The sequence below is a fragment of the Mucilaginibacter oryzae genome, from assembly GCF_003148845.1.
Lineage (GTDB): Bacteria > Bacteroidota > Bacteroidia > Sphingobacteriales > Sphingobacteriaceae > Mucilaginibacter > Mucilaginibacter oryzae.
Window position 1 is genome coordinate 1 of the sequence record NZ_QGHA01000018.1, and the last position, 57,671, is coordinate 57,671.

Annotated in this window: 50 protein-coding genes, 2 tRNA genes and 1 riboswitch (1 of these 53 running past the window's edge); of the genes, 33 read left to right on the plus strand and 19 right to left on the minus strand. The window is 45.4% G+C overall.

Annotated features, from left to right (window positions below):
- From LX99_RS23990 to LX99_RS24000, 3 genes are all read right to left on the minus strand, one after another.
- On the minus strand, window positions 1-219 hold a 219-nt coding region (locus tag LX99_RS23990; protein WP_456238155.1), incomplete at its 3' end, for an ISAon1 family transposase N-terminal region protein.
- 144 nt (window positions 220-363) lie between these two features.
- A tRNA-Glu gene (locus tag LX99_RS23995) sits at window positions 364-435 on the minus strand.
- An 88-nt stretch (window positions 436-523) separates the two neighbouring features.
- Window positions 524-595, minus strand: a tRNA-Glu gene (locus LX99_RS24000).
- Window positions 596-795: 200 nt separating this feature from the next.
- On the opposite strand from LX99_RS24000, the gene LX99_RS24005 reads away from it, so the two are divergent.
- The 6 genes from LX99_RS24005 to LX99_RS24030 are packed head-to-tail and all read left to right on the plus strand — an operon-like array spanning window position 796 to window position 7,180.
- Complete coding sequence (locus tag LX99_RS24005; protein WP_022832938.1) at window positions 796-1,077, plus strand: DUF427 domain-containing protein; 282 nt, start codon at window positions 796-798, stop codon at window positions 1,075-1,077.
- Between the two features lie 3 nt (window positions 1,078-1,080).
- A complete protein-coding gene (locus LX99_RS24010; RefSeq protein WP_109610635.1) occupies window positions 1,081-2,466 on the plus strand; it encodes a mercuric reductase in 1,386 nt (461 codons plus the stop codon).
- Window positions 2,467-2,478: 12 nt separating this feature from the next.
- Window positions 2,479-3,441, plus strand: coding sequence for an ABC transporter ATP-binding protein (locus LX99_RS24015; RefSeq protein ID WP_109610638.1), 963 nt, complete (start codon window positions 2,479-2,481; stop codon window positions 3,439-3,441).
- Window positions 3,434-5,005, plus strand: coding sequence for an ABC transporter permease/substrate-binding protein (locus LX99_RS24020; RefSeq protein ID WP_109610640.1), 1,572 nt, complete (start codon window positions 3,434-3,436; stop codon window positions 5,003-5,005). Before LX99_RS24015 ends, LX99_RS24020 begins: the two co-directional genes overlap by 8 nt.
- A 5-nt stretch (window positions 5,006-5,010) precedes the next feature.
- A complete protein-coding gene (gene egtB / locus LX99_RS24025; protein WP_109610643.1) occupies window positions 5,011-6,162 on the plus strand; it encodes an ergothioneine biosynthesis protein EgtB in 1,152 nt (383 codons plus the stop codon).
- Between the two features lie 28 nt (window positions 6,163-6,190).
- Window positions 6,191-7,180, plus strand: coding sequence for an L-histidine N(alpha)-methyltransferase (locus LX99_RS24030; protein ID WP_109610727.1), 990 nt, complete (start codon window positions 6,191-6,193; stop codon window positions 7,178-7,180).
- A gap of 95 nt (window positions 7,181-7,275) precedes the next feature.
- Here the strand turns inward: LX99_RS24030 and LX99_RS24035 are convergent, their stop codons facing one another.
- Complete coding sequence (locus tag LX99_RS24035) at window positions 7,276-8,097, minus strand: phytanoyl-CoA dioxygenase family protein (protein WP_109610730.1); 822 nt, start codon at window positions 8,095-8,097, stop codon at window positions 7,276-7,278.
- Between the two features lie 123 nt (window positions 8,098-8,220).
- Here LX99_RS24035 and LX99_RS24040 point away from each other — a divergent pair, with 123 nt between their 5' ends.
- On the plus strand, window positions 8,221-9,114 hold the full coding sequence (locus LX99_RS24040; RefSeq protein ID WP_022832944.1) for an AraC family transcriptional regulator: 894 nt from the start codon (window positions 8,221-8,223) through the stop codon (window positions 9,112-9,114).
- A gap of 85 nt (window positions 9,115-9,199) precedes the next feature.
- Here LX99_RS24040 and LX99_RS24045 read toward each other — a convergent pair whose 3' ends face one another.
- From LX99_RS24045 to LX99_RS24060, 3 genes are all read right to left on the minus strand, one after another.
- Window positions 9,200-9,856, minus strand: a complete 657-nt coding sequence (locus LX99_RS24045) for a response regulator transcription factor (protein WP_022832945.1) — start codon at window positions 9,854-9,856, stop codon at window positions 9,200-9,202.
- A 51-nt stretch (window positions 9,857-9,907) separates the two neighbouring features.
- On the minus strand, window positions 9,908-10,708 hold the full coding sequence (locus LX99_RS24050; protein ID WP_109610645.1) for a sensor histidine kinase: 801 nt from the start codon (window positions 10,706-10,708) through the stop codon (window positions 9,908-9,910).
- Between the two features lie 688 nt (window positions 10,709-11,396).
- Complete coding sequence (locus LX99_RS24060) at window positions 11,397-11,882, minus strand: hypothetical protein (protein ID WP_109610650.1); 486 nt, start codon at window positions 11,880-11,882, stop codon at window positions 11,397-11,399.
- Window positions 11,883-12,236: 354 nt separating this feature from the next.
- On the opposite strand from LX99_RS24060, the gene LX99_RS24065 reads away from it, so the two are divergent.
- Both LX99_RS24065 and LX99_RS24070 read left to right on the plus strand, forming a co-directional pair.
- Window positions 12,237-13,178 (plus strand): hypothetical protein, encoded by a 942-nt coding sequence (locus LX99_RS24065; protein WP_109610652.1) that lies wholly within the window; start codon window positions 12,237-12,239, stop codon window positions 13,176-13,178.
- A 282-nt stretch (window positions 13,179-13,460) separates the two neighbouring features.
- A complete protein-coding gene (locus LX99_RS24070; RefSeq protein WP_109610655.1) occupies window positions 13,461-15,287 on the plus strand; it encodes a hypothetical protein in 1,827 nt (608 codons plus the stop codon).
- A gap of 312 nt (window positions 15,288-15,599) precedes the next feature.
- Here LX99_RS24070 and LX99_RS24080 read toward each other — a convergent pair whose 3' ends face one another.
- Window positions 15,600-17,354, minus strand: a complete 1,755-nt coding sequence (locus tag LX99_RS24080) for a M61 family metallopeptidase (RefSeq protein ID WP_109610734.1) — start codon at window positions 17,352-17,354, stop codon at window positions 15,600-15,602.
- Window positions 17,355-17,632: 278 nt separating this feature from the next.
- Between LX99_RS24080 and LX99_RS24085 the strand changes: the two genes are divergently transcribed.
- The 6 genes from LX99_RS24085 (at window position 17,633) to LX99_RS24110 (ending at window position 25,114) form a co-directional block, all read left to right on the plus strand.
- Window positions 17,633-18,103, plus strand: a complete 471-nt coding sequence (locus LX99_RS24085) for a MarR family winged helix-turn-helix transcriptional regulator (protein WP_022834223.1) — start codon at window positions 17,633-17,635, stop codon at window positions 18,101-18,103.
- Between the two features lie 8 nt (window positions 18,104-18,111).
- Window positions 18,112-19,194, plus strand: a complete 1,083-nt coding sequence (locus LX99_RS24090) for an efflux RND transporter periplasmic adaptor subunit (RefSeq protein ID WP_109610658.1) — start codon at window positions 18,112-18,114, stop codon at window positions 19,192-19,194.
- A gap of 6 nt (window positions 19,195-19,200) precedes the next feature.
- Complete coding sequence (locus tag LX99_RS24095; protein ID WP_109610661.1) at window positions 19,201-22,368, plus strand: efflux RND transporter permease subunit; 3,168 nt, start codon at window positions 19,201-19,203, stop codon at window positions 22,366-22,368.
- 6 nt (window positions 22,369-22,374) lie between these two features.
- Window positions 22,375-23,700, plus strand: coding sequence for a TolC family protein (locus tag LX99_RS24100; protein WP_109610662.1), 1,326 nt, complete (start codon window positions 22,375-22,377; stop codon window positions 23,698-23,700).
- A gap of 173 nt (window positions 23,701-23,873) precedes the next feature.
- Window positions 23,874-24,254 carry a response regulator gene (locus tag LX99_RS24105; RefSeq protein ID WP_109610664.1) on the plus strand — a complete coding sequence of 127 codons (381 nt, stop codon included), beginning with the start codon at window positions 23,874-23,876 and terminating at the stop codon, window positions 24,252-24,254.
- Window positions 24,251-25,114 (plus strand): N-acetylglucosamine kinase, encoded by an 864-nt coding sequence (locus LX99_RS24110; RefSeq protein WP_109610666.1) that lies wholly within the window; start codon window positions 24,251-24,253, stop codon window positions 25,112-25,114. The genes LX99_RS24105 and LX99_RS24110 overlap by 4 nt, the downstream gene beginning before the upstream one ends.
- A 48-nt stretch (window positions 25,115-25,162) precedes the next feature.
- On the opposite strand, the gene LX99_RS24115 is transcribed toward LX99_RS24110, so the two are convergent.
- Entirely contained in the window at window positions 25,163-25,471 is a 309-nt protein-coding gene (locus LX99_RS24115; protein ID WP_245928005.1) for a DUF2752 domain-containing protein, read from the minus strand.
- Window positions 25,464-25,874 (minus strand): DUF4199 domain-containing protein, encoded by a 411-nt coding sequence (locus LX99_RS24120; RefSeq protein ID WP_109610668.1) that lies wholly within the window; start codon window positions 25,872-25,874, stop codon window positions 25,464-25,466. Before LX99_RS24120 ends, LX99_RS24115 begins: the two co-directional genes overlap by 8 nt.
- 155 nt (window positions 25,875-26,029) lie before the next feature.
- On the opposite strand from LX99_RS24120, the gene mfd reads away from it, so the two are divergent.
- Window positions 26,030-29,377 (plus strand): transcription-repair coupling factor, encoded by a 3,348-nt coding sequence (gene mfd / locus LX99_RS24125; protein ID WP_109610739.1) that lies wholly within the window; start codon window positions 26,030-26,032, stop codon window positions 29,375-29,377.
- Window positions 29,378-29,745: 368 nt separating this feature from the next.
- Here mfd and LX99_RS24130 read toward each other — a convergent pair whose 3' ends face one another.
- The 3 genes from LX99_RS24130 to hpt form a co-directional block, all read right to left on the minus strand.
- Window positions 29,746-30,267: a transposase gene (locus tag LX99_RS24130; RefSeq protein ID WP_109610671.1), complete on the minus strand. Its 522-nt coding sequence runs from the start codon at window positions 30,265-30,267 to the stop codon at window positions 29,746-29,748.
- 169 nt (window positions 30,268-30,436) lie between these two features.
- On the minus strand, window positions 30,437-30,937 hold the full coding sequence (locus LX99_RS24135) for a hypothetical protein (RefSeq protein ID WP_146203212.1): 501 nt from the start codon (window positions 30,935-30,937) through the stop codon (window positions 30,437-30,439).
- Between the two features lie 115 nt (window positions 30,938-31,052).
- On the minus strand, window positions 31,053-31,592 hold the full coding sequence (hpt, locus tag LX99_RS24140; protein WP_109610675.1) for a hypoxanthine phosphoribosyltransferase: 540 nt from the start codon (window positions 31,590-31,592) through the stop codon (window positions 31,053-31,055).
- A 146-nt stretch (window positions 31,593-31,738) separates the two neighbouring features.
- On the opposite strand from hpt, the gene LX99_RS24145 reads away from it, so the two are divergent.
- The 4 genes from LX99_RS24145 (at window position 31,739) to LX99_RS25840 (ending at window position 34,882) form a co-directional block, all read left to right on the plus strand.
- Window positions 31,739-32,971, plus strand: a complete 1,233-nt coding sequence (locus tag LX99_RS24145; protein WP_109610678.1) for a M16 family metallopeptidase — start codon at window positions 31,739-31,741, stop codon at window positions 32,969-32,971.
- Between the two features lie 17 nt (window positions 32,972-32,988).
- Entirely contained in the window at window positions 32,989-33,561 is a 573-nt protein-coding gene (gene def / locus LX99_RS24150) for a peptide deformylase (protein ID WP_109610680.1), read from the plus strand.
- Between the two features lie 195 nt (window positions 33,562-33,756).
- Entirely contained in the window at window positions 33,757-34,641 is an 885-nt protein-coding gene (locus LX99_RS24155) for a sugar phosphate isomerase/epimerase family protein (RefSeq protein WP_109610682.1), read from the plus strand.
- 76 nt (window positions 34,642-34,717) lie between these two features.
- A complete protein-coding gene (locus LX99_RS25840) occupies window positions 34,718-34,882 on the plus strand; it encodes a hypothetical protein (RefSeq protein WP_170122790.1) in 165 nt (54 codons plus the stop codon).
- A gap of 9 nt (window positions 34,883-34,891) precedes the next feature.
- On the opposite strand, the gene LX99_RS24160 is transcribed toward LX99_RS25840, so the two are convergent.
- The 3 genes from LX99_RS24160 to LX99_RS24170 are packed head-to-tail and all read right to left on the minus strand — an operon-like array spanning window position 34,892 to window position 37,171.
- Window positions 34,892-35,701, minus strand: a complete 810-nt coding sequence (locus LX99_RS24160) for a molybdopterin-dependent oxidoreductase (protein ID WP_245928006.1) — start codon at window positions 35,699-35,701, stop codon at window positions 34,892-34,894.
- Window positions 35,673-36,380, minus strand: coding sequence for a cytochrome b/b6 domain-containing protein (locus LX99_RS24165; RefSeq protein ID WP_109610684.1), 708 nt, complete (start codon window positions 36,378-36,380; stop codon window positions 35,673-35,675). Before LX99_RS24165 ends, LX99_RS24160 begins: the two co-directional genes overlap by 29 nt.
- Window positions 36,377-37,171 (minus strand): DUF1223 domain-containing protein, encoded by a 795-nt coding sequence (locus tag LX99_RS24170; protein WP_109610686.1) that lies wholly within the window; start codon window positions 37,169-37,171, stop codon window positions 36,377-36,379. Before LX99_RS24170 ends, LX99_RS24165 begins: the two co-directional genes overlap by 4 nt.
- 247 nt (window positions 37,172-37,418) lie before the next feature.
- Between LX99_RS24170 and LX99_RS24175 the strand changes: the two genes are divergently transcribed.
- Complete coding sequence (locus LX99_RS24175) at window positions 37,419-37,994, plus strand: sigma-70 family RNA polymerase sigma factor (RefSeq protein ID WP_109610688.1); 576 nt, start codon at window positions 37,419-37,421, stop codon at window positions 37,992-37,994.
- Between the two features lie 3 nt (window positions 37,995-37,997).
- Window positions 37,998-38,270, plus strand: coding sequence for a hypothetical protein (locus LX99_RS24180; RefSeq protein ID WP_109610690.1), 273 nt, complete (start codon window positions 37,998-38,000; stop codon window positions 38,268-38,270).
- A gap of 180 nt (window positions 38,271-38,450) precedes the next feature.
- On the opposite strand, the gene LX99_RS24185 is transcribed toward LX99_RS24180, so the two are convergent.
- Window positions 38,451-38,822, minus strand: coding sequence for a GxxExxY protein (locus LX99_RS24185; RefSeq protein ID WP_109610692.1), 372 nt, complete (start codon window positions 38,820-38,822; stop codon window positions 38,451-38,453).
- 278 nt (window positions 38,823-39,100) lie between these two features.
- On the minus strand, window positions 39,101-39,559 hold the full coding sequence (gene dtd / locus LX99_RS24190; RefSeq protein ID WP_109610695.1) for a D-aminoacyl-tRNA deacylase: 459 nt from the start codon (window positions 39,557-39,559) through the stop codon (window positions 39,101-39,103).
- A 321-nt stretch (window positions 39,560-39,880) separates the two neighbouring features.
- Between dtd and LX99_RS24195 the strand changes: the two genes are divergently transcribed.
- From LX99_RS24195 to LX99_RS24205, 3 genes are all read left to right on the plus strand, one after another.
- Complete coding sequence (locus tag LX99_RS24195) at window positions 39,881-41,119, plus strand: cystathionine gamma-synthase family protein (RefSeq protein WP_109610697.1); 1,239 nt, start codon at window positions 39,881-39,883, stop codon at window positions 41,117-41,119.
- A 66-nt stretch (window positions 41,120-41,185) separates the two neighbouring features.
- The gene (locus LX99_RS24200; RefSeq protein WP_109610700.1) at window positions 41,186-42,280 is read left to right on the plus strand and encodes a DUF5700 domain-containing putative Zn-dependent protease; all 1,095 of its coding nucleotides are present in this window, start codon (window positions 41,186-41,188) and stop codon (window positions 42,278-42,280) included.
- A 28-nt stretch (window positions 42,281-42,308) separates the two neighbouring features.
- Complete coding sequence (locus tag LX99_RS24205; protein WP_022832680.1) at window positions 42,309-43,493, plus strand: serine hydrolase domain-containing protein; 1,185 nt, start codon at window positions 42,309-42,311, stop codon at window positions 43,491-43,493.
- Window positions 43,494-43,814: 321 nt separating this feature from the next.
- Here the strand turns inward: LX99_RS24205 and rsgA are convergent, their stop codons facing one another.
- Window positions 43,815-44,735 carry a ribosome small subunit-dependent GTPase A gene (rsgA, locus tag LX99_RS24210; RefSeq protein ID WP_109610703.1) on the minus strand — a complete coding sequence of 307 codons (921 nt, stop codon included), beginning with the start codon at window positions 44,733-44,735 and terminating at the stop codon, window positions 43,815-43,817.
- A 416-nt stretch (window positions 44,736-45,151) separates the two neighbouring features.
- On the opposite strand from rsgA, the gene thrA reads away from it, so the two are divergent.
- The 8 genes from thrA to LX99_RS24250 all read left to right on the plus strand — a co-directional run.
- Window positions 45,152-47,611 carry a bifunctional aspartate kinase/homoserine dehydrogenase I gene (gene thrA, locus LX99_RS24215; RefSeq protein WP_109610706.1) on the plus strand — a complete coding sequence of 820 codons (2,460 nt, stop codon included), beginning with the start codon at window positions 45,152-45,154 and terminating at the stop codon, window positions 47,609-47,611.
- A gap of 86 nt (window positions 47,612-47,697) precedes the next feature.
- Complete coding sequence (locus LX99_RS24220) at window positions 47,698-48,693, plus strand: homoserine kinase (protein WP_109610708.1); 996 nt, start codon at window positions 47,698-47,700, stop codon at window positions 48,691-48,693.
- Between the two features lie 106 nt (window positions 48,694-48,799).
- Window positions 48,800-50,110 (plus strand): threonine synthase, encoded by a 1,311-nt coding sequence (thrC, locus tag LX99_RS24225; protein ID WP_109610711.1) that lies wholly within the window; start codon window positions 48,800-48,802, stop codon window positions 50,108-50,110.
- Between the two features lie 147 nt (window positions 50,111-50,257).
- Window positions 50,258-50,614, plus strand: a complete 357-nt coding sequence (locus LX99_RS24230; protein ID WP_109610713.1) for a hypothetical protein — start codon at window positions 50,258-50,260, stop codon at window positions 50,612-50,614.
- Between the two features lie 148 nt (window positions 50,615-50,762).
- On the plus strand, window positions 50,763-51,494 hold the full coding sequence (locus LX99_RS24235; protein ID WP_109610715.1) for a Bax inhibitor-1/YccA family protein: 732 nt from the start codon (window positions 50,763-50,765) through the stop codon (window positions 51,492-51,494).
- Window positions 51,495-51,628: 134 nt separating this feature from the next.
- A riboswitch (SAM riboswitch) is annotated at window positions 51,629-51,738 on the plus strand.
- Window positions 51,739-51,942: 204 nt separating this feature from the next.
- Window positions 51,943-55,644 carry a methionine synthase gene (gene metH, locus LX99_RS24240; RefSeq protein WP_109610717.1) on the plus strand — a complete coding sequence of 1,234 codons (3,702 nt, stop codon included), beginning with the start codon at window positions 51,943-51,945 and terminating at the stop codon, window positions 55,642-55,644.
- A 233-nt stretch (window positions 55,645-55,877) separates the two neighbouring features.
- Window positions 55,878-56,834 carry a methylenetetrahydrofolate reductase gene (locus LX99_RS24245; protein WP_022829928.1) on the plus strand — a complete coding sequence of 319 codons (957 nt, stop codon included), beginning with the start codon at window positions 55,878-55,880 and terminating at the stop codon, window positions 56,832-56,834.
- Window positions 56,835-57,185: 351 nt separating this feature from the next.
- Window positions 57,186-57,671 carry the beginning of an IS1182 family transposase gene (locus LX99_RS24250; protein ID WP_109610725.1) on the plus strand. The gene runs 1,050 nt beyond the window's last position, so the window shows 486 of its 1,536 coding nt (coding positions 1-486); its start codon is at window positions 57,186-57,188; the stop codon falls past the right edge of the window.

Sequence of the window (57,671 nt, forward strand, 5' to 3'; positions counted from 1 at the left end):
ATGCAGGAAACATGCTTTGCCCCGAAGCGGAAAATCGCGTAATGTAACCTGATCAACAAATCCTTTGGATTCCAGTTTGTGACCCTCATACTCACCCGGGGGACGGTTTCGCTGGTCAAGATATAAATGATAGCCATCAGTTTGTTGCTCGATACGGATAAGTTCGAATTGTTCTACAAGATTTGAGGGTAGCAGCAGTTTTAATAGTTCGGTTTCCAAGATTATCTTTTAAGCTAACTAAACTATCAAAATATCTACAGCCCCCCAACTTTTTTGCTTGATCCGTTTTGTCACCTTCGTGGTGAATTCAATAATAAAGGCCTGTAAGTTTTTAACTTACAGGCCTTTGTAGTTAAGGTATCGTAGTCCATAGGGGAATCGAACCCCTGTTTGAAGAATGAAAATCTCCTGTCCTAACCCCTAGACGAATGGACCATTTTGGGGAATCCCGGCAAATCTACATTACTGCCTTATTGCCGGTAATTTTTTAATAAAAAACCCTCCGAGTTTTTCAGAGGGTTTGTAGCCCGTAGGGGAATCGAACCCCTGTTTGAAGAATGAAAATCTCCTGTCCTAACCCCTAGACGAACGGGCCATTTTTTTTAAGATGTTTCCCTTGAATTGGGATTGCAAAGATAGATATTAGGTGATAAAATCAAAATTTTTTTTCAAAAAAAAATAAACATCCTTCAAAAGTGCTTGTTTTTCAATGTTATAAATTAAAATCGACCGCGCACACTTGCAATTTGTGCAGGGTTAAAGCTATCTTTATTCCATAAAACAATCCAACTATTTATGAAAGCTATCTGGAATAACCAGGTCATTGCCGAAAGTAATGACACTATTGTTGTTGAAAATAACCATTACTTCCCCAAAGAAAGCGTTAAAACTGAATATCTTCAAGAAACCGATATCCATACCACCTGCCCCTGGAAAGGCAAGGCGTCGTACTATACCCTTGTGGTTGATGGCAAAGAAAACCAGGATGCCGCCTGGTATTATCCCGAGCCTAAAGAGGCTGCGGCAAACATTACCAACTATGTGGCGTTTTGGAAGGGAGTAAAAATTACCGAATAAGCTATGAAAACTTACGATGCTATTGTGATTGGCGCCGGCCAGGCTGGTGCGCCGCTGGCTAAACGGCTGGCCGGCGCCGGTTTGAAAACCGTGATAATTGAAAAGCGGTTTTATGGCGGCACCTGCGTTAATGACGGCTGTACGCCTACCAAAACCATGATAGCATCGGCAAAGGCGGCCTATATGGCTGCCAGAAGCCATGAACTGGGTGTGCCGGTAAAAAAGTTTTCGGTTGATCTGGCCGCGATAGTAAAACGCAAGAACGATATTGTGCTTAAATCGCGCAATGGCGGGCTCAAAGCCGCCGGGAAAACACGCAACCTTGATGTGGTTTTCGGCGAGGCCGCTTTTACGGGCGAGAGAACAGTTAAAGTAAAACTGAACAGCGGCAAAGTGCAAACATTTAAGGCTGATAAGGTTTTTTTAAATCCGGGAGCACTGCCGGTTATTCCTGATATTGAAGGGCTGAACGAGATTAAGTATTTAAACTCAACTACTATACTTGATCTGGAAGAAGTGCCCGAACACCTGCTGGTGCTTGGCGGCAATTATATCGGCCTGGAGTTTGGGCAGATGTTCAGGAGGTTTGGCAGCAAGGTTACTATCTTAGAAAAATCAGCCAGGATAGTGGCCCATGAGGATGAGGATATCTCGGCCGAGCTGCAAAAGATCCTCGACATGGAATCGATCAATATCCTTACCAATACGCATGCCGTTAAGTTTAAACAAAAAACCGGAGGGAAGATCACAATTACCATCGATGAAAAGGGAAATGAGCGAAAGATCAAATGTTCCCATGTACTGGTAGCCGTTGGCCGCAAACCGCAAACCGAAGCCCTGAACCTACCCCTGGCCGGTATTGAAGCCGATGAGGAAGGCCATATCAAGGTAAATGATAAACTGGAAACTTCGGCAGCAGGTGTTTATGCCTTAGGGGATGCCAAAGGCGGTCCTGCATTTACGCATATTTCCTATAACGACTATACCATTGTTTACCGTAACCTGATTGAAAAGGCCGATCTGAATATCAATGATCGCCCTGTACCTTATTGCATGTTTACCGATCCGCAATTGGGGCGGATAGGGATTGACGAAACGGAAGCTAAAAAACAGGGCATCAAATACAAAGTTGCCAAATTGCCTATGGCCCACGTGGCCCGTGCTATTGAAACCGGCGACACGCGCGGCTTTATGAAGGCCATTGTTGATCCGGATACGAAAAAGATATTAGGGGCAACCGTGCTCGGGCCCGAAGGCGGAGAAATCATGACCGTATTGCAGGTAGCCATGGAGGGCGGCATTACTTATGACAGGATCCGGTATTGTGTTTTCGCGCACCCGCTATATTCCGAATCATTAAATAACCTGTTCATGACTCTGGGCGATTAACCCGCAAAGCCTATGATAAAGGTTGACAATGTAAGCAGGCATTTTGGGGAGGTTAAGGCTGTGGATGGCGTTTCGTTCGAGGTGCCGGAACAGGAAACCCTCATTTTGCTGGGCACCAGCGGCTGCGGCAAAACTACTACGCTTAAAATGATCAACCGGTTGATAGAGCCAACAGGCGGTAACATTTTTATCAATGGTAAAAACATCATGGAGCAACAGCCGGAAGCCCTGCGCAGGGGCATAGGCTATGTGCTGCAAAATAACGGCCTCTTTCCGCATTATACCGTTGCCGAAAATATTGCTATTGTGTCCCACCTGTTAAAATGGGATAAACAAAAAACAGAAAAACGTACTGCCGAGCTGTTGGAGAAACTCCACCTGGATAAAGCCTATCTCAAAGCATACCCCCATGAATTAAGCGGAGGCCAGCAACAACGGATAGGCCTGGCAAGGGCTTTAGCATCAGATCCGCCGGTGTTATTGATGGACGAACCCTTCGGTGCGCTGGATAACGTGACCCGCTCAAAGATCCATGCTGAGTTTAAGGCACTTGATGAGCTGAAGCGTAAAACCATCATTATGGTAACCCACGATGTGCAGGAAGCTTTTGAACTGGGCGATAGGATTTGCCTGATGGATAAAGGCATAATTGTACAAAATGGCACGCCGGAAGAGTTATTATTTAAGCCGAAAAATGATTTTGTAAAAGATTTCCTGGAGCACCAGCGCCTGCAACTGGAGTTTAAAACCATCAAACTAAATGACCTGTGGGAGCTACTGCCTGAGCTGAATAAGGAGGCTGATAATCTTTCGTTTAATGTAGATACCAGTTTGTGGGAGGTTTTAGAAAGTTTCCGGTTTAATGGCGAAGAGACTATCAATATCAGTAAAGATCAAAACGAAATCAAAACCGCCGGTTTTGAGCAACTGATGTCGGCCTTTTATCAATACAAAAACAAACAGAGCCATGAATGAGCAACAGCAAACTTTATGGCAGTTTATGCAGCAGCAATCGGCCAAGCTGCAGGAACAAACTTTGCAGCACATCGGTTTAACGTTTATTTCGTTATGCATTGCCGTGCTGGTGGGGTTGCCGCTGGGCATCCTTATCTCCCGTAAAAAACAGTTATCGGGCATTGTTTTGGGCATTGCTGGCATGCTGCAAACTATTCCGAGTATCGCGTTATTGGGCTTTATGATCCCCTTGCTGGGCATCGGCCCTAAGCCTGCTATTGTGGCTTTGTTGTTATACGCCCTGTTGCCCATCATCCGTAACACTTACACAGGTATTTTAGGGGTTGATTCCGCGGTTAAGGAAGCGGCTACAGCTATGGGCATGAGCAAATGGCAAATTTTGTTTAAAGTTGAACTGCCTTTAGCCATGCCGGTAATTTTCGCTGGCATCCGCACGGCTACGGTGATCAATGTGGGGGTGGCTACTTTGGCTTCGTTGATAGCGGCCGGTGGACTGGGCGAGTTTATTTTCGGCGGTATTTCGTTAAACAACGGTAATATGATCCTGGCAGGCGCTATCCCGTCGGCATTGCTCGCTATAATTTTCGATGTGCTTTTATCTTTTGTACAAAAAATCAGCTTTAAAAAAATAAAACAGGCGCTTTACGCGCTGCCGGTTTTGCTGGCGCTGCTTTGCTTGTTTTACTTTATCCCCGCTAAATCAACGGGTAAGCTTACCGCCGGTTTTACGCCCGAATTTATGGGGCGGCAGGATGGCGACCTTGGTTTGCGAAGCAGGTACGGCTTAAAGATCCATACCATCGTAATCAGCGATGCGGTAATGTACAAGGCTGCGTTTGAAAAACAGCTGGATGTGATCAGCGGCTACTCTACCGATGGCAGGCTTAAAGCTTATAACCTGGTGGTTTTGGATGATGATAAGCACATCTTTCCGCCATATTACGCCGCCCCGATAGTGCGGGATGATGCCCTGCGAAAATTTCCGGATCTTGAAAAGACATTAAACCTGCTGGCAGGCAAAATAAATGATTCGGTCATGACGGATTTAAATTACCGCACCGACTATCTTCACCAAAGCCCCGAACGGGTAGCCAAAGATTTTTTAATGGCACATCAATTGTGGCATGCCGAACGTGGAGGGAAAGATGGTATAGTACGGATAGGCTCAAAAATTTTTGGCGAGCAATACATACTGGCCAATATATACAGCATGCTGATAATGGGCTATACCGATCATGACGTATCAACCAAAACAGGCCTGGGCGGTACCAAAATCTGTTTCGACGCGATGACCAATAACCAGATTGATTTTTACCCCGAATATACCGGCACCGGTTTACTGGCCATATTGCAGGCATCGGCACAAACGGTTAATAAGGTAACTGCTAATAAGGATAGTACGTACAACTATGTGCAGCAGCAGTTTGAAAAGCGATACCAGGTAAAATGGCTAAAGCCTATTGGTTTTAATAATGCCTATGCCCTGATGATGAGGCAGGAGCAGGCGAATAAATTAGGGATAAAAACAATTTCAAACTTAAAACAGTATTTAGATAGGAAGTAAGATAGATGGACTTAATAACACGTTACCAGGAGGTGCGCCGCCGTACCGAAAAAATTTGTTCGTACCTGCAAACCGAAGATTACGTGGTGCAGCCTGTGGTTGATGTTAGTCCGCCTAAATGGCATATCGGCCATGTTACCTGGTTTTTTGAAACGTTTATTCTCAAGCCCTATTTTATGGGTTATGAGGAATTTAACCCCGATTATAACTTCGTTTTTAACAGCTACTACGAAACGGTTGGCAATCGGGTGATCCGTACCGACAGGGGTAACCTGAGCCGCCCTACAGTTATTGAAATTTACAGCTACCGCAAATACGTGGATGAAGCTATGGCTAATTTTCTTCACGATGGCATTAGCGATGATGTGAAGGAATTAATGGTGCTCGGTTTCAACCACGAAGAGCAGCACCAGGAATTATTAATGACGGATATTAAGTACATACTTGGTCATAACCCGCTGTTCCCTGCATATAATGCGGAATATGCCGCACCTCATTTTGCCGATCCTGCTTCCGATAGCTTCATCAAAATGGATGAGGGCATTTACGAGATAGGTTTCACCGGCGATGGATTCTGTTTTGATAACGAGTTGAACCGCCACAAAGTTTACCTGAATGCCTACGAGATGAGCCCCAAACTGGTAACCAATGCCGAATACCTGGAGTTTATCAACAGCGGCGGTTACCACGATTTTCGCCACTGGCATGCCGAGGGATGGGATTGGGTGAAAAACAATAAAGTAGGGGCCCCGCTGTACTGGCACAATATTGACGGTGGGTGGCATCATTATACCTACCACGGGCTTGAACCATTACATTTAAAAGCGCCGGTAACGCATATCAGCTATTTTGAGGCTTATGCTTACGCCTCATGGAAAGGCCTGCGCCTGCCAACCGAGTTTGAGTGGGAAGCCGCCGCTACCCGTTTTAACTGGGGTCAGCGCTGGGAGTGGACCGAAAGCTCGTACCTGCCCTATCCGGGTTTTGCCAAAGCGCCGGGCGCTATTGGTGAGTATAATGGTAAATTTATGGTTAACCAAAAAGTATTACGCGGGGCATCGGAAGTTACGCCGCCGGGTCATAGCCGTATTACATACCGCAACTTTTTTCAAACAAACTTACGCTGGCAGTTTACAGGCATCAGGCTTGCAAAATAAACCGGCATCAACCAATCACACTACCTATATGAACCATGTTGTTACACAAGTTCCTGCAAACTGCACCATTAGCCAGGAAAACAGGCAGTTTTATGCCGATGTTATCGCGGGACTACAATCAGAACCCAAGCACCTCGACTCGAAATATTTTTATGATGCCAACGGCGATAAATTGTTCCAGGAACTGATGAACTGCCCGGAATATTATCCAACCAACTGCGAACTGGAAATATTTTCTGAAAAAACAGCCGAAATCTGCGATGCCCTGATTGCCGGCGGCGATGCTTTCGACCTGATAGAGCTGGGTGCAGGCGACGCCACCAAATCAAGCTACCTGCTTAAATACCTGTTAGATAAAAAGGCCGATTTTACCTATTTGCCCATCGATATATCAGGTAACGTGATATCCTATCTCAATATCACACTGCCTGTTACCCTGCCCGGCATAAAAATAACCGGGCTAAATGGCGAGTATTTCCAGATGCTGAAAAAAGCAGCCGCTATTTCGCCAAGGCGTAAGGTGGTGTTGTTTTTAGGTTCCAACATCGGCAATATGCCCGTTAACGAAGCCATCGAATTTTGCAGGGAGTTGAGAAACAACCTATCTGAAGGCGATATGGTTTTGATTGGTATGGATTTGAAAAAAGACCCGAGGGTGATCCTGGCTGCCTATAACGATAAAGACGGCATAACCCGCGAATTTAACCTCAACCTGCTGCGCCGCATCAACCGCGAGTTGCATGCAGATTTTAATGTAAACCAGTTTGAGCATTACCCTACCTATGATCCTGAAACGGGGGCCTGCAAAAGCTACCTCATCAGCCTGCAGGACCAGGAGGTAATGATAGGCCACGAAAATATAAGCTTTAAAAAAGACGAATACATTTACATGGAGATCTCGCAAAAGTTCACCATCATGCAAACAGATCAGATTGCCATCAATACCGGCTTCCAGCCGGTAGGCCAGTTTTTTGATACGAAGAAATGGTTTATTGACGCGGTTTGGGTGGCGGCGTAGCCAGCCCCAAGCCCCACCCAAACCCTCCCCGGAAGGGAGGGCTTAAAATCTTTTTTTTCAAGTCTCCCCTTCCTGGGGAGATTTAGAGCTGGTGCTCACAACACCTTCGGGTTCAACTCTGAGTCAATCAATCCGCCGATGGGTTTACCCATCAGCCATTTATGGTGGTCGTTCTTTTGCCAGTCATTTTTATACGGTGTTATCCTTGCGCCGTCGGCTACATAAATAACCGTCATTACTTCGCGCATTTTATCCGAGTTATTACCCGGCGCGTTGTGGATTGTAAAGCCCCGGTGCCAGGTAGCATCGCCGGCCTGCATGGTTTGTGCCCGGGTTATTTCAAAACCTTTTTGCTTCACATAATCGTCAAAGGCAGATTCTGATTCGTCTGATATTTCGGTATTGAATACGGCGCCATCCCTGTCAGACCGGGAAGCGAAGGTGAGCATGCCCATATCTACATCAATATCTACCAGCGGCATCCAAAGGGTTACGGTATTGCGGGTATCAATAGGCCAGTAATATTGATCCTGGTGCCAGGGTGTTGGGCCGCCGCCGGGTTCTTTAAAAAGGGCCTGGTCGTGATATATCCTTACGTTTTCTACGCCCATCAAATCGGCGGCTATTTTGGCCAGCCGTTTAGATAGCACAAAGGTTTTAACATCTTCATCCACCTGCCACAGATTCATGATTTGCAGGAAAGCCTTGCCGTAGGTGTCGCGATCGGCCAGTTTACGCTTTTCGGTGTTATAGCGATCGGCTGCGCCAACAATCACGGGGCGATAGGCATTAATTTCTTCTTTTGTAAGCACTTCGTGCACAAGGGTATGGCCTTTTTCACGAAATTCATTAATATTGTAGTTGGATAATTGTATAAAGTTATCAAGCGGTGGTAGATGAGCAATCTGTGCATTCATGATTTTTAGGTTATAACTCAAAGTAAGCTTATCTTTAAGTGAAAAAAAATGAAATGAATGGTGCATTTATGGGTTATTTTATCCGTAATTTAAATTAATATTATTTTTAGGCCAAAATAAGCAATGATCAAAGCCTCGTACGAAGTTCTTCAACCTGCCAATACCCAGTCATTTCTGATCAGGAAATTTGATAAACAGGCTTTTGACGCCCCATATCATTTTCACGAAGAATATGAGCTTACCTGCGTTATAAGCGGCAGTGGTAAGCGTTATGTTGGCAGCCATATGGAAGATTTTACCTCGGGCGATGTGGTGTTGCTTGGCCCTAACCTGCCGCACTGCTGGAAACTGGAACCGAACGAGCAAAATCTGCGTACCGCAGGTGCTGTGGTTATCCAGTTTAATGACGCTTTTCTGGGTGAAGATTTTTTTAACAAGTTTGAGCTTCAGCTGATCAAAAAAATGTTTCAGCAGGCCGGTTGCGGGGTTTCTTTTAGCGGAGAAGTGAGCAGGGAGGTTAAAGAGATGCTATTGAACCTGGTTGAGGAAAAAAGTAACTTCAGGATTCTGATAGGCTTGCTGGAGATCCTCCATCGCCTGGCATCATCCGAAAAATACAGCCTGCTGGATCAGCACCGGATTATTGCCGAGCGCTCCGTTACCGAGCGCGAAAGGATAAACCCGGTTTTTGCCTATCTGGTTGAAAATTTCAGGAAACAGGTATCGCTGGATAAAGCAGCCAGCATAGCCAACATGACGCCGAACGCTTTTTGTAAGTACTTTAAAAAGGTTACCCGTAAAACGTTTATGGAAACCATCATCGAGTACCGCTTAAACTACGCCATACAGCAATTGGTGCAAACCGATAAGCCGATATCTGAAATATCATACGAAAGCGGTTTTGGCGATGTATCGCACTTTTACAAAATGTTTAAGGCTAAAATGAATTTAAGCCCTCTAAACTACCGTAAAAAGTTTGTACGCAATTTGGCGGGTGATAAAAAGCTTTCCGCTTAGTGTAAGTTAAAAGAGACCTAAGTCAGAAGCCGCAAGTCGCTCTTTGCTGTGCTTAGAACTTATTACTGATTGCTTTGAACTAAAACTAATTTACATTGATAATGCCGCGTTTGATGGCATAAATCACCAGGCCCACTAAATTTTTCGATCCTGTTTTTTCAAATAACCGTGCCCGGTATCCTTCAACCGTGCGGATGCTCAGAAAAATTTTATCTGCAATTTCCTGGTTCGAATATTCCTGGCATACCAGTTTAAGTACTTCTATTTCGCGTTCGTTAAGGTCGGTTTTGTTGCCTGCAGCGCTTTCGGCGGGGTCATTACCAACCAGTTGTTTAATGAGTGTGATGGATAAGTGTTCGTTAAAATAAAAGCCCTTAGCGTAAACCGTTGATACCGCTTCAATAATTTCTTCGGGTTCGGCATTTTTAAGCAGGTAGCCGGATGCGCCTGCTTTCATCATGTCAACAATATATTTGTCTTCGTTAAACATAGACAGGGCCAGCACCTTGATGCCCTTAAAATGCTGGTGAACGTAGGCCGTGGTTTGGATACCATCCATCTCGGGCATCTTGATATCCATCAGTATCACATCCGGGGTTTTGGTGGCCAGCAGTCCAACCAGTTCCTTTCCGTTTGAGGCTTCAAGTATAATTTCAAAATCCCCGCAATCTTCAAGGGTGGCCTTTAAACCATTTCTGAAAATTTTATGGTCATCTACGATGCCTAATTTTACCGGACCCATTGCTTAATTTAAACTTTCAAATAATCAATAAATATATACTAATGCTGCTATCTACGCTACTTTTAATTTAATGATGGTGATGGCGCCGCTTTGGGCCTTGCTATAAGTATTGATTTCACCATTAATGAATTGCACGCGGCTTTGCAAATTTTTAAGGCCGAAGCCTTGCTTCACAGCCCCCATGTCAAACCCCTTGCCGTTATCCTTAAATTCCATTACCAGGTAGCCTGCATCTATACCGATGGCCAGGTTAATAGTACTTGCCTCCGAATGTTTGATGGCATTGCCAAAAAGTTCCTGCGCTATACGGTACAGCGCCAGTTCAATTTCGTGTGGAAAGCGTTTATCGGCTATGTTTTTAGTGAATTTGACTTTGATACACGTATTTTGTTCAACCTTGATGCATAAGGCCTCTATTGCTGCCAGCAAACCGTAATCGGTAAGGATGGGCGGCAATACGTTCTGGATGATGTTCCTGATCTCCTGGATGCACTCATCGGCCAGCCTGCGGGTATCCATCAGTAGTGGCTGGCTTACCTCGTTCATGCAGTTTTTATCCAGGCGGTGCAGGTTCAGTTTAATGGCCGAAAGCACCTGGCCAACACTATCATGCAGGTCTTCGGCCAGGCGTTTGCGTTCGCTCTCCTGGGTTTCAAAAACGGCATTCATCAGGTCGGTTTGGCGGGCATCATGCAGGGCCCGTAGTTCGGCCTGGTTTTTCAGCATCCTGCGCTGGTAGATGATCACGAAGAAGAACAGGAAAATAATGAGTACAACAACCACCAGCGTCCCGATGATGAGAACGGGAATGAGGCCATTGGAGGTAACTTCTAAAAGGGGACTGTTGTACATAAATTAAGCTACAAACCTTTACAGGTCCGTTTTTTGCGGTTTACAAAGAAGGGCTACAGTGTATATCAAATTAGTAATAATATTCGTTATACTAAATATAACGTAATAATCTGCTTTATCCTCATCCGGTATCCTGCTAAAAAGCATGAATAAAAAGATATTTACCGCCGAGTAAAATAACACACCTGAGTTGAACCAAAATAAACCTTGTTTTTCTATGTGGATGAAAGTCTGCGGATTTAAAAGTTGATAAAAATAACTGAGGGACAGTATGATTAATAAGAGACTTAAAGCGGTGTTCGAGACAGAAGGATAATCAAGCGGGTGCCGGGCGTAGTACAATACAATACTCATGGCTAAAGCGGACAGAGCGAGTGTTATTATTTTTAAAACCGAACTTCTAAATAGCTTATAGTAGATCAGGCTAAAAAAAACAATACTGAGTGTAACATAGGCATGGAGTACCGGGTTTGTATTTAACGGATGTCCAGTATGGGGTTTAAATTGGTATGACAACCACATTGACCAATCGAAAACGGTAGATATTAACAAAAATGAGGCTAACCATTTCATTAAATCATCCAAACGCTTGTAATTATATGCGGCAGCTAATATCGGGGACAGCCCAGATACCACCGATATATTCATCAACAGAACACTTACAAGCATGAGAAAAGTATTTAATATATTAATCTTTGGTCAAAACATTTTGCGGACAACCAGCTGTACCCGGACAAGGTACCGCTTGCTCACCAACTATATTTTGCTTCTCGGCTTTCATTAATTGGAAAGTTTGAGTCCCGGCAAGCGGAGTAGCTTCTGCAACTTTATTATTACCAGGTAACTGATCTTCACCATCGGCGGTTACCCCCGTGATTATAAAATGTTGTTGGCCGCGCACGTTGGCTAAGACATGTAAAAGAAAATTGCTAACAGCTACCCAGAATTTTTGCCAGCCATTTAGTTTTTGATCATTAGCATAATAAATACGTATCCCCATACAATCCTGTTGATTCAATATTTGGTTTAATATCTCGCGGCCAAAGAATTGCGAAATGGTATCTTTTGGGTTGCGATGCCTGTGGTTCCTGGTCCATTCGGCGGCGAGGTTTATGTCAATCGGTGCGCCTTCCCGGCCAGTAATGGGTGAAGTGCGTTTTTCTTGTGTTTCCATTGGAAATAGATAATAAGGTTTTTAATTTTTTATATAAAACTAATGCTAAAACATATCTATTTCAATTTCGATACAGAGTTTAAAGCGGGGTGATTTGATTTGCTTGTTTTGCAATTTGTTGATTGTTAGGGAATTGTTTTGTTATGGTGGGCGGTTTACGTATTGCTAATGCGTGTTTTTACGTATCAGAAACTGTAATCTTACGTGTGTTAATTCAGCCTGTTTGTGGGCCATTTAATGGTAAATAACATAATTATTGTAGTTGATAAAATATTTTATATTTCATAACTAAATGCAATGTTTATTTATTAAATTGCCTTTAATAAAATAATACAAAAACCTTAAACCATTTTTATGAAACAAGAAATGCAAATTTCACAGATCAGCCCTGATCAGGTAGGTGAGTTTATCAGCGAAAGCTTTTACCAGGAGTTAACCGAAAATTTTCAGCAAAAGTTCCCAACAGAAGTAAGATCGGTAATGTTGAGCCGAGCAGCCGTTGAAACCGTTTTAAGCGGCGACAATGTATCAGGCATTAAATTTATGAATGGTCTTGTAGATGCCAATGATCCGTCGTCAAGGATATTGGTACTAATTCCTTGTAATTACACAGTAACTGCTACCTTGCCTAATTCAATTATCAACCAACAAGGCTTCATGACCAATACCGGCGAAGTTATCTCGTTGGAGAGAACCTGGCAGGTATTGTTTAATCATGTTTTGAATTATAAAAAACTTGATCCGGAAGCTGGATATACACTGATTAACCGTGGCTCGTTTTTCGGAAGGGTACGTTTAACCGAAACCCTTAGTGCTGTCGACTGTGATAAATTTGTCTATCACTTTGGTTTTATTATCGAAGAAAACCTTCCATATAAACCTGTTATACAACCCGCTAATGGAATTAAAATGTACACGGAGCAAGCTATGCCTTGCCCCGGAACATCCGGTTGTCCAGCCGTTACAACATCAAACGATCCGTGCGCGCTTACCCGCATCACAACCAAGATGTTAGGCACCGAAGCAGCCAGCCAGCTCAATGTTTTAAGATCATTCCGCGACAAAATATTAACGGAGCATTTTAGCGGCGCGGAGGTTGAAAAATATTATACCATTTCGGCATCCTTATTAGAGGGTATTGATAAAGTTGCCGATAAAGACGCCGTGTTTAAAGATTTGTACCATAAATACATAGCAACATCAATAAACGCCATCAATCAAAACGATGAGGCTACTGCTTTCGCCCTGTTTCAGGAGGCTATGCAGCACCTTACCAAAACGTATCTATTTCAATAACAACCTAAAGTGTGATTGCAAAGCGTCTTTCTGAAATAGAAAGGCGCTTTTTTATTTTACGTTCCTTCATCCCGTAATTATACGCACCCCTTCTTTCTAAAATTACGCTTACACATCGCGTACAACCACAGGCTTTAATAGCGTATTGGCAACCTTGTTTGCCGCCCGCTTTAACCCAAACTTTGATCTGCCCGGTAAGCGCACCTAAGTTATACCGGCGGAGTATGCTGAAAATCCAACGTTAAAGAGTAAGCCGGTACAAAACATCTAATCACAACTAAAATGAACTACATTATTAAAGGAAACCTACGTGGTTTATTATGTTCGGACTGCGAACTGCCTGTTGCAGGCACATCGGTAAAAGTTTATAAACCAGCCGATCAGCAAAACGAAACCCGTTTGGCTGTTGCCGATCCTAAACAAACTTTTCACCAGGTAAGCGATGATGAACTGAACACTAAGGAGCGATTGTTCATCACCCAGGCCGATGTACAGGAGAACGGTGATTTCAGCATTGAAATAGATGCTGCGAAAACCGGTTACGAAGGCGGCAGCATTGATGTGGACTGGTACTGTGGCAACGAGCCTTTCAAAATTCCGCTGCCAAAAAAAGGCCCTGTATTACAGTTCCACATTACCACGCTGCAACCGCTTTATAAAAGCACACATGAAAATGCTCAGTACGCCAGGTTTGATTACCGGATTGACACCAAATGGTTTTGCCGCATCCTGACACTACTGGATATCTGGGTGGTTTGCGGATCTGTTACCGATTGCGAAACCAAAAAACCTGTAGACGGGGTTAAGGTATTTGCTTATGATGTTGATTTGCTGCAGGACGATTATTTAGGCAATGCCTATACCGATAGCACCGGCAAGTTCACCATTGTATATCCCGGCGATAATTTCAGGAAAACCCTGCTGCCATGGTTGAACGTGGAATGGCCTGCCGGTCCGGATTATTATTTCAGGATTGAAAGCTCATCGGGCAATGTGCTGCTGGCCGAAGACCGTACCCGTGGCCGCCAGAACGACCGACATAATGCTAACAACTGTTTCTGTGTGAGGCTTTGCGTGACCCTTGTCCCCGATAAGCCATGGTTTACTTCGGTAGGTAATTTCAGTATTACTTCAGATATTGATGGCAGCGGCAAAACGCTTATCAGCAAGTTTGGTGCAGGTGGCACGGGTTATGGCTTTTTCGGTTCGGTTAAGTTAGGTGGCTATGCTACTAAAAAAGTGCCTACAGCATCTGCAAGTGTGCTTTATTACCGCTTTTTATTCTCTACCGACACTGTAAACTACAGCCCGGTTACCACGGCGCAAATGGAGGCTACCGCGCTTAAAGTTGCCACCCGCCAAATTACCTGGAATGGCACTACCGCTTTCCAGGATGTGGTGATTGATATTAACCAACCCGCGTCGGTACCCGATAGTATCCCGGCCGATAACTATCCTAACCCGATCCCCGACCATGTGCTGCACCCGGATGCCAATGGCTGGGTACGGGTAGACCAGCCTGCTTTGGATAATGGCTTTTATGGTTCGCTGTTTTACCTGAACACTACTACCATTGTTGGCGGGGGAGACGCCGCCGCCGGATTGACCCCGGGGTTAGCGGTACCGGTTGCCAGTCAGAAAAACGGCAAAATGGTCTATCTTAAATTCCAGACAACCGATGATCCTGCTAATCCCGCTTCGCCGAACCTCAACACGCAATCGCTCATCGGCCGGATCTACGTAAATAACTGGAACGAAGTAAACCTGCTGAAACTGGAAGAACTTTTTGCAGGTGGCGGAAGTGGATGTACCCCGGTAAAAGCCAGCGCCCACGCCGATTATACGGTTGATCATGAACTGATAGCGAGCTGGGCTCTGGGTGTATGGTCGAACGCTACAGGAACTATTACTGGTATGCCGAGCGGGACAACCCTACGGGGCGATGCCAAAAAGTTTGATATGGTCGCGCCTGCGCCTTTTGTTTTAAACCCGCCTTTTAACGCATGGCCTTCATGTGCCTATAGCCTAACCCTCACAACTTATCGCAAATTAACCAACGGAGAAAGTAACGATCAGGGTAAAACGAACCAGGTTATTTTTTGCAAGTAACCTGCAATGTGGAAGGGAGAACGGTACCGCGATTGGCGGTGCCGTTTTGTGTTTTATTACCACCCCGTCATTGCGAGGCACGAAGCAATCGCACGGAAGCGAATCCGCCATGCATAGTTCGCGATTGCTTCCTGCCTCGCAAGGACGGCTTTTTTATATTTAGACAGACTCAAATCAATAGCCAGATCATAAAACAAATCTTTCCTTATACTTACGTATTTAAAGAGATAAACGGTAATAGTTAAAAGGTATTTCCTATAACAGAAAAGGCCGACCGTGAAGCCGGCCTTTCCCATAACTAAAGCTAATCTCTTACAAACTCAACCATTTTTTCCGCACGGCCAGTTGCTGCTCGGTCGGGTTATCCACACTTACAATGTTGTATTTAACGCGGGTGTTTTTCAGCAGGGTTACCGGCAAGTCAATAGCCTGCCCGTCGCGGGTTACGGTAACTGTAATTTTGTCGCCCGGTTTTTTCCCGCTGATTATGGCGGCGGCATCGGTAACCGGGGTGCCGTCAATTGCGGTGAGCTCATCATTTACATTAATACCATCAATATAGGCCGCTGTACCACGTTGTACGGCAGTTACAATAACTTTTTTGCCTGCCGTTGTGGTGGTGGCCACACCTAAAGCGGCATCGTTTTTACCGGCCAGTTCGTCAACAATTTTGTAGCCCGCGTAGCCCAGGTATTTGTTGTAATCAACCGGGGTTAAGCCGTTAATGTATTTGGCATAAAAGTCGTCAAGCTTTTTACCGGCAAATTTCTCAAAGGCGGCTTTAAACTCGGCATCGGTGTAGCCGCGTTTCAGGGTTTTGTAATACTGGTTGTACATGTATTTCATGGCATCGTCCAGCTTGTATTTGCCCTTGCTGTTGTTAATAATTTCCAGGTCGAGCATCATACCAATAATGGCGCCTTTGTTGTAGTACGATATGGTGGTATTATTGGAGTTTTCGTTAGGGCGATAGGCTTTGATCCAGGCATCAAAACTTGATTCGGCTACGGTTTGCACCTCGCGGCCTGGCAGGTTCTCTAACGTATTAAACTCCGACTCTATAGCCTCAAAGTAATTCTCGACCGGGAACAGCTGTGTGCGGCGTACAATAATGCCCTGGTAATACTCGGTAAAACCTTCGGCTATCCACAGGTTGGTGGTATAATTCTCGTTATCATAATCAAACGGGCCCAACACAATCGGGCGCAGGCGTTTCACATTCCACAGGTGAAAATGCTCGTGCGCTACCAGGCTCAAAAAGCCCTGGTAGCCTTTGTCGTTCGCATAGCTATCGCGCGAGGCGCCCAAAACCGTCGAGCTCAGGTGCTCAAGGCCGCCGCCGTTGCGCTGGCGGTTGTGCACAATAAATACATAGTGCTTGTTGGGGTTTTCGCCAAAAACGGCAACTTCCTGTTCAACAATTTTATGCAGATCGGCTTTCAGCTTTTCTTTATCGTAGTTACCGCCGCCGTACATGCAAATTTCATAATGTACGCCCGAAGCATCAAAACTGAACACGTCCTGGTTGCCCACCTCGATAGGCGAATCGAACAGGATATCGAAGTTTGGCGAATGGCGGGTAAAAGGATCATTGTTCACCATCTCTAAACTGGTTGAAACCTTATCCCAGTTTTTGTACGGGGCGATGTGGATGATTGCCGGCGAGTGCAGCATATTGGCCGGATAAACAAAAATGCCGGTAGTTGAAAGGAAAGCGTGCGAAGCATCTACAAAGCTGGTGCGCACCGAAAGTTCAAAGGCGTAAACGCGGTATTTTACCGTTACAGCCGAAACTCCTTTTGTAACAATTTGCCAGGTATTTTTATTGATTTTGGGAGAGGCGATGGCTTTTCCGTTAGCCTCGGCGCTGAACGATTCGATGTTTTTTGCAAACTCGCGTATCAGGTACGAGCCCGGTGTCCAAACCGGCATTTTCAGTTCGAGGGTGTTTTGCTGAAGGCCGGTAATGTGCATTTCAATATCGGCATAATGCGCCTGGGCTTCAGGAAACGAAACATTATAACTGATTTGGGCATTGTTTGCGGCCTTGCTGATGGTAGTACTCATAATTAAGATCGTTAAAAAAAATAACGTGCGTAGGTTGGTCAGTTTCATAGCCGCAATTTATAAAAATATATATAATCAGTTAAGGATGTGCGTTTCGTAGTATGAAAGACCTCACCTAAATCCTCTCCAAAGGAGAGGACTTTAAGAAACAAGGCGCCCCCTCTCCAAAGGAGAGGGCCGGGTGAGGCTTTCGTAGCGTTTATGTGACGTTGTAAAATGGTTGATACATGCAACCATTATTAACATTGGCCTGTTAGTTTTACATCAATTTTCAAAAAATGGAACTGGTTGAACCTATTTCGCGCAAGCTGATCCGTTTGGGCAAATTGTACTTAAACGTATTGGTTAAACATACCGAACAGCTGGATGTTTCGCGGTATCATTACATATTATCGCTTATTTATTTTCATGATGGGCAGCTAACCCAAAACGCGCTGGCGCAGATGCTGGGCAAAGATAAATCAGCCATGGTGAGCATCATCAACCTGCTTACCGCCAAAGGCCTGGTTTACCGCGAAAACAACCCTAACGACAGGCGGCAGCAGCTGCTACGTGTTACCGAAAAGGCAAAACTGGCCGTGCCCCAAATTGTAGAAACCTTCGAAAACATTAACGCCGATACCACCGAAGGCATTTCGGAAGCCGAGATGCAGGTGTTTGAAAGCGTACTTACCCGTATGCACAACAATTTAAAACCATTAATATCAACCCAAACAACAACCCGGCAAGCTAAACCACACACGGATTAAAACAGAGTATGAAAACAAAATATATCATTTACACGGCGCTGGCTTTACTGGTTGCCTATTTAGTTTACAACAAATTTTTTAGTGAGGGGGCAAAAAAATCCGCGGCTGCCATGGCTTCGGGTAAGGGTGGCAAAAACAAAAGCGGCGGCCCCGTGGGCGTTAATGTAATGATTGTTAAAGATACCGCGGTGAACAACATTATTGATATTACCGGTAATATCGACGCCAACGAAAAGGTAAGCCTGGTGAGCCAGACCGCGGGCAACATCACCAACATTTACTTTAGCGAGGGCAGCAAGGTTAAAAAAGGCCAGCTGCTTGTTAAGGTTTACAACCAGGACCTGGAGGCATCATTGCAACAAAACCAATACCAGGTGGCCCTGGCCCGCCAGCAGGAAAACCGCAACAGGCAATTGCTGCAAAAAGAAGCCATCAGCCAGGAAGAATATGATACCTCGTTAACCAGCCTTAACTCGTTAAAGGCCGCCGCCGATATGATTAAAGCCCAGATTGCCCGCACCGAGATCCGCGCGCCTTTTTCGGGCACTATCGGCTTGCGAAACGTGAGCCCCGGCAGCTACCTGTCGCCGTCATCACCCATTGCCGATCTGGTTAATATCGATCCGGCTAAGGTTACCTTCGCGGTGCCTGAGCGTTACCTGGCTATCCTCAGCATCGGCAGCAAAATCAGGTTTACAACCGAAAGTTCCAGAGAAAAATTTGAGGGCACCGTTTACGCTATCGATCCATCTATCGATGCCGCTTCGCGCACCATTACCGTGCGTGCCAAAGCGCCAAACCCCAAAGGTTTACTTACGGCGGGCAGCTTCGCTAAAATCAATTTAACGTTAGATCAGATTCCCAAAACCATCCTGCTGCCAACCCAGGCCGTTATTCCTGATTTGAAAAGCAGCATCGTATGGATCTATAAAAACGGCATCGCGGTATCAAAACCGGTTAAAACCGATATGCGTACCGATACCAAAATCCAGGTTATTGACGGCCTGAACCCAGGCGACAGCGTGGTAGTATCGGGCCTGATCCAGATGCGCCCTAAAGTGCCGTTGAAAATTTTAAAAGTTATTAAATAAACCGATATGAGCTTATCCTCAGTAAGTATTAAAAGACCGGTGCTGGCAACAGTAATGTCAGTAGTTATTGTTGTGTTCGGTATTATCGGCTACAAATTTTTAGGGGTAAGGGATTTTCCTTCGGTCGATCCGCCTATCATCTCGGTTTCTACCAGTTACTCGGGCGCCAATGCCGATGTAATTGAATCGCAGATTACCGAGCCCCTGGAAAAAGCGATTAACGGCGTTCCGGGCATCCGCAATATCTCTTCCACCAGTTCGGTAGGCTCAAGTAATATTACGGTTGAGTTTGATCTGGACGCCGACCTGGAAACCGCCGCTAACGACGTACGCGACAAAGTGGGCCAGGCCCAGCGCCAGCTGCCGCAGGATATTAACGCCCCACCGGTAGTAACCAAAGCCGATGCCAGCGCCGACCAGATCATTACCCTTACGGTAAGCAGCAACACACGTAACATTAACCAGCTGGATGATTACGCCGAAAACGTATTGTTAGAGGGCCTGCAAACCATACCCGGAGTAAGTACCATTAACGTGCAGGGCCAGCGCCAGTACGCTATGCGCTTATGGATTGACCCAACCAAACTTTCGGCCCAGGGCTTAACCGCTACCGATATTGGCGCGGCCCTGGCTAAAGAGAACGTGGAACTTCCCGCAGGTAAAATTGAAGGCAATAATACCGAAGTTACCATCAGGGCTTTAGGCAAACTTTCTACCGAGCAGGATTTTAACAACCTTATTCTCCGTACAGATAGCAACCGGGTTATCCGCCTGCGCGATGTGGGTTACGCCGTATTAGGATCGGCCAACGAAGAAACGATATTTAAAGAATCGGGCGTGCCGATGGTGGCTTTGGCCATTGTACCGCAGCCGGGCGCCAACTATGTACAGATAGCCAAGGATTTTTATGCCCGTTTGGCGCAGATCAAAAAAGATCTTCCGCCCGATATTTCGGTTAAGGTGGCGTTGGATAATACCCGCTTCATTAACCAGTCCATCTCTGAGGTGGAAGAAACGCTGATTGTGGCCTTTGTATTGGTGGTAATTATCATCTACCTCTTTTTCCGCGACTGGCTCATCGCTTTCCGCCCGCTGATAGATATCCCGGTATCGCTGATAGGTGCATTCTTTATCATGTACATTTTCGGGTTCTCTATCAATATCCTTACCCTGCTGGGCATTGTACTGGCAACGGGCCTGGTGGTGGATGATGGTATTGTGGTGACGGAAAACATCTACAAAAAAGTAGAGGCAGGCATGGCCATCCGGAAAGCGGCTTTTGAAGGTTCGGCCGAGATTTTTTTCGCGGTGATATCTACCTCGGTTACGCTGGCGGCGGTGTTTCTGCCTATCGTGTTTTTACAGGGCTTTACGGGCCGTTTATTCCGCGAGTTCGCGGTGGTGGTTGCCGGTTCGGTACTGATCTCGGCTTTCGTATCGTTATCCTTAACGCCGATGCTGAACGTGAAGCTGATCCGTAAAAACCAAAAGAAATCGAAGTTTTACGAAAAAACAGAGCCGTTCTTTGTCAACATGGTCAAATCGTACCATGAATCATTGGTTAAGTTCATGAAACGTAAATGGGTATCATTCGTGATCCTTGGGGCATCGGTAATTATTATCGGGGTATTGATCAATGTGATCCCCTCAGAGCTTGCACCTTTAGACGACCGGAGCTTACTGCGTTACAGCGTTACCGGCTCGGAAGGCGCCACGTACGAATACATGACCAGGTACATGGATAAGGTTGCCAACCTGGTGGAAGACTCTATACCCGAGGCTAACATCAACCTCGAAATCGTTTCGCCATCATTTGGCGGTGGCGGCGCAGCCAACTCGGGCTTTGGCCGGGTGGGCCTGGTCGCGCCGGATCAACGGCAACGTACCCAGCAGGAACTGGCCGACTGGCTCAACAAAAAGCTGAGAAAGATGCCTGATGCCCGCGCCATTGTAGTGCAGGAACAAACCATCAGCGGTGGCGGTTCGGGTTCAAAAACTTCGTTACCGGTACAATACGTTATCCAAAACCAGGATTTTGAAAAGATCCGTAAAGTACTGCCGCAGTTTTTTGCCGAGGTATCCAAAAGCCCGGTTTTTTCGGGGACAGACGTAAACCTCAAATTCACCAAACCCGAGCTGCGCGTGGTTACCGACCGTGAGCGTGCCCGCGATTTAGGTGTTTCGGTGGATGACATCGCCCAAACGCTGCAATTGTACTATAGTGCCGGCCGTTTAGATTATTTCCTCATTAACGGCAAACAATACCAGGTTATAGCGCAGGTTGACAGGGCTAACCGCGATCAGCCGCTTGACCTCAAATCCGTTTATGTGCGCAGCTCGAAAGGTACTCTTGTGCAACTGGATAACGTGGTAAAAACTACCGAGGGAGCAACGCCTCCGGCTATTTATCACTTTAACCGTTATAAATCTGCCACAGTATCTGCCGGTCTGGCACCCGGATACACCGTTGGCGATGGCATTAAAGAAATGGACCGGATTGCCAAAGGCTTGCTGGATGATACTTTCAGTACCGCGTTAAGCGGCCCGTCGAGGGATTATGCCGAGGGCTCATCAAACATCCTGTTCGCCTTTGGTTTCGCGCTGTTACTCATTTACCTGGTATTAGCCGCCCAGTTTGAAAGCTTTATCGATCCGTTTATCGTAATGCTTACCGTGCCGCTGGCTATTTCGGGCGCGTTCCTTTCGTTGTGGCTGTTTAACCAAACGCTCAATATATTCAGCGAGATCGGCATTATCACGCTCGTAGGCCTGGTAACCAAAAACGGGATTTTGATTGTGGAGTTTGCCAACCAGCGTATGGAGCAGGGCGTAGCCAAATACGAGGCCGTTATTGAGGCCGCCACAGCACGTCTCCGCCCTATCCTCATGACCAGTTTGGCTGTGGTATTGGGTGCTGTACCCATAGCCTTTGCTTTGGGTGCCGGTGCAAAAAGCCGTGTATCATTAGGTATTGTAATTATGGGCGGGATGCTGTTTTCGCTGGTATTAACGCTTTACATTATACCGATGATGTACATGCTGATGGCCTCCAAAACCCGTAAAGATCATGACCATGATCCCGAAGATATGGCCGCCGAAGCCGAAATGGCCGAAGCAGCACGCCATCCCCACATCAACAACCATCAAGAACCAAAATTGATCGAAAAACTGTAATTAAATATGATGATCAAGAAAATTGCTTGCCTGGTATTCTCTTTCGCGATGGCTGCAACCATAGCGAAAGCCCAGCAGCCGCAGGCTCCGCTGCTCACATTGAAAGAAGCGGTAGAAATAGCCCTGAAAAACAACTATAATATCAGGCTGTCGCAAAATAACTCCACCATAGCATCAAACAACGTTACGTTGGGCAACGCGGGGATTTTTCCGCAGCTTACCGGCGATTTTAACGACAATAACAGTCGCCAAACTACCAAACAAACCCGTAACGATGGCACGGTAAATAATATCCGTAACGCCAAAAATTCAAATAACAACTATGGCGTAAACCTTAACTGGACCATTTTTGATGGCTTTGCCATGTTTGCCAATTATGATCAGTTGAAACAACAGGATAAACTTGGCTCGTTACGACTGCAGGATACCATACAACGTACCATGGCCGATGTTATTGATACTTATTACAACCTCATCAGCCAGAATGAACAGATTAAAGCGCTTAAGGGCGCTATTGATATTTCGCGTACGCAACTACGCATCGCTACCGATAAATTTAACGTAGGCAGGGCTTCAAGGCTCGAGGTGCTGAACGCGCAGGTAAACCTTAATACCGACACTGGGAACCTCGTTATCCAGTACCAGCAATTTAAATCTTTAAAAATACAGCTTAACCAATTGTTGATCCGCGATATGCAAACCGATTTTTCGGTAACTGATACCATTGTGGTTGATGATAAACTGGCCCTTGCCGATGTGATCAATAACGCGCAGCTTCAAAACCCTGCTATCCTGTCGGCGCAAATTAACCGTCGCCTGGCCGAGATCAACCTGAAACAGGTACGCGCGGCACGCTATCCGCAGGTTGGCGTAACATCGGGTTATACGTTTACCAACAGCAGAACGCCGGCGGGCTTTACCCTATCGCAGAATGTTCACGGATTTAATTACGGGCTTACGGCAACTATTAACATATTTGATGGTTTTAACCAGAACCGCCGGGAAAAAAACGCCAGGATCCAGATTGAAAATGCCGAAATCAGCGCCAAACAAACCAGGCTGAACGTGGAGGCACAGATCAATAATCTTTTTGTAGCCTATTTATCCGGGCTTGACCTGGTAAAACTGGAAGAAGCCAACGTTAACCTTAACAAACGCAATCTTGATATTACGCTTGATAAATATAAGTTAGGCAACATTACACCTTTAGAAGTAAGGGAAGCGCAACGCAATTACCTGGACGCGCAATCAAAATTCTTTGCGGCGCAGTACCAAAGTAAACAGGCCGAAATTATGCTGAAACAAATCACCAACAGCATCAATATACAGTAACCGAAGTTATGATGCGGCGGTATGAATCCTTGTCCCCGTTTATTATTTAAAACGGGGATTTTTTAAACTTTTTTTAATTAAGTTGTTCAACGGCAACACTTACGCTAACAAAACCGCGTTAACAATTAAAAAAAAACATTTTAATAATAAGTTTAAAACCCTATTTTTGAGATATGACCGTCCCCTTTAAAACCTGTTTGCTTATCGACGATAATTACATCGATAACTTTGTTACACGCAGGGTTTTAGAGAGCAATAATTTTGCCGAGCAAATTATTGTAAGACAATCGCCCACAGAAGCTATTGAGTTGTTAAAAGACGGATCGGTAGACCCCGATGTGATTTTTTTAGATATCAGGATGCCTGTGATGGACGGCTTTGAGTTTCTGCACGAATTTGATGGCCTTGCCATCGCCAAAAAAGGTGTTAAAATTTACATGCTGTCATCGTCTCTTGACCCTACAGACATCAGGTTATCGGCAGATAACAAATACATTACCCAATTTATACATAAGCCACTTACCAATAAAGTGCTCGAAGAAATTTGTCTATGATCTTAGTTGCAGATAGCGGGTCATCAAAAACCGACTGGCTGCTCACCGTTTCAGACCAGGAAACACGTTCGTTCCTTACCGCAGGTTTAAACCCCTACTTTTTAACCGAAAAAGAAATAGCACGCGTGGTGCTTGAACAGGCTCCTGAAATGGTTGCCATGGCTCCCGAAATTTCCGAGATTTATTTTTTTGGCGCGGGTTGCAGCAGCCCCGACAGGCACGAGATCGTGTCGAACGCGCTTAGCCAGCATTTCCCGAAATCATATATCAGTGTCGACAGTGATTTGCTGGGTTGTGCTTATGCCACCTGCGGGCACGATAAAGGTATTTGCTGTGTAATGGGTACCGGCAGCAATATTTCATTTTTTGACGGCGAAAGCATTTACGACGGGCAGCATGGGTTGGGTTTTGTTTTGGGCGACGAAGGCTCAGGCACCTGGTTTGGAAAAAAACTGATCACTGATTTTTTATACGGTAATATGCCGCATGATATCAGTATCAGGTTTAACCGGGCTTATCCTTTAAACAAGGAGATTGTTATTAAAAATGTTTACCAAAAGCCCAATGCCAATACTTACCTCGCCACGTTCAGTAAGTTTGTCAGCGAAATTAAGGAAACCGAATACGGCCACGCTATGCTGGTTGAGGGGCTGGTAGAGTTTATTGAAAGCAATATCAAATCGTACCCCGAGTACCATAAATACAAATGCCATTTTGTTGGTTCTATAGCTTACTCCTTTGCTGATGAACTTACATTATTGTGCCGCCTGCATGGGGTAAAAACGGGCAAGATTATCAAACAGCCTATTCATGACCTGATGGACTTTGTGCTGAAGCGCAACGCCATGGCCACAGACTAAACAGCCCCATTTAGGAAAAATTCTTTGCAACACTAAACTACGGATAGCTTATGCTGCGCTCCTGAACAGTCTGTGTTCCTGCATCCGCGATCGGGTAAGTACCCAAATGCGGTTAATGATGACTATAGCAGCAGGAATACCCAACCAGTGCGCGTTAAAGGAAGCAGCCACATCGCCATGCAGCAGGTAAATAATACTGTGCCCCAGGCCGCAGCCGGGGCACCAGCCTATTCCCATCAGTTTAAGCGGGCATAAGGTAAAGTGCGATTCATCTGCCGGCGCAGCGAAGGCCATGGAAAGCATCGCCGCTATCCAGAAAAACAATTCAAAATACTTTGAAAATATACGCTTAATCAAGTTTTTTTGCCTTGTTTGTAAATATTAGTGAAACCGCCAGCGCCAGTACCACCCCGACAATTAAGGCGCCGAATATCCGCTCAGAAAAATCCTGCATATTGGCGCCGGATGGCGACACATAGCTAATGTAAAGAATTGAACCGAAAACAGCAATCACACCGCCCACAATTAATATTTTAAAGCTTTGAAAAAGGGCCTCTAAAAAACCCATCTGCCCGTTACATTCGTTTTTACGGTAACTCATCATACCCAGAAACAAGCCTATTGCCGGTATCACAAACGAAAAATATTCGGCAGGCGCCACTACATCTTTTTGGGGTGTTACGCCAAAGCGGGGCATTAAAAAAATCCATAAAATACTTAATATGCCGATGATGCCCCCTGATAAAACTGCATTCTTCATGATTATAATTTATTTGGTTTTATAAATATGTTTATGCCTTTTTACACACATAAATTTATCTTTTAAAAGTAAATAAGCAGGTATATTGTTTGCATTATTTTTTAGGGACATGCTTTTTTAGCTGGCTTTTATTTTTTGTTTATCTTTGCGCCGATTTGAATATCCGCGATATATTAGACAGATACAAAGCTGATGACCGGATCAAAGCGTTGGCTACCGCGCTCAACGCCTCAAAAAATCCAAGGGTTCAGCTCCGTGGTTTGGTAGGATCAAGCGATTCGGCCATGGCGGTAGCTTTGTACTTTTTGCAGCACAAGCACATGGTGTTTGTACTGCCCGACCGCGAGGAAGCAGGCTATTTCCAGGCCGACCTGGAAAACCTTACCGGTAAAGAAGCCTTGCTTTTCCCCTCATCTTACCGCAAACCTTTTGAGTTTAGCCAGCCCGATAGCAGCAATGTACTTGCCCGTGCCGAGGTATTGAACGAGCTTAACCATAGCGCCGAATACGGACAGCTGATCGTTACTTATCCCGAAGCCCTGGCCGAAAAGGTGATCGATCGGTCGGGCCTTGAAAAAAACACACTCGAAATTTCGGTTGATCATAAACTGAGCATCGATTTTATCAACGAATTTTTAATTGAGTACGATTTTGAGCGTGTTGATTTTGTGTACGAACCGGGGCAATTCTCCATCCGCGGCGGTATTGTGGATATCTTCTCGTTTTCGCACATGCTGCCCTACAGGGTTGAGTTTTTTGGCGATTATATCGAGTCGATCCGCACCTTCGAGATTGAAAGCCAGCTTTCGGCCGAGCGGGTTAAAAGCATTACCATTGTACCTAACGTGCAATCCAAGTTTTTAACCGAAAACAATATTTCCCTGTTAGAGTATGTGGAGCCCGGCACCCAGGTTTGGATAAAAGATGTACAGTTTACGCTGGATATCATCCAAAGCGGCTACAAAAAGGCCGTTAACCTGTGGAAAGCCCTCCCTGCGGATGAAAAAGCCCAAAACCCGGATTGGATAGACCCGAAGTTTGGGTTTACAGACGAGAAACTCATCGGCGATCAGCTGCATGATTTCCCGGTGGTGGAATTTGGGAAGCAGTTTTTTTATAACGATGCTACGGTGATCAATTTTGATATGCGCCCGCAGCCATCGTTCAATAAAGATTTTACGCTGCTGATCCACAACTTTAAAAATAACGAGGCCGATAAGATCGAGAATTTTATTTTGACCGATTCGGCCAAACAGGTGGAGCGTTTATATGCCATTTTAGATGACCTGGATAAAACCTTAAAATTCACCCCGATCAGCATTTCGGTGCGCGAAGGCTTTATTGACCAGGAACAAAAACTGGCCTGCTATACCGACCACCAGATTTTTGACCGCTACTATAAATACAAAACCCGCAAAGGCTACCAGCGTTCGCAGGCCATTACCCTGAAAGAACTGCGCGACCTTAAACCCGGCGATTTTGTAACCCATATTGACCATGGCATTGGCAAATATGCCGGCCTGGAGAAGGTTGATGTAAATGGCAAACAACAGGAAATGATCCGCCTCATTTACGCCGATAACGACCTGCTGTACGTAAACATCAACTCGCTTAACCGCATCTCCAAATTCAGCGGCAAAGAGGGTACCGTTCCTAAAATGAACAAGCTGGGTACCGATACCTGGGAGCGGCTCAAAAAAACCACAAAAAAAAAAGTTAAGGACATAGCCCGCGACCTGATCAAGCTTTACGCTATGCGTAAGGCGCAGCACGGCAATGCCTTCTCGCCCGATAGTTACCTGCAAACCGAACTGGAAGCGTCATTTCTGTACGAGGACACCCCCGATCAGGAAAAAGCTACCGCCGATTTCAAAAAAGACATGGAATCGCCCCACCCGATGGACCGCCTTATTTGCGGCGACGTGGGGTTCGGCAAAACCGAGGTTGCCGTTCGCGCGGCATTTAAAGCCGTTGCCGATAGCAAGCAGGTAGCCATACTGGTGCCAACTACTATTTTAGCGGCCCAGCACTATAAAACTTTTACCGACAGGCTAAAGGGCTTCCCTGCCAATATTGATTACGTAAACCGCTTTAAATCCAGCAGGCAGATCAAGGAAACGCTGGAGAAGCTGAAAGAAGGTAAGGTTGATATCATTATCGGCACCCATCGTTTAGTGAGTAAAGATGTGAAGTTTAAAGATCTTGGGTTGATGATTATAGATGAGGAGCAAAAGTTCGGCGTATCAACCAAAGAGAAGCTGAAACAGATGCGCGCCAACGTAGATACGTTAACCCTCACGGCTACACCCATCCCCCGTACGCTGCACTTCTCGTTAATGGGCGCGCGCGACCTTTCCATAATCTCAACACCGCCACCAAACCGCCAGCCAGTAGTTACCGAACTGCATGTGTTTAACGACAAACTGATTAAGGAAGCGGTTGAGTTTGAAATTGACCGTGGCGGTCAGATTTTCTTTATCCATAACCGGGTGGCCGATTTGCCGCAATTAGGCGGCATGATCCGCAAGCTGGTACCCAAAGCCCGCATAGGCATAGCCCATGGGCAACTGGAAGGTGATGACCTGGAGGATGTGATGCTGAAGTTTGTGAACCACGAGTACGATGTGCTGGTGGCCACCACCATTATTGAGGCGGGTTTGGATATACCCAACGCCAATACCATCATTATAAACTACGCCCACATGTTTGGTCTGAGCGATTTGCACCAGATGCGCGGCCGCGTAGGCCGGAGCAACAAAAAGGCGTATTGTTACCTGTTAAGTCCTCCTTTGTCAACCTTAACCAGCGAGGCCCGCAAGCGCCTTAGCGCAATTGAAGAGTTCAGCGATTTGGGCAGCGGCTTTAACGTGGCCATGCGCGATCTGGACATCCGCGGCAGCGGTAACCTGTTAGGCGCCGAACAAAGCGGCTTTATCGCCGAAATAGGCTTTGAGATGTATCACAAGATATTGGACGAGGCCATACAGGAACTTAAAGACGACGAGTTTAAAGATGTATTCCCCGATGATAAACCGCGGCCATATATCTCGTTTACGCAAATTGATACCGACCTGGAGATCTTGATCCCTGATGAGTACGTAACCAATATTTCTGAACGATACAACCTATACACCGAACTTTCAAAACTGGAAAACGAGGTTGAACTGGAGGCTTTTCAACAAAAACTGCACGACAGGTTCGGGCCGGTGCCACCACAGGTTAACAGCTTGCTGAATACCATGCGCCTGCAATGGCTGGGTAAGGCTATTGGCTTTGAAAAGATCTCGCTTAAGAAAAATGTATTGCGGGGATATTTTATTACCAACCAGCAATCGAGTTATTTCGAAACCGAAGCATTCCGAAATGTATTGAATTTTGTAAAGGAAAACCCGAGGCGTACCAACCTTAAAGAGGTAAAAAACACCTTACGATTGGGCATTGAAGGCGTTGATAGTGTTGATGAGGCTGTGAGGTTGTTAAGTGAGGTGGCCGGGATTGGGTAAGTAGAGCTGGTTGGCGTGAGACACGCCAACACAGTATAGAAAACTCACGCTCACCCCCCTCTACACCGGTTGCCGTGTCCTCACGGCAACATGCATGCTAAGCAAAGTGCTAATTCAAAAGTTAGGATGCTTAGTTGGCGTGGTGACACGCCAACGCGGGGATATAGAACAGAAAAACTCACATTTCCCCTCGTTGCCATGTCCCCAGGGCAACATGCATACTAAGCAACGAGCTAATCACAATTTAAAATGCTTAGTTGGAGTGAAGAAAAGAGTTGGTTGGCGTGAGACACGCCAACACGGTATAAAAAAATCATGCTCCATCCTGGTTGCCGTGCCCTCACGGCAACACGCAGAAGGCACAACAATCAAACAGCGTCCATATAGTGCGTTAACCAATCAAACTTTTTATCCTCCTGTTCATAAAACGAACATGATGAAAAATAGTAATCATTAGGATCGTTAACTAAATTCCAATGGGCTTGCAATGGATTGAGGTGTATATAATCCAGTTTTTGCTCCAGCATTTTACGATCAACCACCTTCTTAGCCAGGGCGTTTGGTTGCCAAAACAGGTGATTCCTATTCACCAAATCTGATTTAAACAGATCCAGGAAACCTTGATCATTCTTTTTCAATTCGCTCAAAAACCTGTGCCCCGTAAACTTCATAAAACTGGTAAACGGCTTTTCTTTTCCATTCATTTCGGATCCAGACCAAATCACATGAATATGGTTAGGCATGATCACAAAGCCATAAACTGCAATCTTTTTCTGTTGAACGAGCCACACAAGGCTATCTAAAACAATTTGCTTAAACTCGTCTTTTTCAAGCAACCGGATCCAGTTGTTAATAGTTGCGGTATAGAAATAAACCTCATTTAATTCCATCAATTAAAAATAACCAGAAAACAATGGCGTGGGTACAAATTTATTATCCGCTTACTAAAAAGAACAAACAAGCAGGGTTATTATCCCTTTAGTTTTGCATCGACTATTTTTAAAACAAAAAAAGCTGCCGGTTTTCACCAACAGCTCCTCAAAATATTTTGTTTTTCAATTAATAAACCGAAATGCTGTAAGGGATAGTTTGCCCCATTTCCAGGTAAAGTACCGGCGCTACGGTTTTATCAGCGGCATCAATTTTGCCATCACCGTTAACATCCTTAAACTTTACCGAACCAATAGTAGCTACCGGATTTTGCACCGGGCTTGCATCTATTTCGGCCTGGGTTTTGAAAATGCCTACAGGTAAAAGCCCGTTATAAAAGCTTTTTTGGGTACCATTAACCGCGGTAACATAATAGCCGCCTATGTAATCAACAGAAGCGTTTATTTTTCCGGAAGCATCGGCTGTAAGCGTATAAGCAGGCGCTGCACCATTGTTTACTTTATCAGGATCATCGTATAAATAAACGGTGGCACCTGCCGAAGCAGTACCGGTTAAGCCATTAGTTACCGTGATATTAACTGTAGATACGGTGGGTCCTTCCTTATCGCATGATGAAAACAAAAAAGACGCTGCAATGCAGCCCGACATAAGTAAAGATGTGTATTTCATAAAACCTAAAACGGGCCAACCGGCCCATTGTTTTAAATTTGCAGTTAAAAAACTTCCGTCCGCAAGCTCGTAACATGCAAAATCAGCTGTAAATCAACAGATAGCGAATGTTAACTTAATTCACCTTTTTGTAAATATCGGGCAGGTTCCGGCCCATTTCTTTATAATCGAGGCCATATCCTACTACAAAGTCGTTGTCAATTTCAAAGCCTACGTATTTAAGTTCATCAATCTTTTTTTGCAGGGCGGCGGGTTTAAGCAGTAATGAACAAAGCCTTAGCGAAGCGGGCTCCCTCAGTTTCAGCTTTTCAATAAGATAATGCGCCGTATTGCCGGTATCAACAATATCTTCAATAATTAATACATCACGGCCTTTAATATCAACCGTAAGGTCAATATCCTCGCGGATTTTAAGGGTACTGGTGGTACCGCCGTAGTATGAAGCTAATTTGGTAAAGTTAATTTCGCAGGGTATGTTAACCTGTTTAATCAGGTCGGCAATAAAAAGGAAGCTGCCGTTAAGCACACCAACTATTACCGGAACCGTATGTTTAAAATCCTGGCTTATTTGCGCCCCGATAACTTTTACCCGCTCTTCTATCTGACTGGCAGTTATAAGGGTCTCAAACTCGAGGTCATCAATCTGTTTTTTCATTTTCAAAGGGTCAGTTTAATTAAACCCTTATCCTGCCAAGCAATTTATAAACGCAGCAAAATTGGGTTTAAGCGACTAAAATACTATAAATCACTTACAATAACATGAAAAATAATTGTAACAGATAAGCTTATCTTTGCAGCCTGATGACAGACTATCAACTTTTTACCTTGCCTAACGGCATCCGTATACTTCATAAATATTGGCCTTCGGCAATTACCCACTGTTGTTTTATTGTAAACGCAGGCTCGCGCGATGAACTGCCGGGGCAAGAGGGGCTGGCGCATTTTATTGAACACCTGCTGTTTAAAGAAACCGAACGCCGCAACACCAACCAGATTCTGAACCGCCTGGAGTTGGTTGGCGCCGACCTTAACGCCTACACAACTAAAGAATATACCTGCATTCATGCCTCGCTGCTTAACCAGCACCTTGAACGCACCATGGATTTGTTTGAGGATATTTTATTTCATTCTACATTCCCGGAAGATGAGCAGGAAAAAGAGCGCGGGGTGATCCTGGATGAGATTGCTTCCTACCTCGATCAGCCCGAAGAGGCGATACAGGATGATTTTGAAGAACTGTTGTTTAAGGATCATCCCATAGGCCAAAACATATTGGGCACGCCCGAAAGCGTTGGCAAGCTTAACAGCAAAAACATCAGCGAGTTTATAGCCGCCAATTATAATACGGGCGAGATGATTTTCGCGGTACATGGCAATTACGACTTTAAAAAACTGGTGGCCCTGTCTGAGAAATATTTCGGCCCTATTGCTGCCAGTTACCCGCAAAAAAACAGGCAGGCGCCGGGCATTACCCCTCCCGGCATTCACATTGTTAATAAACCTATTTCGCAAACGCATTGCATTATCGGTGCGCAGGCTTACGCTTCGGCACACCAGGATAAATGGGGGTTGTTATTGCTTAACAACCTGCTTGGCGGCGTGGGTATGAGCAGTCGCCTTAACCTCGAGATCAGGGAGAAGCACGGTATCGCTTATACTGTCGAGTCGAACTATACACCGCTAACCGATACCGGCATTTTTTCTATTTATTTTGGAACAGATACCGAAAAAGCGGCGAAAGCATCAAAACTGGTACACAAGGAACTAAAAAGGCTTCGCGACCAGCAACTGGGCACGCTACAGCTGCACCAGGCCAGGCAAAAATTTATAGGCCAGATTGCGCTGGCCGAAGAGAACCGCATGAGCGTAATTATTGCCATGGCCAAAAGTATGATTGATTTTAACCGGATTGATACCCTGGACGAAATTTTTGAAAAGATAAACGCGGTAACCGCCCAACAATTGTTAACCATAAGTAATGAAATTTTTGATCCGGCCCGCCTGGTTACTTTGATGTTTGAGCCTAAGCAATAATCCTTTATTTTTGTACGATGAAATACCCTATCATAGCCTACGGCGACCCGGTTTTAAGAAAAAAGGCGACAGCCATTGAGCCCGACGAGTATCCGCATATTAAAGAACTGGTTGAGAACATGTTCGAAACCATGTATGCCGCTCGTGGTGTGGGTTTAGCCGCGCCGCAGGTGGGCATGTCTATGCGTCTTTTTGTAATTGATGCCACCCCTTTTGACGATGAAGAGCCCGAATTGAAAGACTTTAAAAAAGCTTTTATCAACGCTACTATACTGGAAGAAAGCGGTGAAGAATGGGGTTTTAATGAGGGCTGCCTGAGTATCCCCGATATCCGGGAAGACGTATACCGCAAGCCGGTTGTCCGCATGTCATACTATGATGAAAACTGGAAACATCATGAAGAAACATTTAAAGGTATGGCGGCACGCGTTATCCAGCACGAGTATGATCATATTGAAGGTAAACTGTTTACAGATAAGCTAAGCCCTTTACGTAAACGCCTGATAGAAAAGAAACTTAATGATATCTCCAAAGGGATGGTTGACGTTGAATACCGGATGAAATTTCCGAATGTTAAAAAAGGAAGATAGTTGGTTGTAACCCTGAAAAACAGAACGCCTCTCGTAAAAAAACAAGAGGCGTTCTGTTTTAACAAATACCAGCTAATCTTTAAACTGCAATTACTCATCTCATTTTCCGATTAAACCAGGCAATATAATTTCCGTATTTGAAATGGCATTTTTATTGCGTTATATTTACACAACCAATCAGTAAAAAATAAACCTATGACTACCAGACGCTCATTTTTAAAAACATCGGCGCTACTTTCGGCAGGTTTGCTGGCAGCACCCCGGCTATACGCCTATGACAAGAAATACATAGGGCTGCAATTATATACCGTTCGCGATGCCATGGCTGCCGATCCGGTAGCAGCTTTAGCCAAAGTGGCACAAACAGGTTTCACCTCTGTTGAGGGGGCAACCTATACCGGCACCGAGTTGTTTTATGGCATGAGCGCGAGGGATTTTTCGAACGTTTTAAAGCAAAACGGCCTGATTATGCCAAGTGCCCACTACCGTTTGGGCGAAGAACTGGTTAATGGCGAACAGCAGAAAGGCACCATACTTAACGACTGGAAAAAAGCCGTTGATGATGCGGCCGAGGCGGGGGTACAATACATGGTATGCGCTTACCTGTCGCAGGCCGAACGCGGCAATATCGATCATTATAAAAACGTGGCTAACATGCTTGATATAGCCGGCGAAACCTGTAAGGAAGCGGGCATCCAGCTATGCTATCACAACCACGATTTTGAATTTATACAGGAAAACGGTCAGTACCCATACGAGATCTTACTGGATAATACTGATAAAAACCTGGTAAAAATGGAAATGGACATATACTGGGTTACCAAAGCCAACCAGGACCCGATAGCGCTTTTTGATAAACACCCGGGCCGTTTCCCGCTGTGGCATGTTAAAGACATGGACAAAACCCCTGCAAAAAAATTTACAGAGGTAGGCAACGGCGTTATTGATTTTAAAAAGATTTTTGCACAGGCTAAAAAATCGGGCCTTAAGTACTTTTTTGTTGAGCAGGATATTTGCCCCGGCGATCCGTTTGCCAGCATCAGCCAAAGCATCAGCTATATTAAAAAGAACCTGGTGTAAAATTGTGTTTACAAAAGCAAAAAAGGCCTGCTATTAAAACAATATGCAGGCCTTTTTTGCTTTATAGACTATATCAATGGCACAAGGAAAGATGAACATTACTTTAATCAAATATCTGATCATCATTTTACTGGCTTCTTTCCTGTTTGCCTGCGCGGCGGAAGCAGAACCTCGCGGCAGCCATCAACTATATTCGTCTGCAACACAGCATTCAACTTTCACAGGTCAAGCTAAACCATAACGTAAATTTCTACAAACCAGCATAATAATCGTACCCTTGTTCGGCCCAGTAATCACGGGGGCGGGTATTGCTGAAATTAACCGAACCAATTCGTTTCAGGTTTTTTATACCATATTTAACCGGGATGATCAGCCTTAAAGGCGCGCCGTGTTTTGGCGGCAGCGGTTTTTCGTTCACCTCATAAGCCAGTAAAGTTTGCGGATGCATGGCGCTGGGCATATCAATGCCTACGTAATATTGTTTATCGGGCGTTTCCATACCTACGTACTCCAAAGCGGTTTCAGCATCCAGCTTAAAATGGGCCATAAAATCGCTGAATTTTACACCGCCCCAGTGCGAGATCTGGTCCCAGCCCTCCACGCATTTAAAATCATAAACTATCTCGGTTTTGGGTAACCGCCTGATTTCGTCGATACCGATGTTAAGCACCTCGCCATTGCTTTTTTTAACCGTAAGCTTCCAGGCATCTACATCTACCAATCCGGCCGAACCTATATCGCTGTTATGGCGCACTACTTTGGCAGCCATTTCTTTAGGGTAGGTTTTTACAAGGTTGTTGTTGCTGTATAACCCTCTTACCAGCTTTTCGTTGGTGTTAAGCACGGCGCGCAGCGGCAGGTGCGCCTGCCCGGTTATTCCATTAGGTTCTACCGGCGATTTGTAAAGCCAGCGCCAGCCGCCCCAGGCGGCTCCAGCCAAAACAGCAAAACTCCCGAAGGAGATAAAATTGCGCCTGCTGATGGTTTGCTCAACCGTAAGTTCCTTTTTCGCGACGCGCTTTTTGAAGATCTTACTCAGCTTTTTCGTTACTTTCATCATTTTTTATTTGAATAACCGGCTGTGGTGTTTCATCAATCACCTCAAACCCCGATATAACCGACCTGAAATTGTTCCACCCCGCCAATACTACCTGCACCACATGTACCACAAAAAACAACACATACCCAATGGTAAGCGCAAAATGCCAGATCCGGGCAAGGTGATAACCGCCGCAAAGCCAGGTGAGGTAATTAAATTGTACAGGCTTATAAATAGCGAGCCCTGTAATAAGCGAACCAAAGCCCATGATAATAATAGCGGTATAGGCTATGCGCTGCGCCGCGTTATATTTGTTTTGAGGCGGTGCCATTTTACGCAGATGCAGATCATGCAATAACACCTGCCAGGCCTCTTTAAACGAGTGCCTGTTAGGTAACAACTCTCGCCATTGCCCCGAAATGATGGTGTACGATACGTATAAAAAACCATTCAGCGCGAAAAACCACATAAACAAAAAATGGAAAGCCATCCCCTCGGCCAGGCGCCTGGGGATATGCAACGCATCATAAAACCACTGCGGGAAAAAACGAAAAAAGGTAACCCCAAAAATGCTGAACGTATACGTATCGCTGGCCCAGTAAATAAGCAGGCCACTCCAGATCATGATGGTCAGGATCGGGAAATTTACCCAATGCGTCCAACGCATTAAAAGCGGGTGTTTTTCTTTAATTGCTTTCATTTAAAGTTTGTTTTTGAAGCGCCTGAAACGGCTCCGTTTGCGGTGTTTTGCACAAAGCCAATCAACTCCCAGTTACCAGGGTCAAAACCGGCAGGGAGGCTTACTGTAGTCGTGCCATCGCTTTTACTTAAAGGCAAGCTTTGCAGGTTGCGCACAATTTGGGTGTGGGCTAACGTACGCCCGCCGTTTTCGCCGCTTTTTACTTTAATTACCGCCTGCTTTTGCACCAGGGCCAACAACAAAACCTCGCTACTGCTTGCTGCGCCTCCCTCCAGCTTATACCGTATTGTTGCGGTATTGCCGGCATTACGTAATGCCATAAGGCTAAGCTGAGCTCCACCGCCTGCCTGCAGCCCGGCATTAACGGCTTTACGTAAAGCAGCTTCCTGCGAGCCAACAAATTCGGTTTTACCGTTAACCACTATTTGCGGCGTATAAATTTGCGACAGGTTTAACCATCCGGCATATTGTTTTTGCCGCCTGGTGTAAGCAGCATTGCTAAAAGTATCCTTCCAGCCCAGCCTGTCCCAATAATCAACATGATAAGCTAAAATATAAACCGGCTTATCGCCGACTTCCCTTTCAACCTTAGCTACCAGCTCATCGGCTGCCGGGCAACTCGAACAACCTTCGGAAGTAAATAATTCTACCAAGGCAAAACCTTTACCTTCAACGTCGGCAACCTTGTTATTGTTACTTTTGGCAGCGCTTGTATAATTAATAAACGCTACGGCTATAAACGCTATGCCTGTAAACAGCAGCATAAGCGATGATGTCTTTATCCTTTTCATTACACCGGTATTAAATGAGATTCCGTTTTATCGCGTTTGTCGGTTTTAGGGGGAAAACCTTACAATAAATTTTTATTTAGCGCCAATCCTTATAAATATCATCATAATACATTCGTTATCAACAAGCAAAATGTAATTTAGTATTTAATGCGCGAGAGCGCTTTTCCAGGTAAATAAATTTATAATTTTTTGTAAGGATTGCAGCTCCCGCCCGACTAACGTTGCAATTGTTTTTGTATCCTCATTCATGATAACCGAAAGTAATGTATTAAACCCGCATCAATGGGTAAGTCAATATGCCGACTACCTGTACCTGTACGCCATGATGCGCATTAATAACGAGGATACCGCGAAAGACCTGGTGCAGGAAACTTTTTTGGCAGCCCTTGAAAAGGTTGACAAATTTGAGGGCAAAAGCACTGAACGAACCTGGCTTACCGCTATCCTCAAAAATAAAATTATTGATGTTTACCGTAAAAGGGCATCCGGGCTGACTGTTAACAGTGCTTACGAGGCCGAACAGGAGACAGACGATTTTTTTGACGAAGACACCGGCCACTGGAAAGCGAAGTACGCGCCGCAACCAATAGCTACTATAGATGGGCAGGATGTTTTATTAAAAAAGGAGTTTAACGGCATTTTGCAAATGTGTCTTGCCAAACTGCCCCACCTATGGAGGTCTGTTTTTACCATGAAACACCTGGACGATGCCGCAGCTGCTGTTATTTGCAGCGAACTGCGTGTTACCCAGGCTAATTTCTGGGTCATTATTCACCGGGCTAAAGTTAGCCTGCGCGCGTGCCTTCAAAAAAACTGGAATTAAATAATGAGCTATCTAAACAAAATACTGAATAACTGTAAGCAGGCTACTTTATTGATCGAGAAAAAGCAGTTTAAAAAGCTAAGCTTACGCGAAGGGATTGAACTGCATATCCACCTGGCCGGTTGCAGGTTTTGTAGGCTTTATAACAAACAAAGCCACATGATTAATGATATGATGCAGCAATTATACCAGGATCCGTTGAAAAATGACTTGAAGCTGGATGAAGCTTTTAAAGCAGGTTTGAAGGCGAGGATTGAAGCGGGTTTAAAGCAATGAGTTGACACGAATTGATAAATTACCTCTACAAATAACTTGAATATTTTGTATAGAAATCCACATCATATAATTGCAAGAGGAATTTCACACGAATGATTTGCTCATGGTACACAATTATTCGAATTACACTATTTATGAAGTAAAAAACCGTGTAGCGTTTTATTAAGTAGCTATTGTGTTTTAAATTATTACCCTTTGGAACTCAAATGAGGGTTTGCCGAAGTTTAATATAATACCAAGCTTAAGGCGCGATGCTTTCAGGTAATTTAATGTTTGTTTTAGATGAGGCTCGATAATATTACCGCTTGTTTTTACTTCAAGAATAATGCTGTCATACACAACAAAATCGGCAAAAAAATTGTGCTTTAACTCTTCTCCTTTATAAATGATTGTATAGGGCTTTTCGCGCGTGAAAGGGATACCAAGTTTAGTAAATTCAATTTCAAGCGCATTTTTGTAAACGGCCTCAATAAACCCGTGTCCTAATGTATTGTGGATTTCATAGCAAGCCCCTATTATCTTAAAAGATTCATCTTTAAATAAAACATTCATATATGCTGATAAGGTTTATCGAATTTAGAAATTTCCACACGAATCATCGGCACATCGTAGACAATTATCCGAATTACATAAATTTATGAAGTAAAGGCAAATTCGTGTAATTCGCTAATTCGTAAAAATTCGTGTAGAAATTCCTATCATGTAATTGCAAGAGAAATTTTTACACAAATGATTTGCACATCGTACACAATTATTCGAATTGCACTAATTATCATATAGAAAGCAAATTCCTTGATTCGCAAAAAATCCGTGCTGAAATTTCTAACGCGTCAATGGTTATCCCTATCCTTTGTATCCATCATAATAGTTACAGGGCCGTCGTTCAATAAACTGATCTTCATGTCCGCGCCAAAAATTCCTGTAGCTACCTTTTTACCAATGATCGCTTCAAGGGCGGCGATCATCTGCTCGTACATCGGGATCGCTTTATCGGGTTTGGCGGCGCGTAGAAACGATGGCCGGTTTCCCTTTTTAGTTTGGGCGAAAAGCGTGAATTGCGAGATCAGCAAAATGCCGCCATCAATATCAGCAAGGGCCTTGTTCATGAGGCCGTTGTCATCGCCAAAAACACGCATACCGGCAATTTTATTAGCCAGCCATTGCAGATCTTCGGTGGTATCGGCATCTTCAATGCCTAACAGCACTAAAAATCCATTGCCAATTTCGCCGGTTATTTTGCCGTCAACAGTACAGCTTGCCTGGGTAACGCGTTGTAATACAGCTCTCATATGTTTTACACGAATTGCTTTTGTTATCGGTCACAATTTAGTCGAATTTCACTAATCATCATACAATTCGCGGAATTCGATCAAATTGCTGCTCCATGAAGAACGTTGGCTCAAAAGTCAATTCGTGTAATTCGTGTAATTCGCATAAATTCTTTACGCCGCACAAAGCATTCGTGTCAAATATAAATTCGTACAAATTCTAAAAACCACGCCAGGCATTCGTGCTAAATATCAATTAGTACCAAATCCATGCGTATAATTAATGCTTAATTATTTAAGTTCGCAACCGCTATTATGTATATCTAATTAATAGGATTAAAAATGAGTACCAAAAGAGGCTTTACTACCAGCATATTACACGCCGACCGTCTTGGTAAACCCGAGCACGGTTCGTTACACAAACCTATCCATACATCGGTAACCTACGGGCACGAGGATGTACAGGACCTGGTTGATATTTTCCAGAACAAAAAAAGCGGTTACGCCTACTCGCGCCAGGGTAACCCTACGGTTACGGCGCTTGAGCAAAAGGTAACACAAATGGAAAAGGGCATGGCCAGTATCGCTTTTTCAACCGGTATGGCGGCTATTTCGGCCACGGTAATGGCCCTGATAAAAGGCACCGATCATATCGTAGCCAGCTCATTTTTGTTTGGCAACAGCCGCAGCATTTTCCAAACGTTTATAGATATGGGGATCAGCATTGATTTTGTTGATGCCACGGATGTTGAAAACGTGCGCGCGGCCCTTAAAGATAATACCCGCATGGTGTTTGTTGAAACCGTAGCCAACCCGGCCACCCAGATAGCCGATTTAAAAAATATTGGTAACCTGTGCGAAGAAAAAGGCATTATATACGTGGTAGACAATACCATGACCTCGCCATACCTGTTTAACCCTATTAACGTAAAAGCGAGCCTGGTAGTTAACTCCTTAACCAAATACATTGGCGGCCACGGTAATGCTTTAGGCGGCGCGGTAACCAATACCGGTCTGTTTAACTGGGCTAACTATCCTAATATTTTCCCCGGCTTTAAAGCTACCGTTAAGCCCGAGGCATTGGGCATGACGCAGATCCGCAAGAAAGGCCTGCGTGACGCGGGCGGCACCTTATCGCCCGAGGCGGCACACAGTATTTCGGTAGGTGCCGAAACCCTGGCTTTACGCCTCGACCGTGCCTGCAGCAACGCTTTAGCCCTGGCTAAATTTTTTAACGATCACCCTAAGGTGAAAAAGGTATTTTACCCGGGCATCGAATCGCACCCGCAACATGCGCTGGCCGGCGAACTGTTTGCCCGTTACGGCGGCTTAATGAGCATCGAGCTTGACGAAAGCCTTGATTGCCTCGCCTTTTTAAATAAGCTGAAACTGGTGGTAAAATCAAGCAATCTTGGCGATACGCGTACCCTGGCCATCCCGGTTGCGCAAACCATCTTCTTTGAACTTGGCGCCGAGCGCCGCGCCGAAATGGGCATACCCGAAAGTATGATCCGCCTATCAGTTGGCATTGAAGACCTCGACGATCTGTTGGAGGATTTCAAAACAGCCTTAAACGATTAGATATTTTAGCATAAAGCCCCTAAATTTAGGGGCTTTATGTTTTCTGCTTTTTAATGAAATTTTTTTATGAAAAACCTATTCCTGAAATCGATTTTTGCTCTCATAACCCTCTTTCTTGTTCAAATCAAATCACAAGCCCAGCAAATCAACACGGATGCGCTCGACGCTTACTGGCAATTAGTCGATCAGCTTAAAAAAGGCGATACCCTGGCGTGTGAAAAATGGCAGGCCTTTTTACAGCTTCCGGGGAACAAGCAATACGTGGCCAACCAGGCTTTCAGTCCGCGTTTCTTAGAAACTTATCGTAAAGCGTTGCAAACCGCCTATATGCCCCAAAATGCCGATAGGCTTAAAAAAATGATGGAACACCCATTTGATAACTGGATAGTTTACAAGGCCAACCAATATAAAATCAATGAAGCGGCACTGAAAACTTATGCGCAAGGCCTGAAAAAGCCTGCTTACCTTGATAGCATGTATAAACAGGCCTGGGCGTGGTTGCCTAAACGCCTGCAAACCAAAAGCCCTTCAACCAGTATTTTTTTTATAGGTATTGACAATGACGCTATTGTTCAGGGCGACACTATTGTTTTTACCACGTGGTCGGCCTTTAATGATGATAAACTGCGCTATGGTATTTTAGGCGGACACGAATTACATCATGTTTTACGCAAAGGGGGTGATTTTGGCGTGGTAAAACCAGCACATGAAGCCCTGTTATATCTGCTAAGCAATATATTAAACGAAGGTACAGCCGATATGGTTGATAAAAAAACGCAACTAAGCAACCTTGATAAAATACCAACCGAATTCCATTTTGATGACATGCTGCTTAATCATCCGGACAGCATCATTAAACAAATTGATACAGCTATGCAGGCGCTTGCCGATACTAAAGAGGCTAAATTCATGACCGTTAAACAGGCGCGTAAGCTTATCAATTATTCCAGCGGTCATGATCCTGGTTATTTTATGGCCGATATCATTGTGCGAAATGGATTTAAAAGCGATTTGATAAACAACATTCAAAACCCGTTCTACTTTATCTACCTGTATAATAAGGCTGCTAAAAAAGACAAACAGCATCCGCCGGTAATATCTGATAAAGCAATTGCCTGTTGCCGCAACCTTGAAAAATTATATTGGCCGCGTAGGGGTTAATATGAAACGCGTTGTATAATAGGTACAGATGAAAAACTATAAATTACACCTAACCATTTACCTCGCTATCGCGTTAGCCAGCGTCTGTAAAGCACAAACCCAACCAGATTCGCTTAACATTAAGCTTAAAACAGTTTTTACAGCGGATAGCCTTCCCGGCATGTACGTGATCATGACCAATGGAAATAAAACAACCTACTCGCATGGCTTTGGTTATGCCGATGTGGCCGATAAAACACCCTATTCGGCAGGCAATATTCAAAACATTGGCTCAGTAAGTAAAACTTTTATTGCCGTTGCTTTAATGAAAGCTATAGAACTTAAGTACTTTACTTTAGAGACCGATATTAATGATGTGCTGCCATTCAAGGTAACAAACCCAAATGATCCTGACGGGAAAATTACCATCAGGCAGCTAACCAACCATACATCGGGCATTATTGACAACCCGAAGATTTATCATTACTGCTATCATTTTTACCCTAAACTGCGTGCTTATGATAGCGTTTCGGTAAGCACGCTGAATCAGATGGGCTATGGCGATAAGTTAAGAGATACTTCGCTTGCTCAGTTCTTTTACAACTACCTGTCGCCGCAAGGTCAATATTACAGCAAAGCAAATTTTGGCGAAGGCCCGGCGGGCGGCGTATCATCCTACAGCAATACCGGGTCGGCATTGGCGGCTTACCTGATCGAGATCAAATCAGGCTTAACTTATGCTGAGTTTACCCAAAAGTATATCCTGAAACCATTGCATATGAACCACTCCGGATGGCATGTGCAGGATATCGATCTGAAAAAACATGCCGTGCTATACCTGGATCAAACCAATCGCTTCCCGCTATACGACCTGGTTACCTATCCCGATGGCGGCCTGAAAACATCGCCCGAAGATTTGAGTAAGTACTTAATTGCCATCAGCAGGCACGATAAAAAACTGCTGACCGAAGCATCATACCGGGCGATGTTTACCCCGCAGTTCAGCAAGGAGCATCCACCTAAAAACATCAATTTAACCTACCGCAATAAAGGCATCTTCTGGAACTTGTATACCAATGGTACTATCGGGCACGATGGCGATGATCCGGGCGTGGGGACTTTTTTATTTTTTAACCCGGCTACCGGTAAAGGAGGGCTGTTTTTTACCAATAAGTATTTACCGAATAAACAGGCTATTGTTGATGTGTTGGTGAAAGAAGCGGAGAAACAGTAAGCTTTATCATTCCCTCTTTGGGTTATAATAGGCTCTCATCTTTTTGGTTTTCTAATTCCCCGTAGGGGATACCTGTTTTTAGTAAGATTAACGTAATAATTGTTTGCCTCGTAGAGGCTACCTCCTTGCATTTAGGTTCAAATGCATATTGGGGTAGCACCTACGGCGTATTTTCACTTTCTTTATCTCGAATTCTACAAACAGGTAGCGCCCATGGCGCAACGCCAAAAAGCTTTGTATATATGGGAGCTACAATAGTACGGAATCGCACAAGGTCGCGTTTCCCTTGTCTCCTGCCTCTAAAAGTCTTGCCTCTCGCCCCTATGCTCTTGTATCGTTACCGTTATAAATGCTCAAATAGCTATCATAACGCGACGGGGCTATTTCACCCTCTTCCAAAGCGTCGAGCACGGCACAGCCCGGCTCGTTAATATGGCGGCAATTGTTAAAGCGGCACTGGTTCATGCGTTCGCGCATTTCGGGGAAGAAATGGCCAAGTTCCTGTTGTTCGATGTCGATAACGCCCAGTTCGCGGATGCCGGGGGTATCGATAATAAAACCGCCTTGCGGTAACTCAAACATCTCGGCAAAGGTGGTAGTGTGCTGGCCTTTATCGCTCCAGTCGGAGATATTATTGGTGCGCAGGGCCAGTTCGGGCAGCAGGGCGTTGATCATACTTGATTTGCCTACGCCCGAGTGGCCCGAAAAAAGAGTTACTTTATCTTTAAGCAGATCCTGTACCAGGCTGATATTGGTACCCTGCAGGGCCGAAACCTCATAGCAGGGATAGCCGATCTCTTCGTAGATGGCTTTGTAATCAGCCAAAATTTCCAGGCCCTCATTGCTAAACAGGTCGAGCTTATTGAATACCAGCCGTGCCGGAATGTCATAAGCCTCGGCTGTAACCAGAAAACGATCAATAAAACCAAGCGAGGTACGGGGAGAGGCTAAAGTAACTACCAATATGGCCTGATCAAGGTTGGCTGCAATGATCTGCGCCTGTTTGCTCAGGTTGATGGATTTACGGATGATATAGTTTTTACGCTGATGCAGGTTGGTAATCACCCCTTCGCCGCGCTCGGGTTCCATTTCAAAATCAACAATATCGCCAACGGCTATGGGATTGGTGGTGGTAATACCCTTAATACGAAACTTACCCTTGATGCGGCAATCTATTTTTTGCCCATCGGGTGTTTGTACCTGGTACCAGCTTCCGGTTGATTTTGTTATGAGTCCCTGCATCAGGCATCAAAAGTAGCAAATTAATTTTTTACACTAATTTTTTGGAATAATGACGAATTTCACGAATGGCTTTTATATTGTCCTGATTACTTCTGCACTAATTTGCACCGATCAACGAATTCAAATTAGCATTCGTTAAGAAATCAATTCGTGTAATTCGCATAAATTTTTTGACATCATGCAACTATTCGTGAATAAATTAAAATAATCCTTGCAAATCAGAAAATAATCTACTTACTTTACCTGCATTATATATGACAGTTAACAACACCATTTCTACAATTATTATTACCACCGGTATAAACCTCGGAGGAAGATAATCGTATGGTGTAAAAACATAAAATGAAAACCAAAAGAAAAACCTTCCTCCGCAAAGAGGAAGGTTTTTTTGTTATAGAACGATTACTAAACCATAAATGAAAGTTTTAAAATTCGGAGGTACTTCCGTTGGGTCTGTGAGCAGTATCCAAACCCTGTTAAACATCCTGAAGGATGAAGTGAAAAATGAAGAAAAGCCGGTGGTGGTATTGTCGGCTATGGGCGGTGTAACCAACCTGCTTTCGGCCATGGCCGAAGACGCGGCAAACGGCAAAGAGTTTACCGCCGGATTGGCCGAACTGGAAAAACGCCACTTCGATACAGTGAAAGCCCTGCTGGATGTGCAAAACCAAAACCCGGCACTTACCCGTTTAAAAATCCACTTCAACCAACTGGAAGAGCTTTTACAGGGTGTACTCACACTGCGCGAACTTACCCCGAAAACCCGCGACCAGATACTGGCTTTCGGCGAGCGTTGCTCAACGCTGATGGTGAGTAAAATAGCGGCCCAGCATTTCGGGGATGTACTTTTTGTTGATGCCGCCGATGTAATTAAAACCGACAGCGCCTTCGGCAACGCCAAAGTAAATACCGAACTTACCGAAAGACTGGTTCAGGGCCTGTATGCCGAAAACAAAGGCAAAACACTGATCGTTACGGGCTTCATCGCCTCAAACGATGCCGGGCAGACCACTACGTTAGGTCGCGGAGGTTCAGATTATACTGCCGCTATATTTGGCGCTGCATTGAATGCCCGGGAAATCCAGATCTGGACAGATGTTAACGGCATGATGACAGCCGACCCGCGTATGGTGAAAAAAGCGTTCTCGCTAACCGAGCTTACCTACACCGAGGCCATGGAACTATCCTACTTCGGCGCCAAGGTAATCTACCCGCCAACCATGATCCCGGCTTTCATGAAGAAAATCCCGATCGTGATTAAAAACACCTTCGAGCCCGAATTTGCAGGCACCGTGATCCGTCACGATTGCAAGGCTTCTACCCTGCCTATCAAAGGCATTTCATCTATCAACAATATCAGCATCCTTAACCTGGAAGGCAGCGGCATGGTGGGTAAATCGGGTTTTAGCGGCAGGTTGTTCTCGCTGCTGGCCCGCGAGCAGATCAACGTGATCCTGATCACCCAGTCATCGTCAGAGCATAGCATCACTTTCGCTGTTCAACCGCAGGATACCGAAAGGGCCAAACAGGTTATTGAGCAGGAGTTTGAACTGGAACTGGCCGCTAAAAAGCTGGAGCATCTTGTTATTGAAAAAAACCTCGCTATCCTGGCCATCGTTGGCGAAAACATGAAGCAAACGCCCGGCATGTCGGGCAAGCTGTTCCATGCGCTTGGCCGCAACGGTGTTAATGTGAGGGCCATCGCGCAAGGGTCGTCAGAATACAACATCTCGGTGATCATCTCGGCGAATGATTTATCAAAAGCCCTGAATGCTGTACATGATGCTTTCTTTGTTCAGTTAACTAAAACCCTTCACGCCTTTTGTTTAGGCACCGGCAACATTGGTAAAACCTTATTTAACCAGTTAAATGCCCATACCCAATATTTAAAAGACAACAACGGCATCCAGGTTAAAATTGCCGGGATCAGCAATACCCGCAAAATGACCTTTAACAGCGATGGTATTTCGCTGGATACCTGGCAACATGACCTTGACAATGCACCGCACGAAGCCGACCTGGCCAAATTTGTGGAGCGGATGAAAGAAATGAACCTGCCTAACTGTGTGTTTATCGATAACACCGCCAGTCCTAAACCAGTAGCTTTTTACGAGGAGGTTTTTAAAGCCAATATCTCGGTAATTACCTGCAATAAAATAGGTAATTCGGGCAGCTACGCCCAATACCGCACTTTTAAAGATACCGCACGTGCCCATGGCGTCGACTTCTTTTACGAAACCAACGTAGGTGCGGGCCTGCCCATCATCAACACACTTAAAAATCTGATGAACAGCGGCGACAGGGTGCAGCGTATCGAGGCAATCCTATCGGGCACCATCTCGTTCATCTTTAATAACTTTAAGGGCGATGCCAATTTCCACGATGTGGTAAAGGAAGCACAGGATAAAGGCTACACCGAACCCGATCCGCGCGACGACTTGAGCGGTAAGGATTTTATGCGCAAAATGCTCATCCTTGCCCGCGATGCAGGTTACGCCATGGAAGAAAGCGATGTGGAAATTGAAAGCGTACTGCCAAAGGCCAGCCTTGAGGCTAAAACCGTTGAAGATTTTTACGCCACCCTTAAAACCGAAGACGCGCACTTTGCCAAACTCAAAAACGCGGCCGAAAAAGACGGCAAGGTTTTACGCTACATAGGCAAACTGGAAGATGGCAAAGTAAGCATCACCCTGCAAATGGTTGATGAAAACCATCCGTTCTACATGCTATCGGGCAGCGATAACATCATCTCCTTCACAACCGACAGGTACCGTGAGCGCCCGCTGGTTGTAAAAGGCCCCGGCGCAGGTGCCGAAGTAACCGCCGCAGGCGTATTTGCTGATTTAATAAACGTGGGAAACCCCCTAATCCCATGAATGGGGAACAATAGTTAGCCCCCCGGCCCCTAAAGGGGGAGGAATATTTTAAGCTCCATTAGGGAACTAACGCTGATATTTTAAATATGGAAGATAATAAGTTACAAGAATTCGCTCCCTCTCCTTTGGCTCCCCCTTCAGGGGGCAGGGGGGGCGAGAGCATCCGCGTTTTCGCCCCGGCTACCGTTGCCAACGTGGTTTGCGGTTTTGATGTTTTGGGTTTCGCGGTTGATGAACCCGGCGACGAAGTAATTATGCGCATTACCAACAAACCCGGAATCACCATCAGCAAAATTACCGGCGATGACGGACGCTTACCGCTTGATCCGGCCAAGAACACCGTGAGCGTAAGCGTTCAGCATTATTTGCAAAGCGTTGGCCGTACCGATATCGGTTTGGATATCGAACTACATAAAAAAATGCCTATCGGCAGCGGGTTGGGTTCAAGCTCGGCCAGTACGGTTGCCGGGTTGTTTGCCATTAAAACGCTGCTTGGCGATGATGCCGACCCGATAAAGCTGCTTCCCTTTGCCATGAAAGGCGAAGAAATGGCCTGCGGTCATGGTCATGCCGATAACGTGGCCCCAGCCTTGTTTGGTGGTTTTGTGCTCATCCGTAGCTACGAGCCGTTAGATGTGGTGAGGTTACCGCATCCTAAAGATTTGTGGTGCGCCATTGTATTCCCTGATGTAGATGTACCAACCCGCGAAGCCCGCCAGATCATCCGCAAAAACATCCAGATGAAGGATGCCGTAACCCAGTGGGGCAATATAGCCGGCCTGGTGAGCGGCTTGTTTATGCAGGACATAGACCTGATTGGCCGCAGCATGAAGGATGTGCTGGTTGAGCCGGTGCGCTCCATGCTTATCCCCGATTTTTACAAAATGCGCGAAATGGCCATGGAACTCGGCGCGGTAAGCTTTGGTATCTCAGGCTCAGGGCCATCCGTTTTTGCTTTTACTAAAAATGAAGCAACCGCCCGTGCTATTACACAAAAGCTACAGCAGCATTTAACCGGGCTTAAAATAGGCTCCAACAGTTACGTATCAACCATTAACGACGCGGGGCCGAAGGTTTTATAAGCCCCTCCCAACCCTCCCCGGTAGGGAGGGCTTTATTAACTTATTATAAACTTAAATTACCCAAAAGTCTCCCCTTCCGGGGGAGATTTAGAGGGGGCTAAAAAAAATGAAACTCTACAGTACCAACAATACCACAGCCGAAGTATCTTTTAAGGATGCCGTATTTAACAGCATGCCGCAGGATAAAGGCTTGTATATGCCTTACATCATCCCGCGTTTGGATGATGAATTTATCAGCAACCTGGATAAATACAGCCTGCCGGAGATAGCGTTTAAAGTAGCGAAGAACCTGCTTGGTGACTCCATCCCAACAGATGATCTGAAGGCATTAATTGAGGATGCCATTAATTTCCCGGCACCGATTGTAAAGCTGCAGGATAATGTTTACGTGCTTGAACTTTTCCACGGCCCGTCGCTGGCTTTTAAAGATTTTGGCGCCCGTTTCATGAGCCGCGTAATGAGTTATTTCCTCAAGCCGGGCGAAAAACAACTGGACGTTTTGGTGGCCACCAGCGGCGATACGGGCGGCGCCGTTGCCCTCGGTTTTTTGGGCGTGCCCAACACCCGCGTAACCATTCTTTACCCTAAAGGCAAAGTAAGCGGCGTACAGCAACAGCAGTTAACCACCAATGGCCAAAACATCCGCGCGCTTGAAGTTGATGGCACTTTTGATGATTGCCAGGCGCTGGTTAAGCAAGCTTTTGTGGATGAAGATTTAAACGCCAAATTCCGTCTTACCTCGGCTAACTCCATCAATATCGCAAGGCTTGTTCCGCAAACTTTTTATTACTTCAACGCTTACGCGCAGTTGTTAAGGCAAGGAATTAAAAAAGTTGTGTTCTCGGTGCCAAGCGGCAACTTCGGCAACATCGGCGCGGGTTTATTAGCCTGGAAAATGGGCTTGCCTGTTGAAAAATTTATCGCGGCTACCAATGCCAATGATACTGTTCCAGAGTTTTTAAAAACCGGTGTTTATCAGCCAAAGCCCTCGGTAGCCACCTTATCAAACGCGATGGACGTAGGCAACCCCAGCAACTGGGTGCGCATTGCCGATCTGTTTAAAAACGATGCCGAAGCAATTAAAGCGCTTGTTGTTGGTTATAAATATGATGACGAACAAACCGTAAAGGCCATCAACTGGATTTTTGACAGTTATGGTTACGTGGCTTGTCCGCATACCGCGATAGCATGGCAGGCCCTTACTGATTACCAGCAGGACAATGCAGCGGCAGATACCGCCGGCGTGTTCCTTTCAACCGCGCACCCATGCAAATTCCCCGACGTTTTCAGCCAACAGGTTGCTGCTAAAATTGACGTGCCCGAACAGGTGAAAGAACTGGAATCGAAAACAAAACTGGCTATCTCCATTAGTAAAGATTTTGCTGATTTTAAAGGTTACCTTTTAGGGGTTGATTAATTTCAGTATTTTTAGATGCCGAAAGATTACTCTTTTCCGCGTCATTACAAGGTACGAAGCAATCGCGAACCGTACAGGGCGGACCTGCAAATCGGGATTGCTTCGCACCTCATAATCACGTGAAATGTATTCAATTTTGAAACAAAAATGATCAACAAAACCCTGATATTCATTTGCCTTGCTGCCATATCCCTAACAGCCTGCAGCCGCAAGCTAAAGTTTGACCGTGACAAATGGGATGACGGCGATGGTCTTACTTTTGCCTATCGCCCCGCTATGGTTGAGGATTTAATTGCCAGTAAACAACTCAATAACCTGAAATATCAGCAAGTAATTCATCTTTTACACCGCCCACAATTAAGCAGCAAGGATAGCATGGTATATGATGTTGACAGGCAATACAGTAAAGGCACATTAACTTATACCCAAACGCTTGTTGTTTTTCTGAAAGATTCGGTAGTTACCAAAGCGGAGGTGCATGAATTTCATGCGAAGAAGAAATGATTATACTCCTTTAAAAGCATGATTATTTTTAAGCAACCGTTTACTGTGGTAGCTTGTCAGTCTTTCTTGACTCTTGAATCTAACACTCTTGCTTCTTCACCCTACATTCACGTTTAATTTATATATTCGTACTATAATTTTTAATAAAATGGAATTCAAACAATCTAAATACAACTACGATAACATTATCGAAGTTCAGGATCAGTCAGAAGTTTCTTCACGCAGGTTTATGGCAGGGGTGTTCAGCTGGATGGGCGTGGCGCTTGGTGTTTCTGCAATTACGGTTTATTTATTTTTAAACATGGGCCTTATCAGCCTCATCGTTTCACCAACCGGTGGCTTTACAGGCTTTGGCTTATTCGCTATTTTTTCGCCGCTGGCTTTTTCGCTGGTCATGCAATTTGGCTATAACCGCATTTCGTACCCGGTACTGGTACTGCTTTTTGTGGCATATGCAACGTTAATCGGTATCAGCTTAAGCTTAATATTTCTGATCTACACATCTGCATCAATATTGGGCGTTTTTATTACCGCCTCTGTTACATTTGGCATTATGGCGATAGCCGGTTATACCACACAGATGGACCTTACCCGTTTCGGTTCAATCATGTACATCCTGTTCATCGGCATATTTGTGGCTTCGCTGGCTAACTTTTTTATGCACAGCGAACAAATGGGATACATCATCAGCTACATTGGTATAGCTGTATTTACCGGTTTAACGGCCTATTACATGCAAATGCTTAAACGCATTGGCGCCGGTATAGAATATGGCGACGCAAGCTCTAAAAAGCTGGCCCTGATGGGGGCGCTTAGGCTTTATATCACCCTGATCAACCTGTTTTTCATGATCCTCCGTTTATTCGGCAGAAGAAGATAATCTCACCAAAGAAATTAATCAAAAAGCTGCCTCTGCAAAAGGCAGCTTTTTTTTGTTTAACACGGTGGTTTGGCTATGATGAAAGCCCGGTGTTATACACTTGCAAATGATAACTTTATTGCGCAACTTTGCGGTGCTTATGGAGAAAGACGGAGGGATTAGACCCTGCGATGTCTTAGCAACCTGTGCTTCACAAGGTGCTACATTCTACCAGGCAGCAATTAAGCGCCCGGACAGATAAGCGAAAGTCATGATAACACCCGACTTTTCGAGATAAGCTGTATTTAGATTTGAGATATTAGATTTGAGATTTGAGATAGCTTCGGCATTTCTAATTACTTGTTTAGTATCTTTTTATCAGATATATGAGGTAAAAGATTTGATGTTTCAGCAAGATCCTATTTGTTGAAATCTCACGTCTCAAATCTCATATCTCACATCTCAAACAATGGACATTAGAAAAGAATTACAGAAACGCATCCTGGTGATTGACGGAGCGATGGGTACCATGATCCAAAGGTACCAGCTCACGGAGAAGGATTTTCGTGGCGAGCGTTTCCGCGATCATGGTACAGATTTGCAGGGTAATAACGACCTGCTGAATATTACACGCCCCGATGTGATCAAGGCTATCCATGCCGAATACCTTGAAGCAGGTGCCGATATCATAGAAACCAATACCTTCAGCACACAGGTAATTTCACTTGCCGATTATAAGCTGGAAGAACTTGCTTACGAACTAAGCTACGAAGGCGCGCGTATTGCCCGCGAAGTGGCCGACGAATATACCCAACGCAACCCTGACAAACCACGCTTTGTGGCAGGTGCCATCGGGCCCACAAACCGTACCGCGTCCTTATCGCCCGATGTTAACGACCCGGGTTACCGCGCCGTAACCTTTGATGACCTGGCCGATGCCTATTACGACCAGGTAAGGGGTTTGGTTGACGGCGGTTCGCACCTGTTATTGGTTGAAACCATATTTGATACCCTGAACGCCAAGGCTGCACTATTCGCCATCAAAAGGTACGAAGATGAATGTAAGGCTGCCGGTAAGGATTTTCCTGCTTTCGGTCCTTCGGGCGGCATCATGATTTCGGGCACCATTACCGATGCTTCGGGCCGTACGCTTTCAGGGCAAACGGTTGAGGCTTTCTGGAACTCGATAAGCCATGCCAACCTGCTTTCTGTTGGCTTAAACTGCGCTTTGGGCGCCAAAGAAATGCGCCCCCACCTGGCCGAACTTTCTGAAAAGGCGGGTGTTTATATCTCTGCCTATCCAAACGCAGGTTTGCCAAACGAGTTTGGCCAGTACGACGAAACCCCGCACGAAACCGCCCACCAGGTTGATGATTTTATTAAAGCCGGGCTGGTAAACATTGTAGGCGGATGCTGCGGCACCACGCCCGAACATATTAAGTGCATAGCCAATAAGGCAGCTTTATTTCCTCCCCGCGTTATCCCTCAAATTGAACCGCATATGCGCCTGAGCGGGTTGGAGGCTGTTACGATAACCCCCGAGAGCATGTTTGTGAATGTGGGCGAGCGTACCAATATCACCGGTTCGCCTAAGTTTTCCAAATTGATACTGGCCGAAGACTATGAGGCCGCTTTATCCGTTGCCCTGCAACAGGTTGAAGGCGGAGCCCAGGTTATCGACATTAATATGGACGAAGGCATGATCGATTCGGAGGCCGTAATGGTTAAATTCCTTAACCTGGTAGCTTCCGAACCGGATATAGCCCGGCTGCCCATCATGATCGACTCGTCGAAATGGTCGGTAATCGAGGCCGGCTTAAAATGTATTCAGGGAAAAGGCATCGTAAACTCCATCTCCCTGAAAGAGGGCGAAGAAAAGTTTAAGGAGCATGCCCGCAAAATATTAAGCTACGGCGCGGCAACGGTGGTAATGGCTTTTGACGAGACCGGCCAGGCCGACTCGTTGGAACGCCGCATCGAGATCTGTAAAAGATCCTACGATATTTTGGTGAACGAAGTAGGCTTCCCGCCGCAGGATATCATTTTCGACCCCAATATCCTTACGGTGGCCACCGGTTTGGAGGAGCATAACAACTACGCGGTTGATTTTATTGAAGCAACCCGCTGGATCAAACAAAACCTGCCGCACGCCAAAGTGAGCGGCGGTGTAAGTAATATCTCGTTCTCCTTCAGGGGTAATAACACCGTACGCGAGGCTATGCACTCGGCCTTCCTTTACCACGCCATTAAGGCCGGTATGGATATGGGCATTGTAAACGCCGGGATGCTGGAGGTTTATGAAGAGATTCCTAAAAACCTGCTCGAACTGGTTGAGGATGTGCTCTTGAACCGTCGCCCTGATGCTACCGAGCGATTGGTTGAATTTGCCGATACCATCAAAAGCAAGGGCAAAGAGGTAGTACGCGATGAAGAATGGCGTAAAGGCACCGTTCAGGAACGCCTTTCGCACTCGCTGGTGAAAGGTATTGTGGAATACCTGGATGACGATGTGGAAGAGGCCCGCCAGGCCTACGCCCGTCCGCTGGAAGTAATTGAAGGGCCGCTGATGGATGGTATGAATGTAGTTGGCGATTTGTTTGGCGCGGGTAAAATGTTTTTGCCGCAGGTAGTAAAATCAGCCCGTGTCATGAAAAAGGCGGTGGCTTACCTGCTGCCTTTCATCGAAGAAGAGAAAAAGAACAATGTAAATGCCGATCAGCGCGCCAATGCCGGTAAAGTTTTAATGGCCACCGTAAAAGGCGACGTGCACGACATCGGCAAAAACATAGTTGGCGTGGTACTGGCCTGTAACAACTTCGAGGTGATTGACCTTGGGGTAATGGTACCGGCGCAGCGCATTATTGAAGAAGCTAAAAAGCAAAAGGTAGATATCATCGGCCTTAGCGGCCTGATCACGCCATCGCTTGATGAAATGGTGCATTTTGCCAAAGAGATGGAACGTGAAAAATTCACCATTCCGCTTATTGTTGGCGGGGCTACTACGTCACGCATCCACGCCGCTGTAAAAATAGCGCCGCAATATTCGGGCGCGGCAATCCACGTCCTGGATGCTTCGCGCAGTGTTACGGTATGCAGCAGCCTGATGAGCAAAGACCGGGATGCCTATATCCAGGGCATTAAGGATGAATACGCCAAAGCGCGTGAGGCCCATGCCAACAAAAAATCCGACAAGCGTTTTGTAACCATCGAAGAAGCTCGTGCAGGCAAATTCCAGATCAGTTTGGATGGCGATGTAGCGCCGAAACCGGCTTTCACCGGCACTAAGGTATTTGATGGTTTCCCGTTGGAGGATTTACTGCCCTATATTGATTGGACACCGTTTTTCCATACCTGGGAGTTACGCGGCAGTTATCCGAAGATATTTGAAGATAAATATGTGGGCGATGAAGCTAAAAAGCTGTTTGATGATGCCCAGGTATTGATGAAACGTATTATTGCCGAAAAGCTATTCACCGCTAAAGGTGTAATAGGTTTTTGGCCGGCTAATGCCGTAGGCGACGATATTGAGCTATACACCGACGAAAGCCGCACAACGGTGTTGAACCGCATCCACACCCTGCGCCAACAGGCGGAAAAGGTAAAGAATGATCCTTACTACGCGCTGGCAGATTTCATCGCGCCCAAAGAAAGCGGCGTTCCCGATTATTTCGGCGGCTTCGCGGTAACAACCGGTTTGGGCTGCGACGAACTGGTAGCCGAATTTGAACGCGACCACGACGATTACAACAGCATCATGGCCAAAGCGCTCGCCGACCGCCTTGCTGAAGCTTTCGCCGAAAAAATGCACGAGCTTGTACGAAAAGAATACTGGGGCTATGCTAAAAACGAGCATTTGAGCAATGCTGATCTCATTAAAGAAGAATACCAGGGCATCCGCCCGGCACCGGGCTATCCGGCCTGTCCTGATCATACCGAAAAAACCACGTTATTTGAGTTGCTTAAAGCTGAAGATAACGCCAACATGCAACTAACCGAAAGCCTGGCCATGCTGCCTGCCGCATCGGTAAGCGGTTTCTACTTCGCGCACCCGCAGGCAAGGTATTTTGGTTTGGGTAAGATCAGTAAGGACCAGGTAGAGGATTACGCCAAGCGTAAGCAAATGCCTCTGGAGGAAGTGGAGAAGTGGTTGGGGCCGAATATTAATTATTAGCCCCCCGGCCCCCTAAAGGGGGAGGGAAGGATGAAAATTAATAATACTAAAAAACTCCGCCGCCGCTCGGCTCCAGCCGAGTGGCTACTATTAAGCGGCCTCTGGCCGCCGAAGTTGGAGTAGCTGGCCAGAGGCCTTGGAATAATTGCCACTCGGTTGGAGCCGAGCGGCTGCGTTGAAAGTAAATTATAAAACTTAAATAAAAATTCCCCCTTTAGGGGGTTAGGGGGCAAATGAAAATACCTGAACACATAGCCAACGCAAACGGCAAAACACTTTTTTCGTTCGAATTGATACCGCCTTTAAAAGGCCAGAGCATCCAGGGCATTTATGATGCTATCGATCCGTTGATGGAGTTTAAACCTCCGTTTATTGATGTTACCACCCTGCGCGAGGATTTTATTTATAAACAGCACCCAAGCGGCCTGCTCGAAAAACTATCCTACCGAAAACGCCCGGGTACAATCGCCATCTGCGCGGCTATCATGAACAAGTATAAGGTTGATACCGTGCCCCACCTGCTTTGCGGTGGCTTTACTAAAGATGAAACCGAGAACGCCCTCATCGAGCTGGAGTTTTTAGGTATCGAGAACGTGCTGGTATTGCGTGGCGATGCCCGCCTTGGCGATTCATCATTTGTGCCGACACCTAACGGCCATTGCTACGCCACCGAGTTATTGCAACAGGTAGTAAACCTCAACAACGGCATTTACCTGCACGAAGATCATGGCAATACGGCCAAAACCAACTTCTGCATCGGCGTGGCCGGTTACCCCGAAAAACATTTTGAAGCCCCGAACCTCAAAACAGATTTCAAATACCTGAAACAGAAGATTGATATGGGGGCGCAGTTTATTGTAACCCAAATGTTTTTTGATATTGATAAATACAAGGAGTTTGTGAACGGTTGTCGTGCCAATGGTATTAATGTGCCTATCATCCCCGGACTGAAGCCGATCACCACATCTAAACAATTAGTTACCCTCTCAAAAACGTTCCATATCGATATCCCCGAAGATCTGAGCGATGCCATCCATGCCTGCGCCAATGAAAAGGCGGTTAAAGAAGTGGGTATTGAGTGGATGATTAACCAGTGTAAAGAGCTGATGGCATTTGGCGCGCCGGTACTGCATTTTTATACCATGAGTAATGCCGGGCCGACTAAGCGAATTGCTGAGGCGATATTTTAGTAACCAACAATACTTCTCTCCAATCGTCATTGCGAGATTCTGTGTTGATAAACAAATAATCTACATTATTTATTTACATTTGGGTCTTAGGCGGCTTAATGTTAGCCTGTTTAGGGCGGCTATTTTTAAAAGTAGCTGCTCTAACTATTTACTTACGTGCTCACCTTACAGATCGGGAGTGCTTTGTTCCCTGGAATTAAGACTAAGAAAATATCTTGTAAACAGCAAAGAGGCTGTATCATAAATCATGGTACAGCCTCTTTTATTTTGATAAAAAAGACGAAGAATAGTCTAATGATATTTTGTTTAATCATCTGATTTTCATATATTTAATGTATAAAAAGATGAGAAATGGCAATAAAGCTACCCGTTTTTAAGCCCTACAACCAGCAGCAGATCCTTGCACTTCCCCCTTCATTGGAAGAGTTGATACCAGCTACCCACCCAGTCCGTGTTGTAAATGAGGTAATTAACAAGCTCAATATCGAACCGTTATTAAAAGCTTATAAAATCAGGGGCAGTTCGAGTTACCACCCTCAGATGTTGCTTAAAGTACTTGTTTACGGCTATGTCACCAATACTTATTCCAGTCGTAAGCTGGCTGCCGCCTGTAAAGAAAGCGTTTACCTGATGTGGCTAAGCTCAATGAGCTATCCGGATCATAATACGATCAATCGTTTCAGGGGAGTACGCTTGAAAAACGCACTCCGCAGTGTATTTGAAGATGTGGTTAAACTGTTGGCAGAGGAAGGTTTACTAAGTATCGAGGAAGTTAATACCGATGGTACTAAGATCGAAGCCAATGCAAACAAGTATACTTTCGTATGGAAAAAAGCG

Coding starts and splice junctions, on each gene's coding strand:
- hpt (WP_109610675.1), bottom strand. CDS start 31,592: ATGAAAAAACAGATTGATGACCTCGAGTTTGAGACCCTTATAACTGCC.
- LX99_RS24185 (WP_109610692.1), bottom strand. CDS start 38,822: ATGAATGTTTTATTTAAAGATGAATCTTTTAAGATAATAGGGGCTTGC.
- rsgA (WP_109610703.1), bottom strand. CDS start 44,735: ATGCAGGGACTCATAACAAAATCAACCGGAAGCTGGTACCAGGTACAA.
- LX99_RS24015 (WP_109610638.1), top strand. CDS start 2,479: ATGATAAAGGTTGACAATGTAAGCAGGCATTTTGGGGAGGTTAAGGCT.
- LX99_RS24100 (WP_109610662.1), top strand. CDS start 22,375: ATGATGATCAAGAAAATTGCTTGCCTGGTATTCTCTTTCGCGATGGCT.
- LX99_RS24205 (WP_022832680.1), top strand. CDS start 42,309: ATGAAAAACTATAAATTACACCTAACCATTTACCTCGCTATCGCGTTA.
- LX99_RS24220 (WP_109610708.1), top strand. CDS start 47,698: ATGGAAGATAATAAGTTACAAGAATTCGCTCCCTCTCCTTTGGCTCCC.
- LX99_RS24010 (WP_109610635.1), top strand. CDS start 1,081: ATGAAAACTTACGATGCTATTGTGATTGGCGCCGGCCAGGCTGGTGCG.
- LX99_RS24165 (WP_109610684.1), bottom strand. CDS start 36,380: ATGAAAGCAATTAAAGAAAAACACCCGCTTTTAATGCGTTGGACGCAT.
- LX99_RS25840 (WP_170122790.1), top strand. CDS start 34,718: ATGGCACAAGGAAAGATGAACATTACTTTAATCAAATATCTGATCATC.
- LX99_RS24170 (WP_109610686.1), bottom strand. CDS start 37,171: ATGAAAAGGATAAAGACATCATCGCTTATGCTGCTGTTTACAGGCATA.
- LX99_RS24045 (WP_022832945.1), bottom strand. CDS start 9,856: ATGGGTCCGGTAAAATTAGGCATCGTAGATGACCATAAAATTTTCAGA.
- LX99_RS24070 (WP_109610655.1), top strand. CDS start 13,461: ATGAACTACATTATTAAAGGAAACCTACGTGGTTTATTATGTTCGGAC.
- LX99_RS24005 (WP_022832938.1), top strand. CDS start 796: ATGAAAGCTATCTGGAATAACCAGGTCATTGCCGAAAGTAATGACACT.
- dtd (WP_109610695.1), bottom strand. CDS start 39,559: ATGAGAGCTGTATTACAACGCGTTACCCAGGCAAGCTGTACTGTTGAC.
- LX99_RS24160 (WP_245928006.1), bottom strand. CDS start 35,701: ATGATGAAAGTAACGAAAAAGCTGAGTAAGATCTTCAAAAAGCGCGTC.
- LX99_RS24245 (WP_022829928.1), top strand. CDS start 55,878: ATGAAAATACCTGAACACATAGCCAACGCAAACGGCAAAACACTTTTT.
- LX99_RS24135 (WP_146203212.1), bottom strand. CDS start 30,937: ATGAAATACACATCTTTACTTATGTCGGGCTGCATTGCAGCGTCTTTT.
- LX99_RS24080 (WP_109610734.1), bottom strand. CDS start 17,354: ATGAGTACTACCATCAGCAAGGCCGCAAACAATGCCCAAATCAGTTAT.
- LX99_RS24035 (WP_109610730.1), bottom strand. CDS start 8,097: ATGAATGCACAGATTGCTCATCTACCACCGCTTGATAACTTTATACAA.
- metH (WP_109610717.1), top strand. CDS start 51,943: ATGGACATTAGAAAAGAATTACAGAAACGCATCCTGGTGATTGACGGA.
- LX99_RS24095 (WP_109610661.1), top strand. CDS start 19,201: ATGAGCTTATCCTCAGTAAGTATTAAAAGACCGGTGCTGGCAACAGTA.
- LX99_RS24110 (WP_109610666.1), top strand. CDS start 24,251: ATGATCTTAGTTGCAGATAGCGGGTCATCAAAAACCGACTGGCTGCTC.
- LX99_RS24175 (WP_109610688.1), top strand. CDS start 37,419: ATGATAACCGAAAGTAATGTATTAAACCCGCATCAATGGGTAAGTCAA.
- LX99_RS24120 (WP_109610668.1), bottom strand. CDS start 25,874: ATGAAGAATGCAGTTTTATCAGGGGGCATCATCGGCATATTAAGTATT.
- LX99_RS24195 (WP_109610697.1), top strand. CDS start 39,881: ATGAGTACCAAAAGAGGCTTTACTACCAGCATATTACACGCCGACCGT.
- LX99_RS24235 (WP_109610715.1), top strand. CDS start 50,763: ATGGAATTCAAACAATCTAAATACAACTACGATAACATTATCGAAGTT.
- LX99_RS24145 (WP_109610678.1), top strand. CDS start 31,739: ATGACAGACTATCAACTTTTTACCTTGCCTAACGGCATCCGTATACTT.
- LX99_RS24065 (WP_109610652.1), top strand. CDS start 12,237: ATGAAACAAGAAATGCAAATTTCACAGATCAGCCCTGATCAGGTAGGT.
- def (WP_109610680.1), top strand. CDS start 32,989: ATGAAATACCCTATCATAGCCTACGGCGACCCGGTTTTAAGAAAAAAG.
- LX99_RS24030 (WP_109610727.1), top strand. CDS start 6,191: ATGAACCATGTTGTTACACAAGTTCCTGCAAACTGCACCATTAGCCAG.
- LX99_RS24060 (WP_109610650.1), bottom strand. CDS start 11,882: ATGGAAACACAAGAAAAACGCACTTCACCCATTACTGGCCGGGAAGGC.
- LX99_RS24020 (WP_109610640.1), top strand. CDS start 3,434: ATGAATGAGCAACAGCAAACTTTATGGCAGTTTATGCAGCAGCAATCG.
- LX99_RS24090 (WP_109610658.1), top strand. CDS start 18,112: ATGAAAACAAAATATATCATTTACACGGCGCTGGCTTTACTGGTTGCC.
- egtB (WP_109610643.1), top strand. CDS start 5,011: ATGGACTTAATAACACGTTACCAGGAGGTGCGCCGCCGTACCGAAAAA.
- LX99_RS24085 (WP_022834223.1), top strand. CDS start 17,633: ATGGAACTGGTTGAACCTATTTCGCGCAAGCTGATCCGTTTGGGCAAA.
- LX99_RS24130 (WP_109610671.1), bottom strand. CDS start 30,267: ATGGAATTAAATGAGGTTTATTTCTATACCGCAACTATTAACAACTGG.
- LX99_RS24050 (WP_109610645.1), bottom strand. CDS start 10,708: ATGTACAACAGTCCCCTTTTAGAAGTTACCTCCAATGGCCTCATTCCC.
- LX99_RS24105 (WP_109610664.1), top strand. CDS start 23,874: ATGACCGTCCCCTTTAAAACCTGTTTGCTTATCGACGATAATTACATC.
- thrA (WP_109610706.1), top strand. CDS start 45,152: ATGAAAGTTTTAAAATTCGGAGGTACTTCCGTTGGGTCTGTGAGCAGT.
- LX99_RS24180 (WP_109610690.1), top strand. CDS start 37,998: ATGAGCTATCTAAACAAAATACTGAATAACTGTAAGCAGGCTACTTTA.
- LX99_RS24155 (WP_109610682.1), top strand. CDS start 33,757: ATGACTACCAGACGCTCATTTTTAAAAACATCGGCGCTACTTTCGGCA.
- LX99_RS24200 (WP_109610700.1), top strand. CDS start 41,186: ATGAAAAACCTATTCCTGAAATCGATTTTTGCTCTCATAACCCTCTTT.
- LX99_RS24040 (WP_022832944.1), top strand. CDS start 8,221: ATGATCAAAGCCTCGTACGAAGTTCTTCAACCTGCCAATACCCAGTCA.
- LX99_RS24230 (WP_109610713.1), top strand. CDS start 50,258: ATGATCAACAAAACCCTGATATTCATTTGCCTTGCTGCCATATCCCTA.
- thrC (WP_109610711.1), top strand. CDS start 48,800: ATGAAACTCTACAGTACCAACAATACCACAGCCGAAGTATCTTTTAAG.